This window comes from Kluyvera sp. CHPC 1.2972, from assembly GCF_036759925.1.
Classification (GTDB): Bacteria; Pseudomonadota; Gammaproteobacteria; order Enterobacterales; family Enterobacteriaceae; genus Kluyvera.
In genome coordinates this window covers 1-57,671 of the sequence record NZ_JAPKIB010000011.1, presented here as the reverse complement: position 1 = coordinate 57,671, position 57,671 = coordinate 1, and the positions used below count along the sequence as shown (strand labels likewise).

54 protein-coding genes and 1 tRNA gene (1 of these 55 running past the window's edge) are annotated in these 57,671 nt (G+C 51.7%); 29 read left to right on the top strand and 26 right to left on the bottom strand.

The annotated features are described in order from the left end of the window. The 4 genes from nrdD to treR form a co-directional block, all read right to left on the bottom strand. Window positions 1-1,571 carry the 5' portion of an anaerobic ribonucleoside-triphosphate reductase gene (gene nrdD / locus V6944_RS16520; protein WP_333499727.1) on the bottom strand. The gene continues 568 nt to the left of window position 1, outside the view, so 1,571 of the gene's 2,139 nt are visible here — the first part of the coding sequence; the start codon lies at window positions 1,569-1,571; its stop codon lies off the left edge, out of view. 396 nt (window positions 1,572-1,967) lie between these two features. After that, the gene (treC, locus tag V6944_RS16515; RefSeq protein ID WP_333499726.1) at window positions 1,968-3,611 is read right to left on the bottom strand and encodes an alpha,alpha-phosphotrehalase; all 1,644 of its coding nucleotides are present in this window, start codon (window positions 3,609-3,611) and stop codon (window positions 1,968-1,970) included. A 54-nt stretch (window positions 3,612-3,665) separates the two neighbouring features. Further along, window positions 3,666-5,087 (bottom strand): PTS trehalose transporter subunit IIBC, encoded by a 1,422-nt coding sequence (treB, locus tag V6944_RS16510; RefSeq protein ID WP_185669153.1) that lies wholly within the window; start codon window positions 5,085-5,087, stop codon window positions 3,666-3,668. A 193-nt stretch (window positions 5,088-5,280) separates the two neighbouring features. Then, window positions 5,281-6,228, bottom strand: a complete 948-nt coding sequence (gene treR, locus V6944_RS16505; RefSeq protein ID WP_333499725.1) for a trehalose operon repressor TreR — start codon at window positions 6,226-6,228, stop codon at window positions 5,281-5,283. A gap of 355 nt (window positions 6,229-6,583) precedes the next feature. Here treR and mgtA point away from each other — a divergent pair, with 355 nt between their 5' ends. Beyond that, window positions 6,584-9,292 (top strand): magnesium-translocating P-type ATPase, encoded by a 2,709-nt coding sequence (gene mgtA / locus V6944_RS16500; protein WP_333499724.1) that lies wholly within the window; start codon window positions 6,584-6,586, stop codon window positions 9,290-9,292. Between the two features lie 73 nt (window positions 9,293-9,365). Here the strand turns inward: mgtA and ridA are convergent, their stop codons facing one another. The 4 genes from ridA to V6944_RS16480 form a co-directional block, all read right to left on the bottom strand. Beyond that, entirely contained in the window at window positions 9,366-9,752 is a 387-nt protein-coding gene (gene ridA / locus V6944_RS16495) for a 2-iminobutanoate/2-iminopropanoate deaminase (protein WP_000047541.1), read from the bottom strand. A 73-nt stretch (window positions 9,753-9,825) separates the two neighbouring features. Next, window positions 9,826-10,287, bottom strand: coding sequence for an aspartate carbamoyltransferase regulatory subunit (gene pyrI, locus V6944_RS16490; protein ID WP_123651198.1), 462 nt, complete (start codon window positions 10,285-10,287; stop codon window positions 9,826-9,828). Window positions 10,288-10,300: 13 nt separating this feature from the next. Next, window positions 10,301-11,236 carry an aspartate carbamoyltransferase gene (pyrB, locus tag V6944_RS16485; protein WP_333499723.1) on the bottom strand — a complete coding sequence of 312 codons (936 nt, stop codon included), beginning with the start codon at window positions 11,234-11,236 and terminating at the stop codon, window positions 10,301-10,303. Window positions 11,237-11,272: 36 nt separating this feature from the next. Next, window positions 11,273-11,377, bottom strand: a complete 105-nt coding sequence (locus V6944_RS16480; protein WP_072351778.1) for a pyrBI operon leader peptide — start codon at window positions 11,375-11,377, stop codon at window positions 11,273-11,275. A gap of 263 nt (window positions 11,378-11,640) precedes the next feature. Here V6944_RS16480 and V6944_RS16475 point away from each other — a divergent pair, with 263 nt between their 5' ends. After that, window positions 11,641-12,093: a YhcH/YjgK/YiaL family protein gene (locus V6944_RS16475; RefSeq protein WP_185669164.1), complete on the top strand. Its 453-nt coding sequence runs from the start codon at window positions 11,641-11,643 to the stop codon at window positions 12,091-12,093. 85 nt (window positions 12,094-12,178) lie between these two features. On the opposite strand, the gene argF is transcribed toward V6944_RS16475, so the two are convergent. Continuing rightward, window positions 12,179-13,183 carry an ornithine carbamoyltransferase gene (gene argF, locus V6944_RS16470; RefSeq protein WP_333499722.1) on the bottom strand — a complete coding sequence of 335 codons (1,005 nt, stop codon included), beginning with the start codon at window positions 13,181-13,183 and terminating at the stop codon, window positions 12,179-12,181. A 160-nt stretch (window positions 13,184-13,343) separates the two neighbouring features. On the opposite strand from argF, the gene rraB reads away from it, so the two are divergent. Continuing rightward, window positions 13,344-13,766 (top strand): ribonuclease E inhibitor RraB, encoded by a 423-nt coding sequence (gene rraB / locus V6944_RS16465; protein WP_035892780.1) that lies wholly within the window; start codon window positions 13,344-13,346, stop codon window positions 13,764-13,766. A 52-nt stretch (window positions 13,767-13,818) separates the two neighbouring features. Then, on the top strand, window positions 13,819-14,577 hold the full coding sequence (gene miaE, locus V6944_RS16460) for a tRNA isopentenyl-2-thiomethyl-A-37 hydroxylase MiaE (RefSeq protein WP_333499721.1): 759 nt from the start codon (window positions 13,819-13,821) through the stop codon (window positions 14,575-14,577). Between the two features lie 3 nt (window positions 14,578-14,580). On the opposite strand, the gene V6944_RS16455 is transcribed toward miaE, so the two are convergent. The 5 genes from V6944_RS16455 to pepA all read right to left on the bottom strand — a co-directional run bounded on the left by V6944_RS16455 (window position 14,581) and on the right by pepA (window position 21,588). After that, window positions 14,581-15,744, bottom strand: a complete 1,164-nt coding sequence (locus V6944_RS16455) for a YjgN family protein (protein ID WP_333499720.1) — start codon at window positions 15,742-15,744, stop codon at window positions 14,581-14,583. Between the two features lie 218 nt (window positions 15,745-15,962). Further along, the gene (locus V6944_RS16450; RefSeq protein WP_333499719.1) at window positions 15,963-16,466 is read right to left on the bottom strand and encodes a GNAT family N-acetyltransferase; all 504 of its coding nucleotides are present in this window, start codon (window positions 16,464-16,466) and stop codon (window positions 15,963-15,965) included. Between the two features lie 198 nt (window positions 16,467-16,664). Beyond that, window positions 16,665-19,520: a valine--tRNA ligase gene (locus tag V6944_RS16445; protein ID WP_333499718.1), complete on the bottom strand. Its 2,856-nt coding sequence runs from the start codon at window positions 19,518-19,520 to the stop codon at window positions 16,665-16,667. After that, entirely contained in the window at window positions 19,520-19,963 is a 444-nt protein-coding gene (holC, locus tag V6944_RS16440) for a DNA polymerase III subunit chi (RefSeq protein WP_333499717.1), read from the bottom strand. Before holC ends, V6944_RS16445 begins: the two co-directional genes overlap by 1 nt. A 113-nt stretch (window positions 19,964-20,076) precedes the next feature. After that, window positions 20,077-21,588 carry a leucyl aminopeptidase gene (pepA, locus tag V6944_RS16435; protein ID WP_333499716.1) on the bottom strand — a complete coding sequence of 504 codons (1,512 nt, stop codon included), beginning with the start codon at window positions 21,586-21,588 and terminating at the stop codon, window positions 20,077-20,079. 267 nt (window positions 21,589-21,855) lie between these two features. Between pepA and lptF the strand changes: the two genes are divergently transcribed. Beyond that, entirely contained in the window at window positions 21,856-22,956 is a 1,101-nt protein-coding gene (gene lptF / locus V6944_RS16430) for an LPS export ABC transporter permease LptF (protein ID WP_333499715.1), read from the top strand. Next, window positions 22,956-24,038: an LPS export ABC transporter permease LptG gene (gene lptG / locus V6944_RS16425; protein ID WP_333499714.1), complete on the top strand. Its 1,083-nt coding sequence runs from the start codon at window positions 22,956-22,958 to the stop codon at window positions 24,036-24,038. The genes lptF and lptG overlap by 1 nt, the downstream gene beginning before the upstream one ends. A gap of 178 nt (window positions 24,039-24,216) precedes the next feature. Here the strand turns inward: lptG and V6944_RS16420 are convergent, their stop codons facing one another. Beyond that, the gene (locus V6944_RS16420; RefSeq protein ID WP_333499713.1) at window positions 24,217-25,716 is read right to left on the bottom strand and encodes a helicase HerA-like C-terminal domain-containing protein; all 1,500 of its coding nucleotides are present in this window, start codon (window positions 25,714-25,716) and stop codon (window positions 24,217-24,219) included. A gap of 134 nt (window positions 25,717-25,850) precedes the next feature. On the opposite strand from V6944_RS16420, the gene V6944_RS16415 reads away from it, so the two are divergent. Then, a complete protein-coding gene (locus tag V6944_RS16415) occupies window positions 25,851-27,488 on the top strand; it encodes a dihydroxyacetone kinase subunit DhaK (protein ID WP_333499712.1) in 1,638 nt (545 codons plus the stop codon). Between the two features lie 43 nt (window positions 27,489-27,531). Here V6944_RS16415 and ahr read toward each other — a convergent pair whose 3' ends face one another. The 3 genes from ahr to V6944_RS16400 all read right to left on the bottom strand — a co-directional run bounded on the left by ahr (window position 27,532) and on the right by V6944_RS16400 (window position 30,220). Beyond that, entirely contained in the window at window positions 27,532-28,551 is a 1,020-nt protein-coding gene (gene ahr / locus V6944_RS16410; RefSeq protein ID WP_123651094.1) for an NADPH-dependent aldehyde reductase Ahr, read from the bottom strand. Between the two features lie 74 nt (window positions 28,552-28,625). After that, a complete protein-coding gene (locus tag V6944_RS16405; protein ID WP_333499711.1) occupies window positions 28,626-29,207 on the bottom strand; it encodes a class I SAM-dependent methyltransferase in 582 nt (193 codons plus the stop codon). After that, window positions 29,207-30,220 carry an HNH endonuclease gene (locus V6944_RS16400; RefSeq protein WP_333499710.1) on the bottom strand — a complete coding sequence of 338 codons (1,014 nt, stop codon included), beginning with the start codon at window positions 30,218-30,220 and terminating at the stop codon, window positions 29,207-29,209. The genes V6944_RS16405 and V6944_RS16400 overlap by 1 nt, the downstream gene beginning before the upstream one ends. Window positions 30,221-30,495: 275 nt before the next feature. Here V6944_RS16400 and V6944_RS16395 point away from each other — a divergent pair. Both V6944_RS16395 and V6944_RS16390 read left to right on the top strand, forming a co-directional pair. Continuing rightward, window positions 30,496-30,580, top strand: a tRNA-Leu gene (locus V6944_RS16395). Window positions 30,581-30,766: 186 nt separating this feature from the next. After that, window positions 30,767-32,032, top strand: a complete 1,266-nt coding sequence (locus V6944_RS16390) for a tyrosine-type recombinase/integrase (RefSeq protein ID WP_333499709.1) — start codon at window positions 30,767-30,769, stop codon at window positions 32,030-32,032. Window positions 32,033-32,205: 173 nt separating this feature from the next. Here the strand turns inward: V6944_RS16390 and V6944_RS16385 are convergent, their stop codons facing one another. Further along, a complete protein-coding gene (locus V6944_RS16385) occupies window positions 32,206-32,469 on the bottom strand; it encodes a MazG-like family protein (RefSeq protein WP_048269809.1) in 264 nt (87 codons plus the stop codon). Between the two features lie 466 nt (window positions 32,470-32,935). On the opposite strand from V6944_RS16385, the gene V6944_RS16380 reads away from it, so the two are divergent. Beyond that, the gene (locus tag V6944_RS16380; RefSeq protein WP_032676659.1) at window positions 32,936-34,018 is read left to right on the top strand and encodes an ImmA/IrrE family metallo-endopeptidase; all 1,083 of its coding nucleotides are present in this window, start codon (window positions 32,936-32,938) and stop codon (window positions 34,016-34,018) included. A gap of 2 nt (window positions 34,019-34,020) precedes the next feature. Here V6944_RS16380 and V6944_RS16375 read toward each other — a convergent pair whose 3' ends face one another. The 5 genes from V6944_RS16375 to V6944_RS16355 form a co-directional block, all read right to left on the bottom strand. Continuing rightward, window positions 34,021-34,965: an alpha-glutamyl/putrescinyl thymine pyrophosphorylase clade 3 protein gene (locus tag V6944_RS16375; RefSeq protein ID WP_193136386.1), complete on the bottom strand. Its 945-nt coding sequence runs from the start codon at window positions 34,963-34,965 to the stop codon at window positions 34,021-34,023. Continuing rightward, window positions 34,962-35,942, bottom strand: a complete 981-nt coding sequence (locus tag V6944_RS16370; protein WP_333499708.1) for a thymidylate synthase — start codon at window positions 35,940-35,942, stop codon at window positions 34,962-34,964. The genes V6944_RS16375 and V6944_RS16370 overlap by 4 nt, the downstream gene beginning before the upstream one ends. A gap of 347 nt (window positions 35,943-36,289) precedes the next feature. After that, window positions 36,290-37,483 (bottom strand): restriction endonuclease subunit S, encoded by a 1,194-nt coding sequence (locus tag V6944_RS16365; RefSeq protein WP_333499707.1) that lies wholly within the window; start codon window positions 37,481-37,483, stop codon window positions 36,290-36,292. Continuing rightward, complete coding sequence (locus V6944_RS16360; RefSeq protein WP_333499706.1) at window positions 37,480-39,114, bottom strand: type I restriction-modification system subunit M; 1,635 nt, start codon at window positions 39,112-39,114, stop codon at window positions 37,480-37,482. Before V6944_RS16360 ends, V6944_RS16365 begins: the two co-directional genes overlap by 4 nt. A 63-nt stretch (window positions 39,115-39,177) precedes the next feature. Beyond that, the gene (locus tag V6944_RS16355; RefSeq protein WP_333499705.1) at window positions 39,178-42,591 is read right to left on the bottom strand and encodes a DEAD/DEAH box helicase family protein; all 3,414 of its coding nucleotides are present in this window, start codon (window positions 42,589-42,591) and stop codon (window positions 39,178-39,180) included. A gap of 225 nt (window positions 42,592-42,816) precedes the next feature. On the opposite strand from V6944_RS16355, the gene V6944_RS16350 reads away from it, so the two are divergent. Beyond that, window positions 42,817-43,788: a toll/interleukin-1 receptor domain-containing protein gene (locus V6944_RS16350; protein WP_333499704.1), complete on the top strand. Its 972-nt coding sequence runs from the start codon at window positions 42,817-42,819 to the stop codon at window positions 43,786-43,788. A gap of 187 nt (window positions 43,789-43,975) precedes the next feature. Here V6944_RS16350 and V6944_RS16345 read toward each other — a convergent pair whose 3' ends face one another. Both V6944_RS16345 and V6944_RS16340 read right to left on the bottom strand, forming a co-directional pair. Continuing rightward, window positions 43,976-44,182, bottom strand: coding sequence for a helix-turn-helix transcriptional regulator (locus tag V6944_RS16345; RefSeq protein ID WP_032666227.1), 207 nt, complete (start codon window positions 44,180-44,182; stop codon window positions 43,976-43,978). Window positions 44,183-44,315: 133 nt separating this feature from the next. Continuing rightward, window positions 44,316-44,891, bottom strand: coding sequence for a rolling circle replication-associated protein (locus V6944_RS16340; protein WP_333499703.1), 576 nt, complete (start codon window positions 44,889-44,891; stop codon window positions 44,316-44,318). Between the two features lie 522 nt (window positions 44,892-45,413). Between V6944_RS16340 and V6944_RS16335 the strand changes: the two genes are divergently transcribed. The 18 genes from V6944_RS16335 (at window position 45,414) to V6944_RS16250 (ending at window position 57,447) form a co-directional block, all read left to right on the top strand. Continuing rightward, window positions 45,414-46,448, top strand: coding sequence for a hypothetical protein (locus tag V6944_RS16335; RefSeq protein ID WP_333499702.1), 1,035 nt, complete (start codon window positions 45,414-45,416; stop codon window positions 46,446-46,448). A 98-nt stretch (window positions 46,449-46,546) separates the two neighbouring features. Then, the gene (locus V6944_RS16330; protein ID WP_333499701.1) at window positions 46,547-47,410 is read left to right on the top strand and encodes a GTPase family protein; all 864 of its coding nucleotides are present in this window, start codon (window positions 46,547-46,549) and stop codon (window positions 47,408-47,410) included. A gap of 91 nt (window positions 47,411-47,501) precedes the next feature. Next, complete coding sequence (locus tag V6944_RS16325; protein ID WP_333499700.1) at window positions 47,502-48,323, top strand: DUF932 domain-containing protein; 822 nt, start codon at window positions 47,502-47,504, stop codon at window positions 48,321-48,323. A 216-nt stretch (window positions 48,324-48,539) separates the two neighbouring features. Continuing rightward, the gene (locus V6944_RS16320) at window positions 48,540-49,241 is read left to right on the top strand and encodes a DeoR family transcriptional regulator (protein ID WP_032668681.1); all 702 of its coding nucleotides are present in this window, start codon (window positions 48,540-48,542) and stop codon (window positions 49,239-49,241) included. Window positions 49,242-49,281: 40 nt separating this feature from the next. After that, complete coding sequence (ypjK, locus tag V6944_RS16315; protein ID WP_032181217.1) at window positions 49,282-49,518, top strand: protein YpjK; 237 nt, start codon at window positions 49,282-49,284, stop codon at window positions 49,516-49,518. Continuing rightward, complete coding sequence (locus V6944_RS16310; RefSeq protein ID WP_032666233.1) at window positions 49,518-49,961, top strand: YfjS/YafY family lipoprotein; 444 nt, start codon at window positions 49,518-49,520, stop codon at window positions 49,959-49,961. The genes ypjK and V6944_RS16310 overlap by 1 nt, the downstream gene beginning before the upstream one ends. 23 nt (window positions 49,962-49,984) lie before the next feature. Further along, a complete protein-coding gene (locus V6944_RS16305) occupies window positions 49,985-50,452 on the top strand; it encodes a hypothetical protein (protein ID WP_333499699.1) in 468 nt (155 codons plus the stop codon). A 76-nt stretch (window positions 50,453-50,528) separates the two neighbouring features. Continuing rightward, window positions 50,529-50,768, top strand: coding sequence for a DUF905 domain-containing protein (locus V6944_RS16300; protein WP_333499698.1), 240 nt, complete (start codon window positions 50,529-50,531; stop codon window positions 50,766-50,768). A gap of 102 nt (window positions 50,769-50,870) precedes the next feature. After that, on the top strand, window positions 50,871-51,332 hold the full coding sequence (locus tag V6944_RS16295; protein WP_333499697.1) for an antirestriction protein: 462 nt from the start codon (window positions 50,871-50,873) through the stop codon (window positions 51,330-51,332). Window positions 51,333-51,340: 8 nt separating this feature from the next. Then, entirely contained in the window at window positions 51,341-51,823 is a 483-nt protein-coding gene (locus tag V6944_RS16290) for a JAB domain-containing protein (protein ID WP_126297237.1), read from the top strand. Between the two features lie 8 nt (window positions 51,824-51,831). Further along, on the top strand, window positions 51,832-52,053 hold the full coding sequence (locus tag V6944_RS16285; protein WP_333499696.1) for a DUF987 domain-containing protein: 222 nt from the start codon (window positions 51,832-51,834) through the stop codon (window positions 52,051-52,053). 17 nt (window positions 52,054-52,070) lie between these two features. Then, window positions 52,071-52,388, top strand: a complete 318-nt coding sequence (locus V6944_RS16280; protein ID WP_333499695.1) for a type IV toxin-antitoxin system YeeU family antitoxin — start codon at window positions 52,071-52,073, stop codon at window positions 52,386-52,388. A gap of 20 nt (window positions 52,389-52,408) precedes the next feature. Then, window positions 52,409-52,750 carry a TA system toxin CbtA family protein gene (locus V6944_RS16275; RefSeq protein ID WP_333499694.1) on the top strand — a complete coding sequence of 114 codons (342 nt, stop codon included), beginning with the start codon at window positions 52,409-52,411 and terminating at the stop codon, window positions 52,748-52,750. Between the two features lie 115 nt (window positions 52,751-52,865). Continuing rightward, the gene (locus tag V6944_RS16270; RefSeq protein WP_063842516.1) at window positions 52,866-53,699 is read left to right on the top strand and encodes a DUF4942 domain-containing protein; all 834 of its coding nucleotides are present in this window, start codon (window positions 52,866-52,868) and stop codon (window positions 53,697-53,699) included. A gap of 232 nt (window positions 53,700-53,931) precedes the next feature. Continuing rightward, window positions 53,932-54,729 carry a helix-turn-helix transcriptional regulator gene (locus V6944_RS16265; RefSeq protein WP_333499693.1) on the top strand — a complete coding sequence of 266 codons (798 nt, stop codon included), beginning with the start codon at window positions 53,932-53,934 and terminating at the stop codon, window positions 54,727-54,729. A gap of 694 nt (window positions 54,730-55,423) precedes the next feature. Further along, window positions 55,424-55,984: a hypothetical protein gene (locus V6944_RS16260; RefSeq protein ID WP_126519067.1), complete on the top strand. Its 561-nt coding sequence runs from the start codon at window positions 55,424-55,426 to the stop codon at window positions 55,982-55,984. 23 nt (window positions 55,985-56,007) lie between these two features. Beyond that, window positions 56,008-56,505, top strand: a complete 498-nt coding sequence (locus tag V6944_RS16255) for a hypothetical protein (protein WP_058652370.1) — start codon at window positions 56,008-56,010, stop codon at window positions 56,503-56,505. 255 nt (window positions 56,506-56,760) lie between these two features. Next, window positions 56,761-57,447, top strand: coding sequence for a hypothetical protein (locus V6944_RS16250; RefSeq protein WP_126519069.1), 687 nt, complete (start codon window positions 56,761-56,763; stop codon window positions 57,445-57,447). Window positions 57,448-57,671: the final 224 nt, after the last annotated feature.

Sequence of the window (57,671 nt, the reverse complement as noted above, 5' to 3'; positions counted from 1 at the left end):
AGACGCTGAACAATCGCCACGCCTTTCTCACGCAGCATCTCGCTGTCGTACATATGCTGGTTGCCGAACAGCGCGTTGATGGTCTCGTGGATACCGATGTAGCCCAGAGAAATAGACGCGCGACCGTTTTTGAAGATTTCGGAAACGTCGTCGTCCGCTTTCAGACGCACGCCGCAGGCACCTTCCATATACAGGATTGGCGCCACGCGGGCCTTTACCCCTTCCAGGCGAGCGATACGAGTCATCAGCGCTTTACGCGCCAGCACCAGACGTTCGTCCAGCAGTGACCAGAACGCGGCTTCGTCGCCTTTTGCTTCCAGCGCGATGCGCGGCAGGTTGAGGCTGATTACGCCGAGGTTGTTACGGCCATCGTGAACCTGTTCGCCGTCTTCGTTTTCCCACACGCCGAGGAAGCTGCGGCAGCCCATCGGAGTTTTAAACGAACCGGTGACTTTCACTACCTGATCGTAGTTGAGGATGTCCGGGTACATGCGCTTGCTCGCGCATTCCAGTGCCAGTTGCTTGATGTCGTAGTTGGCATCGCCCGGCTTGTGGTTCAGACCATCGCGAATGGCGAAGACCAGTTTCGGGAACACCGCGGTTTTGCGATTTTTGCCGAGGCCCGCGATACGATTACGCAGAATGGACTGCTGAATCAGGCGGGATTCCCAGCTGGTGCCGAGACCGAAACCAAAGGTCACAAACGGGGTCTGGCCGTTGGCGGTATGCAGCGTGTTCACTTCATACTCCAGCGACTGGAAGGCGTCGTAGCACTCTTTCTCGGTACGAGAACGGGCATACTCTTCCGCGTTCGGGATCTGCCACTCTTCAGCGGTCTGGCGATGCTTGTTGAAGCTGGCAGTGACAAACGGTGCCAGCACTTCATCGATACGGTTGATGGTGGTGCCGCCGTAAATGTGGCTAGCCACCTGTGCGATGATCTGCGCGGTCACCGCAGTCGCGGTAGAGATGGATTTTGGCGGCTCGATCTCCGCGTTGCCCATCTTAAAGCCCTGCGTCAGCATGCCTTTCAGGTCGATCAGCATACAGTTGAACATCGGGAAGAACGGCGAGTAGTCGAGGTCGTGGTAGTGGATAACACCGCGCTCGTGCGCCATCACCACGTCGTGCGGCAGCAGGTGCTGGCGAGCGTAGTGCTTAGCGACGATACCGGCCAGCAGGTCGCGCTGGGTCGGGATCACTTTACTGTCTTTGTTGGCGTTCTCGTTCAGCAGCGCCGAGTTGGTCTGCTCAACCAGGCCGCGAATTTCCTGGTTCAGACGACCGCGTTTTTCGCGCTGGCTGTCGCGGTCGTGGCGATATTCGATATAGGCACGCGCGAGCTGCTTGTACGGCCCGGACATCAGCTGGTTCTCAACGGCGGTCTGAATCACGTTGATATCAACTTGCGCCTGGCCCTGCATTTGTTGGCTAACGATTGCTGCGACGGTGGCGCAATAGTCTGCGTCATCGACTCCCGCTGCTTTAGCTGCACGCAGAATTGCTTCTTTGATGCGCTCTGATTTGAACGGCACTTTACAGCCATCTCGTTTCATCACATGCGGTGTCATGATCACTCCAATTTTATAAGTACGTTATAAGAACAGGTTATCCACAGAGGCGGGAAAACGACGATTGGCGTAATCACTCCATTAACCAATACTTTCCCTCGTGTGCGGCCCAGGTTATCCACATACCGACTATCTTTTTGGTGATTATCATTTGTTACAATGATAGTCGATAAATACCATATGTTGGGCCGGGACGCATTTTAAGTTCTATATGTAGTGATTTGCATCAAAGATGTTTGCGCTTTTATTGATTCAGAACAAAGTAAAAATGCAAGAGTACAGATGGCAAGCGCTGAGGGTAATGTAAATTTTGCTGCTCAATAAACGTCCGGAAAAGGGCCGAAAAACAGCGTGATGCGAAGAAGCCCGGCAGCAGGGTGCTACCGGGCTGGAGGGTTAACGTTGAAGCCACCAGATAGCTTCAAACGGACGCAGCGTCATGCCAGCAGGGGTGTCGTAGTTGCTCATCAACACCTCACCATCGGTGGAGCCCGCCGGTGGTTCCCAGGCCTGCGGCTCACCGCTGAGGTTGGCGGCGACCAGCAGCGTTTGCCCCTGCCACTGACGGCGGTAGCACCACAGCGACGGGTGCTCAGGCAGCAGATCCTGGTAGTCACCCCAGGTCAGCACCGGTTCGGACTTACGCAGCGCAATCAGCTGTTGGTAGGCGTAAAACACCGAATCCGGCTCTGCCAGCGCGCGTTCGGCGTTGATCTCAGCATAGTTGTGGCTGACGCCAATCCACGGTTTGCCTTCGGTAAAACCAGCGTTAGGGCTAGCGTCCCACTGCATCGGCGTGCGGCTGTTGTCGCGGGATTTGCTGGCAAGAATCGCCAGTAGCTCGTCGGCGTCTCGTCCCTGCGCCAGCAGCTCGTTATACATGTTGTGGCTCTCCACGTCGCGGTACTGCTCAATCGTCGTGAAGTGCGGGTTGGTCATGCCAATCTCTTCGCCCTGATAGATGTACGGTGTGCCCTGCATCCCATGCAGCACCATCGCCAGCATTTTCGCTGCGGTGACGCGATGTTCACCTTCGTCGCCAAAGCGCGAAACAATGCGTGGCTGGTCGTGGTTACACCAGAACAGCGCGTTCCAGGCGCGGTTGTGCATCCCCTGCTGCCAGTGATTGAACAGCGACTTCAGCGCCACAAAGTCCGGGCGCGCCAGCGTCCACTTCTCGCCACCAGGGTAGTCCACCTTCAGGTGGTGGAAGTTAAAGGTCATCGACAGCTCTTTGCCGTCGAGAGAGGCGTACTGCTGGCAGTTCTCAAGCGTGGTCGACGACATCTCGCCGACGGTCATCAGGCCACGTGGCGTAAAGACATCGCGGCTGAACTCCTGCAGGAACTCGTGGGCGCGTGGGCCGTCGGTATAGAAACGGCGACCATCGCCCTGATGGTCGTCCGGGAAGCTTTGGTCTTTCGAGATCAGGTTGATAACGTCGAGGCGCAGGCCGTCAACGCCGCGATCGGCCCAGAACTCGCAGACCTTTTTCAGCTCGGCGCGGACCGTTTCATTTTCCCAGTTGAGATCCGCCTGCTCGGTGGCGAACAGGTGTAGATAGTACTGGCCGCTGGCCGCGTCCCACTGCCAGGCATTGCCGCCAAACTTCGATCGCCAGTTATTCGGCGGGGTGTCCGGCGTGCCGTCGCGCCAGATATAGAACTGGCGGTATGGGCTCTCTTTCTTCAGCGACGCTTTAAACCATGCGTGATGGGTGGAAGTGTGGTTGAGTACCATGTCCAGCACGATGCGAATCCCGCGCTGATGCGCCTCGGCAACCAGCTTGTCAAAATCGGCGATCGTGCCGTAAGAGGGGTCGATCTCGGTGTAGTTGGCAATGTCGTAACCGTTATCGACCTGCGGGGAAACGTAGAACGGCGTTATCCAGATGGCATCAACGCCGAGCTTTTGCAGATAGTCGAGACGTGAGGTGACGCCGCGCAGATCTCCCGTTCCGCTGCCGGTCGTGTCCTGGAAGCTTTTCGGGTAGATCTGGTAAATCACGCCGTTTTGCCACCAGTGAGGTAGTGTATTCATTCGGTTGTCCTCTAATAAGAATCAGGGGCGCAAGTGCGCCCCGAAGAAGGTGTGTTACATGACGGGCAGCGTGCCCTGACGCTCTTTGCGTTTGTAGACCATCACCGTCAGAAGAATCGGTACTACGATGGTGATAATCATGGCGATGCTGTAGACGCCCCAGAAGGTTGGCTTAATCGACAGGATGCCCGGCAGGCCGCCGACGCCGATACCGTTCGCCAGCACGCCGTACAGGCCGCACAGCAGGCCCGCGATGCCGGAACCGATCATGGCGCAGAGCATCGGGAAGCGGTACTTCAGGTTGATCCCGTACATGGCTGGTTCGGTTACGCCGAGGTAGGCGGAGATAGCCGCCGGAACGGAGATTTCACGCTCTTTGGCCTTACGGCTGCAAATGATAATGCCGACGACGGCAGAGGCCTGCGCGATGTTTGACAGGGCAATCATCGGCCACACCGGGGTGCCGCCCATGCTCTGAATCATCTGCATATCAATGGCCAGCGTGGTCTGGTGCACACCGGTAATCACCAGCGGCGCATACAGGAAGCCGAACAGTGCGGCGCCAATTGGTGCGAAACTGCCGGTCAGCAGGTGACGTACGGCGAAGGCAACACCGTCGCCAATCAAGCGACCAAATGGCCCGATAATCGCGTGAGCAAGGAATACCGCTAGAATCAGCGAGCATACCGGTACGATGACCAGGTAGAGGTAGTCCGGCACGATGCGCTTAAGGCGCGTCTCAATAAAGCCGAGGGTCAGACCCGCCAGCAGCGCCGGGATAACCTGCGCCTGGTAGCCGACTTTAGCGATGGTAAACAGGCCGAAGTTCCACACTTCTGGAACCTGCTGACCTAACAGGTAGGCGTTCATCAGCTGCGGAGAAACCAGCGTGACGCCGAGCACGATGCCGAGGATCGGCGTGCCGCCCATTTTCTTCACCGCAGACCAGCAGATACCGACCGGCAGATAGAAGAAGATCGCCTCACCAATCAACCACAGGAAGTCATAGATGGTTTGCAGCGACGGGTGCATCTGCGCCAGCGTCTGGCCGTTGCTCATCGGCAGGTCGCCGATCACGTTGCGGAAGCCTAAGATCAAGCCCCCGCTGATAAGCGCTGGCAGCAGCGGGAAGAAGATCTCAGCGAAGTGAGAAATCATCTGCTCGTGCCATTTCATATTCTGGCGAGCCGCCGTTTTGGCCTGCTCTTTGTCCGCACCGGTCTGGCCGGTGGTGGCAAGCAGCGCCTGATAGTAGTCGCCCACTTCCGTGCCGATAACCACCTGGAATTGCCCGGCGTTGGTGAAGCAGCCTTTGACCATCGGCAGCTCTTCGATAGCTTTCGGGGAGGCCTTGGCCGGATCGTTAAGCACAAAGCGCAGGCGCGTGATGCAGTGGCTGACGGTGGCGATGTTCTCGCGCCCGCCAACCAGCTCGATAAGTTTATCGATGTTCTTTTGGTCTATTTTTTTGCTCATGATAGGGCCTTAAAACAGAGGTGAGATCTCCCCGATACCGCCACTTCAGATGCACTTGTTAGCGAGACATCTGACGGACTCAGGATCGAACCGTTATTAATACGCTGAATATTAGCCTAACGGGTTTGCGGTTTCGGGAAAATGGGAACGTTCCCGAAACGCTGCGGCGATCACATTAAAGCTGATGTTAAGCTTAGGACAGAATGGCGGGGATCACGATCTGATGCGGTTCGCTCTTACCGCTGATCTGGGCGATCAGCTGCTCTGCGGCGCGGTGTCCGGCCTCGGCGTAGCCGGGATCGACGGTGATAATTTCCGGGTGCAGGAATTTGGTCAGCGGCGTGTTACCGACGCTCGCTAACTGGACGTTGTCGATGCGCTGCTCCTGAAGGTACTTACTCACGCCGAGAGCGAGGGTGTCCGTCGCGCAGATAAGCGCGGTGGTCTCTGGGGTGATAACCTGGCTTGCGAAGTCGTAGCCCTGCTTCATCGCCAGGCCCGGCAGTGCGGCGACCGGCGTCAGCTTGTGGCGTTTGCAGAACGCCTGATAGGCATCGTGACGCCGCTGCCCGGTGGTGACGTCGGCAGGAGGAACGCCGAGGAAACTAATATGGCGATGGCCCACTTCGAACAGGCGCTGCATCAGTTGCGTAATCGCCCCGGTGTCGTCATAACAGACGGAGGCAAAACCGTTGGCATCACGGGCCATCAGCACCAGCGTCGAGTGCCAGTCGCCCAGAATCTCCTCGGTCACGCCGGTAAAGCCAAACAGGATCACGCCGTCGATATTGCGGCGTTTCAGCATCGCCAGATGCTCGGTCACTTTCTCCGGCGAGAACTGGCTTTCCATCATGATAGGGTCGTAGCCCTGCTCGTAGAAGGCCGGCAGCATGGTCTGTACCGCCAGGTTTTCCGACAGCGAATCCAGACGGGTGACGATAATCGCCACCACCTTATCGCTTTGCCCGCGCATGGCGCGCGCGGAGCGTGAAGGGGAGAAGCCGTGCTGCACCATGACGGCTTCGACGCGTTCACGGGTGCGATCGCTCACGCCGCTTTCATTATTCAGCACGCGGGAGACGGTTGATTTCCCGACACCGCTCAGGCGAGCGATATCTTTAATAGTCAGCCGATTTTCCATAATAGTTGCCCCGCGTGAATATTTTATGCCGTCTACCTGATGGTTGACGTACCGTTGAATTGCCTGACGTTATTATATCGCTCTAATAGTCACAAACCTTATGAATTTCTGCGTATAATCCGCGGCGTTTTCTATTATCAATCTTACCGGAGGCTGTATGGATCCCGATCCCACCCGTCTCTCCATCTGGAGAGTAACTTTCCGGTAAGCCAGCTTTTCGCTGCCTTGCCGATGATGTGAGGCAGTGACACGTCTTAATGTCCCTGCAATAAAAATGAAGTGCCTTTACGGTACAGATTCACTGTGCCCGTAGGCCTGTCTGCGGTTGCCTCCGGCGACTGCGGAGGACTTTTGTATGCTGAAAAATTTAACCCGGCAGCTGTTCGCGCAGCTTGGCCGCCATTTGCCGCGCCGTCTGGTACAGCGCGATCCTATGCCTTCTCAGCAGAGCGTTGCTCACACACCTATTCCGCCATCGCTCAGCGAACAGTGCCTGAAAATGGCGCACCTCAGCGAACAGGCGTTGTGGGAAACCTTTAACACCCATCCGGAAGGGCTGAACGCCGCGGAAGTCGAACAGGCGCGCGTGGCGCATGGTGAAAACAAGCTGCCCGCGCAGCAGCCGCAGCCGTGGTGGGTGCATCTGTGGCTCTGCTACCGTAACCCGTTCAACATCCTGCTGACCGTGCTGGCCGCCGTCTCTTACGCGACGGAAGATCTGTTCGCGGCGGTGGTCATCGTGCTGATGGTGGGCATTTCCACGCTGCTGAATTTTGTCCAGGAAGCTCGTTCGACCAAAGCGGCAGACACCCTGAAAGCGATGGTGAGCAACACCGCGACGGTGCTGCGCGTCATCAATGATAAGGGCGAGAGCAGCTGGGTGGAACTGCCTATCGACCAACTGGTGCCGGGCGACATTATCAAACTGGCGGCGGGGGACATGATCCCGGCCGACCTGCGCGTGATTCAGGCGCGCGATCTGTTCGTGGCGCAGGCCTCGCTGACCGGCGAATCCTTGCCGGTTGAGAAAGTGGCGCATACCCGCGAGCCGGATCAAACCAACCCGCTCGAGTGCGACACCCTGTGCTTTATGGGCACTAACGTGGTGAGCGGCACCGCGCAGGCGATGGTGATTGCCACCGGGGCCAACACCTGGTTTGGGCAACTGGCTGGTCGCGTAAGCGAGCAGGAAAGCGAGCCGAATGCGTTCCAGAAAGGCATCAGCCGCGTCAGCATGCTGCTGATCCGCTTTATGCTGGTGATGGCGCCTATCGTGTTGGTAATCAACGGTTATACCAAAGGCGACTGGTGGGAAGCGGCGCTGTTTGCCCTCTCCGTGGCGGTGGGCCTGACCCCAGAAATGCTGCCGATGATTGTCACCTCAACGCTGGCGCGCGGGGCGGTGAAGCTGTCAAAACAGAAGGTTATCGTTAAACACCTCGACGCGATTCAGAACTTTGGCGCGATGGACATCCTCTGCACCGACAAAACCGGGACGCTGACCCAGGATAAAATCGTGCTGGAGAACCACACCGATATCTCCGGCAAGGTGAGCGAGCGTGTGCTGCAAACCGCATGGCTCAACAGTCACTACCAGACCGGGCTGAAAAATCTGCTGGATACCGCAGTGCTGGAAGGGGTGGATGAAGTGGCGGCCCGTGAGCTGTCGACCGCCTGGCAGAAAGTGGATGAGATCCCGTTTGATTTCGAACGTCGCCGCATGTCGGTGGTGGTCAGTGAAAAAACGGATGTACACAAGCTGATTTGCAAAGGGGCGCTGCAGGAGATCCTCAACGTCTGTACGCAGGTCTACCATAACGGTGAAATCGTGCCACTGGACGAGACCATGCTGCGCCGCATCAAACGCGTGACCGATACCCTGAATCGTCAGGGGCTGCGCGTGGTGGCGGTGGCGAGCAAGTTCCTGCCAGCGCGTGAAGGCGACTATCAGCGCATTGATGAGTCCGATCTGATCCTCGAAGGCTATATCGCCTTCCTCGATCCACCGAAAGAGACCACCGCACCGGCACTGAAAGCGCTGAAAGCGAGCGGCATCACCGTGAAAATTCTCACCGGCGACAGTGAGCTGGTGGCGGCGAAAGTGTGCCATGAAGTGGGGCTGGATGCGGGCGATGTGATTGTTGGCAGCGAGATTGAGCACCTGAGCGATGACGAGCTGGCGAAGCTTGCCCAGCGCACCACGCTGTTTGCTCGCCTGACGCCGATGCATAAAGAGCGCATCGTGACGCTGCTGAAACGCGAAGGGCACGTGGTGGGCTTTATGGGCGACGGCATCAACGATGCACCGGCGCTGCGTGCGGCGGATATCGGTATTTCCGTGGACGGTGCGGTAGATATCGCCCGTGAAGCGGCGGATATTATCCTGCTGGAAAAGAGCCTGATGGTGCTGGAAGAGGGGGTGATCGAAGGGCGTCGTACCTTCTCGAACATGCTGAAGTACATCAAGATGACCGCCAGTTCCAACTTCGGTAACGTCTTCAGCGTGCTGGTGGCCAGCGCCTTCCTGCCGTTCCTGCCAATGTTGCCGTTACACTTGCTGATTCAGAACCTGCTGTACGATGTATCCCAGGTGGCGCTGCCGTTCGATAACGTCGATGACGAACAGATTCGTAAACCGCAGCGCTGGAACCCGGCCGATCTGGGGCGCTTTATGGTGTTCTTCGGGCCAATCAGCTCCATCTTCGATATTCTGACTTTCTGCCTGATGTGGTGGGTGTTTAAAGCTAATACGCCAGAAATGCAGACCTTGTTCCAGTCCGGCTGGTTTATTGAAGGGCTGCTGTCGCAGACGCTGATTGTGCATATGATTCGTACCCGCCGCATTCCGTTTGTGCAGAGCCGCGCCGCGTGGCCGCTGTTTGCCATGACGCTGCTGGTGATGGCGATTGGTATCGCGCTGCCGTTCTCGCCGCTGGCAAGCTATCTGCAATTAGAAGCGCTGCCGCTGAGCTACTTCCCATGGCTGGTGGCGATTCTGGTGGGGTATATGACCTTCACGCAGATGGTGAAAGGGTTCTTCACCCGCCGTTATGGCTGGCAGTAATTGGTGATGGAAACCCACAGCACTAAAACAAAAAAGGCAGCCATTGGCTGCCTTTTCTTCATACTGCGTGCAATCAGCGACGCACGGCAATCGCTTCGATTTCAATCTTCACGTCTTTCGGCAGACGGGCCACTTCTACGCAAGAACGCGCTGGGAAGGTGGCATTGTGCTCGGTGAAGAAGGCTTCGTAAGTAGCGTTAACGGTCGCGAAATCGTTGAGATCTTTAACGAATACGGTGGTTTTCACGATATCGCCCACTTTCAGGCCAGCGGCCTCAACGATAGCTTTCACGTTTTCCAGCGACTGACGCGCCTGAGCAGATACGTCTTCCGGCACGCTGCCGGTTTTCGGGTCTACCGGGATCTGACCGGAAGTGATGATCATGCTGCCCAGGTCAACGCCCTGAACGTATGGGCCGATAGCTGCTGGTGCATTTTCCGTCGCAATAGTTTTGCTCATGATATCTCCAGATGAACTGCAGTATTAAGGTGTTAGCCATTATAGAGAGGCCACATTTCAATACCAACCGCAATTAGTTGGCCAGCACCACATAATGAGAAAACTCTTTTTCACAGTATTTGCATTTGAGCGCAACGTCATCGGCACGTTTTTTCACTGCAAAGCTAGAGGAAACCGGTTCGGCATGGCTGATACAGTTGCTGTTCGGGCATACCAGCACGCTCTCGATGCGTTCCGGCAGGCTCGGGCGCGACTTGCCCACCACTTCGTAGTTATCGATGCGGTTCACGGTCGCTTCTGGCGCGTACAGCGACAGTTGGTTGACCTGCTCATCGGTCAGGAAGGTGTTTTCGATTTTAATCAGGTCTTTACGACCCATCTCGCCGGACGGCAGGTTCAGGCCGATGGTGATGCGCTGGTCGGTTTCGGTCAGCTTAAACAAGGTCAGCAGCTTAAAGCCAACCTGGGCCGGGATATGGTCAATTACGGTGCCGCGTTTGATGGCTTCTACTTGTAATTTGTTATCGTGTGTCATCGTCATTTCCCCCTTACAGAGCCAGTTCGCTATTCAGTACCAGTGCCAGTAACGCCTGACGGGCGAAGATGCCGTTACCAGCCTGCTGGAAGTACCAGGCGTGCGGCGTCTTATCGACATCGGTGGTGATCTCATCAATGCGCGGCAGCGGGTGCAGCACCTTCATGTTATCGCGTGCGCCAACCAGATCCGCCGCGCGCAGGATGAACTGCGCTTTGACGTTGGCATATTCGGACGGGTCGAGGCGCTCTTTCTGTACGCGGGTCATGTAGAGAATATCGACCTCTGCCATCACCTCGTCGATGGCGCTATGCAGGCTCCAGGCAATGCCTTTCTCATCGAGCATATCGAGGATGTACTGCGGCATCGCCAGCGCGTCCGGGGCGATAAAGTAGAAGCGGTTACCGTTAAACTTCGCCAGCGCCTGGGTCAGCGAGTGGACGGTGCGGCCGTACTTCAGGTCGCCGACCATCGCGATGTTCAGATTCTCCAGACGGCCCTGGGTCTCCTGAATGGTGAACAGATCCAGCAGCGTCTGGGTCGGGTGCTGGTTCGCGCCGTCGCCAGCGTTCAGTACCGGAATGTTGCCGGAGAACTCGGTGGCCAGACGCGCTGCGCCTTCCTGCGGGTGACGCATCACGATGGCGTCGACGTAGGTGCTGATGACCGAGATGGTGTCGGCCAGGGTTTCGCCTTTTTTACCGAGCGAGGTGTTGGCGCTGTCGGAGAAGCCGACCACGCTGGCCCCCAGACGGTGCATGGACGTTTCAAAAGAGAGACGGGTGCGCGTCGAGGCCTCGAAGAAACAGCTGGCGATAACTTTGTGCTTCAGCAGCTCCGGCTGTGGGTTCGCTTTCAGGCTGGCGGCGGTCGCCAAAACCAGTTCAAGGTCTTCGCGGCTGAGATCGTTTATGGAAATGATGTGTTTTTGATACAGCGGATTAGCCATGTTTATCTCCTGACGACGGCGCAAAAAAAAAGCCCCTTAAATAAGGGGCTTTACGAATACGGATGCTACGGAAAGGAAAAACGGCAGGCCAGCGTCTGTTTTCAGACGCGGTAAGACGCGATGTCGTACACACTGAACCATAATTCCTCCCGGCAAAACGGGTGGCATTATACGCAGCTTTATCTGGCAATCAAGCGTCTAATTCACATTTTAATCAACGAAAACGATTCTCATGGAATGAGTATTCGATTTTTATGCGTATAAATTCACTTTTCATGCGGGGTGGCGAAAGTGTGCGCTAAATCAGCAGGGCGGCAGAATCATGATAAAAAGTACTGGTATGGTATCGCGAATTTACGTATAACAACTGAAAATTGAAACATTGTTTTATTCGTGGAGTCATCATGATTATTGGCAACATCCATCACCTTCAGTCCTGGCTGCCGGAAGAGCTGCGTCAGGCTATTATCCACCTTATGGCGAACGTTACCGATGCTACCCCGGAAGGGAAATATGACATCGACGGCAACCGCCTGTTCTATATGATCTCTGAGAACATGACCGAACCGTTTGCCGATCGTCGTGCGGAGTATCATGCACGTTATCTGGATATCCAGGTAGTGCTGAAAGGGCAGGAAGGGATGGCGTTCAGCACCCAACCTGCGGGCGAACCGGACACCGACTGGCTGGCGGATAAAGACATCGCGTTTCTGCCGGAAGGCGTGCAGGAAAAGATGGTGGTGATGAGCGAAGGTGACTTCGTGGTCTTCTATCCGGGTGAAGTCCACAAGCCGCTGTGCGCGGTGGGGCAGCCTGCGAAAGTGCGTAAAGCGGTTGTGAAACTTCTGGTCGAATGATGAACGGTAGCCCGGACGAGGTGCGATAGCGCCGACTCCGGGGTTTTCCCGGCGTCGCTGCGCTCGGCCGGGCTACATTGTGAGTTTATTTGCTTAGCGTTGCGACCATCACCGCTTTGATGGTGTGCATCCGGTTTTCTGCCTGATCGAACACAATGCTGGCCGGAGATTCAAAGACCTCATCGGTCACTTCCATTCCGCCGTGCATGCCGTACTCAGCGGCCATTTTCTTACCTACGGTCGTCTGGTCATCATGGAACGCAGGCAGGCAGTGCAGGAATTTTACCTGCGGGTTGCCGGTCAGCTTCATCATGGTGCTATTCACCTGATAGCCGCGCAGCAGCGCAATACGCTCCGCCCACTTCTCTTTGGCTTCGCCCATCGATACCCACACGTCGGTGTAGATAAAGTCCGCATCCTTCACGCCTGCAGCAATATCTTCCGTCAGGGTAACGTTGCCGCCGTTTTTCTGCGCCAGCGCTTTGCACTCTGCGACCAGGCTCGCTTCAGGCCAGCATTCCTGTGGTGCCATCAGACGCAGATCGAGACCGGTTAACGCTGCGGCTTCCAGCATCGAGTTGCCCATGTTGTTACGCGCATCGCCGGCATAAACCAGCGTCATTTCGTTGAACGCTTTGCCCGGCAGGTGTTCCTGCATGGTCAGCAGATCGGCCAACAGCTGGGTTGGGTGGAACTCATCGGTCAGGCCGTTCCACACCGGCACGCCGGAGTACTCGGCCAGCGTTTCCACCACTTCCTGACCGTAGCCACGGTACTGGATGCCGTCGTACATACGGCCCAGCACGCGAGCGGTGTCTTTAATCGATTCTTTGTGGCCAATCTGGCTGCCGCTGGATCCAAGATAAGTGACGCGAGCGCCCTGATCGTATGCGGCAACTTCGAAAGAGCATCGTGTGCGGGTTGAGTCTTTTTCGAAGATGAGCGCGATGTTTTTACCGGTCAGGTTCGGCGACTCCGTGCCGCTTTTTTTATCCGCTTTTAGCTTTGCTGCGAGCTGCAGCAGGGTGGTGATTTCTGCAGGGGTAAAATCGAGTAATTTTAAGAAGTTCTTTTTATACAGAGTAGACATAATTCCCTCACCTGGCTCAAGCCACTTATTGAATTAAAATTCACTTTATATGGATGAATATTCATTTGCAACCCCAATAACAAATCTTTATCGGAAAGGTGGAGGCAATGGCAACGGTATGTGACAATAAGAGTATCAGCCACATTATGAGGAACGAGCCATGGCAAACCCTGAACATCTGGAAGAACAGCGCGAAGAGACCCGTCTGATCATTGAAGAACTGCTGGAAGACGGCAGCGATCCTGATGCGCTGTACACCATCGAACATCACCTCTCCGCGGACGATTTCGAAAGTCTGGAGAAAGCGGCGGTAGAAGCGTTCAAGCTGGGCTACGAAGTGACGGAACCGGAAGAGCTGGAAGTGGAAGAAGGCGACACCGTGATCTGCTGCGATATCCTGAGCGAAAGTGCGCTGAACGCAGAGCTTATCGACGCGCAGGTTGAACAGCTGATGAACCTGGCTGAGAAGTTCGAAGTGGAATACGACGGTTGGGGAACTTACTACGAAGACCCGAACGGCGAAGAGGGTGATGACGACGACGAAGATTTTGTCGACGAAGAAGACGACGGCGTACGTCACTAAGTCATCACATTACCTACGGCAGCACCCGCTGCCGTAGGGCAAGGATTTCGGTATGGATTACCCGCAAATACTCTCCCCGGTTCTCAACTTCCTGCATTGCAAAACGCCTCAGGCATGGCTCGATAAAGCCCGCGATCCGGCCAATCTCCCTTTGCTGCTGACCGATCATTTAGTGTGCGAGCTAAAGGCGGCGCAAACCGCGATGCTGCTGGTGCGTAAATATGTGGCGGATAAAGAGGGGGCGCAGGCGCTGCTCGAATGGCTGAAACCCTATGAAGCTTTTACCTTTCGCGAGGGCGTTGAGCCAGATTTTACCGCGCTGCATAAGCAGATGGGGAAAAGCGCGATGCCGCAGACCGACGACCCGTGGGGACGGCAGCTTATCGATAGCATGGTGCTGCTGATAAAAGAGGAGCTACACCACTTCTCGCAGGTGCGCGAAGCGATGCTAAACCGCAATATCCCGTACGTGAAAATCACCGCCAGCCGCTATGCCAAAGGGATGCTCAAAGCGGTGCGTACTCATGAACCGCTTACCCTGATTGATAAGCTGATTTGTGGGGCGTACATCGAAGCCCGTTCCTGCGAACGCTTTGCTGCGCTGGCGCCGTATCTGGATGACGATCTGCAGGCGTTTTACCTGTCACTGCTACGTTCAGAAGCGCGGCACTATCAAGACTACCTGACGCTGGCGCAGCAAATCGCCGATGGCGATATCAGCGAACGGGTGCGTTTCTTCGGTGAAGTGGAAGCGTCGCTCATCACCTCGCCGGACGACGAGTTCCGCTTCCACAGCGGTGTGCCAGTGTAATGGTTAGAAGAACGGAAGCGTAGGGGCTGCTCCACGGGAGATCCGGGCGAAGATCCCGGTGTCCAGAGGACGTTCATCGTTGGTTAAGTCCAGTGCATTGAGCGAACCTGACACGCTGGTATGGTTTGCCTGGTAGCGTATAAGGCGTATTTTCAGCCAAGGATAGGCCAGCCCCAGCGTTATCAGGGAACCAAACGTCAAAAGCAGTAAATTGGTCGCGATGCCGAAAAAGGTGAGCGATGAGTGAAAACGGATGTCGTCGCCGAGGATGAGGTTATTGAACGCATAGTTGCGTAATGCAGAGAAAACATAGGCGGATGCAAGTAATATCCCTACGATATAGAGTAGGTAGACTAATGTGAACATGCCCATATAACCGTCCAGCGAGCCTGATAATAGACGGTGGAACGATGTGATAATTATTCTGCTAATGACTAATATGAATGGGATAAGAATAACCATTGAAATAATGGAAATGATAACGCATTTTGATGTTTTGATATTCAAATTAAATTTGTTAATCCCAAATGATGCATTCTTAGCAAATAGCTCTATCCAGTAGCGATACACAATTCCGTTCACGACGGCGATGACAATTAAGCCTAAAACAACGCAGCAGACAATCAGCGTTATAACGGCATCGATGCTTGATGGTGGCCCTATCAGGCGAACATAGCCGTTAAATAGGCCCAAGAGTAATAAAATGGTGACAATGGGGATGCCCATCATAACCCACCACACCCGTAACATTGAGCATTGGAACCCAAAACGGACGTTGTTCAGCGTGGTCATTGCCGCATGGTAGCTCAGACTCTTCACCATCATAAAAGGATAGAACAGCATGCACACCCAAGGGGCGAACACCACCTCTGCTGAATGGGTAATGGCTAATTCTATAAAACAGAGTGCCGCGATAATAATAGAAATAACGAGCCAACTGATGAAAATAGATCCGCCGCTGGCGTGATAGTTAAATCTGGCACCGTTGAGCTCCATGTTTTCGTAGAGATAACGACGGCTGCGGACAAATGCCCAGGGTAGAAAAATACCGCAGGTTATCATTGATAAAATAACATTAACCAAACAAATGATAAAAAATGAAGAGCCTTTTCCATAAAAAGTAAAGGCGTGAGTTTCTCTATTCTCTTTAGCGAAAGAGGGCGACATAAAACATCCTTGTTATTACGGTGGGGATAAAATAGAAAGTTCTTTATACAGGAAATGGTAAGAAATAAGAACTCAATGACTTATTTTCAGAATGATGCCCGATGGCACATATTCTATGGGAAAAAATGGTGAATCAGGCCAGCGGCGCGTGCCGCCGGCCTGATTCACCTGATGCTTTTCAGTCGGGATGCCGTAGGACAGAAACGCCCCTGTACAAGTCAGAGGGATTTTAACATCCGCACTTCACAGTCGACGTGCCCGGTGCAGCCCAGCGGCTCGGCGATGTGCTCGAACCCCAGGTGTTCATAAAGGCGGATGGCCTCGGTCAGAAACGCCGTGGTCTCGAGATAGCACTGTTTAAAGCCCTGCTCGCGGGCGTGCTCAAGCGCCATCAGCGCCAGCTTTTTCGCCAGCCCCTGACCGCGTACGCTCGGCAGGAAATACATCTTTTGCAGCTCGCAAATTTCCGGCTCGCTACAGCCTAACGGCGCCACGCCGCCGCCGCCCACTACCTGACCATTCTGCTCAACCACCCAGTAGGCCGCGCCCGGCTGGCTGTATACCTGAAACAGCTCGTCCAGATTGGGGTCGGCCACCGTGTAGCCTTTATCGGCGGTCAGGCCGTGCTCAGCGGAGACCTGGCGGATAACGTGGGCGATAGCGGCGTTGTCGCTGGCCGTAAGGCGACGCAGCGTTGCAGAGACAGGGGTAATGACACTCATAGCGAACTCATGACGTAAACGTGGAACATATGCAGTTAATAACACTGCGGGGAGGGGGAGTGCAAGCGAGGATAATTCAGGAGGGTGGAACCGTACTGTCGATAACCCGGAGTCGGCGCTGACGCGCCTCATCCGGGCTACTCGAAACCGTAGGCCGGATAAGCGTAGCGCCATCCGGCAAACGTACAGGCACGATTTTTACAGCGCGGCGATGACCGCCTGCTGCTCAATCAGCTTCGCTTTCGCTTCTGCGTAACCGTCCAGCTTCTCACGCTCTTTAGCAATCACCGCTTCTGGTGCACGCGCAACGAAACCTTCGTTGGAGAGCTTGCCTTCGATACGGGCAATCTCGCCTTCGATTTTCGCCACTTCTTTTGCCAGACGCGCCAGCTCATCTTCTTTGTTGATGAGGCCAGCCATCGGGATCAGCAGCTCGGCGCCGTCGATGATTTTGGTCACGGAGACCGGACCTTTGTCATCGGCTGGCAGCACGGTGATGCTTTCCAGACGGGCCAGGTTCAGCAGGAAGCTACGGTTGTCGTTCACACGACGCATCGCGTCAGCGCTGCAACCACGCAGCAGCAGCTCCAGCGGTTTACCCGGGGCGATGTTCATTTCCGCACGGATGTTACGTACAGCAACGATCGCCTGCTTCAGCCACTCGGTATCGGCCAGCGCGGCTTCATCAACCTGCGCGGCGTTATATTCCGGGAACGGCTGCAGCATGATGGTGTCTGCGGTGTTGCCACAAATCACTTTCACGCGCTGCCAGATGGTTTCGGTGATGAATGGAATGATCGGGTGCGCCAGGCGCAGCAGACCTTCCAGCACGGTGACCAGCGTATTGCGGGTGCCGCGCAGTTCAGACTCGGAACCACCGGTCATTACCGGCTTAGTCAGCTCCAGATACCAGTCACAGAACTGGTTCCAGGTGAACTCGTACAGGATGCCTGCAGCGATGTCGAAGCGGAAGTTATCCAGCGCTTCGCGGTACGCTTTAACGGTCTGGTTGAATTCAGCCAGGATCCAGCGGTCTGCCAGAGACAGGGTCATTTCGCCGCCGTTGAAGCCGCAATCCTGATCTTCGGTGTTCATCAGCACGAAGCGGCTGGCGTTCCACAGCTTGTTACAGAAGTTACGGTAACCTTCCAGACGTTTCATATCCCAGTTGATGTCGCGGCCGGTAGAGGCCAGCGCTGCCAGGGTGAAACGCAGGGCGTCGGTGCCGTGTGGCTCAATGCCGTCCGGGAACTGTTTTTCGGTACGTTTGGCAATTTTCTCAGCCAGCTGTGGCTGCATCATGTTGCCGGTGCGTTTCTCCAGCAGGTCAGCCAGGGAGATACCGTCGACCATATCCAGCGGGTCGATAACGTTACCTTTGGACTTGGACATCTTCTGGCCTTCGTCGTCACGAATCAGACCGGTCATGTAGACGGTCTTGAACGGAACCTGCGGCTTGCCGTTTTCATCTTTGATGAAATGCATGGTCATCATGATCATGCGGGCAATCCAGAAGAAGATGATGTCGAAGCCGGAAACCATCACGCTGGTTGGGTGGAACTGACGCAGCGCGTCGGTGTTTTCCGGCCAGCCCAGGGTAGAGAAGGTCCACAGTGCGGAGGAGAACCAGGTATCCAGAACGTCTTCGTCCTGACGCAGGGCAACGTCGGCGCCGAGGTTGTTTTCCTGACGCACTTCATCTTCGGTACGGCCAACGTAGACGTTGCCGTCGTTGTCATACCATGCCGGGATACGGTGACCCCACCACAGCTGACGGGAGATACACCAGTCCTGAATATCGCGCATCCAGGAGAAGTACATGTTTTCGTACTGCTTCGGTACGAACTGAATGTCGCCGTTCTCAACCGCTTCAACCGCCGGTTTCGCCAGCACGTCGGCACGGACGTACCACTGGTCGGTCAGCATTGGCTCGATAACCACGCCGCCACGGTCGCCGTAAGGAACGGTCAGATCGTGAGGTTTGATCTCTTCCAGCAGGCCCATCGCATCGATAGCCGCCACGATCGCTTTACGTGCAGCAAAGCGTTCCAGCTTCTGGAATTCAGCCGGGATAGCGTTGGAGTAAACGTCAGACTCTTCGCCTTTGGTGTCGTACACTTCCGCGGTTTCGCGGATGTCGCCATCAAAGGTCAGAATGTTGATCATTGGCAGGGCGTGGCGACGACCGACTTCATAGTCGTTAAAGTCGTGCGCAGGGGTGATCTTCACGCAGCCGGTGCCTTTTTCCATATCGGCGTGTTCGTCGCCCACAATAGGAATACGGCGGTCAACCAGCGGCAGCATGACAAATTTGCCAATCAGATCTTTATAGCGCGGATCTTCCGGGTTCACGGCCACGCCGGTATCGCCCAGAATGGTTTCCGGACGGGTGGTTGCCACGACCAGATAATCTTTACCGTCTGCGGTTTTCGCGCCGTCGGCCAGCGGATAGCGGATGTGCCACATGGAGCCTTTAGACTCACGGTTTTCCACTTCCAGGTCAGAGATGGCGGTGCGCAGTTTCGGGTCCCAGTTTACCAGGCGCTTACCACGGTAAATCAGGTCTTCTTTGTACAGGCGAACAAAGACTTCTTTCACGGCATTGGAAAGGCCTTCGTCCATAGTGAAGCGCTCGCGCTCCCAGTCAACTGAGTTGCCGAGACGGCGCATCTGACGGGTAATGGTACCGCCGGATTCCGCTTTCCACTGCCAGATTTTGTCGATGAACGCATCGCGACCGTAGTCGTGACGGGTTTTACCTTCCTCAGCGGCAATCTTACGCTCAACCACCATCTGGGTAGCGATACCCGCGTGGTCGGTACCGGCCTGCCACAGGGTGTTTTTGCCCTGCATGCGCTGGTAGCGAATCATGGTATCCATGATGGTTTGCTGGAAAGCATGACCCATATGCAAACTGCCGGTGACGTTCGGCGGCGGGATCATGATGCAGAAGGACTCTTTGCTTTCGTCGCCGTTAGGCTTGAAATAGCCCTGCTGTTCCCAGTGCTCGTAAAGCGGCTGTTCGATATCTTGCGGGTTATATGTCTTTTCCATTATTTCCAGGTTGCCGTATTCAGGTTAAAACCAGCCACGCGGTAGGCTTTGTAGCGCTCGCGTGCCAGTTGTTTCAGAGTTTCTTCATAAGGGACGAAGTCTACCACTTCTGTGAAAGCGGTGGCAAAATCTGCAAAATCTACCCGCAGACTGATCAGTATATCCCGTGGGCTGCTGTTGCGCTTGGCAGGCCAGGCGATCTCCACCGGTGCACCGCCTCTTGGGCCTTCGCCCGCCAGATTATGCGGTACAAAACTGTCCGGAGGACGGCTCCACAGGGCTTCATCCAGGCGAATGGCCTGCTGCTCGTCTTCGCAGGCGATCAGCACGCGCTTGCCCGCGCGCCAACGTTCTGCGGCAATTTCACACACCAGCTGTTCGACGGCGCTGAGGTCGTCGACGGTGGTGTCATTGTCCAGAAGATAGAACGTCGCATTCTTCATATATGGGGCTTCTTGTGATGGTTTTAAATCGCCCCCTGACGCCCTTCCCGAACGTGGGGAAGGGCGGTCCCCTCTCCCCAGTGGGGAGAGGGTTAGGGTGAGGGGGTTGTGCCTTACTCTTCGCCGTTAAAACCCGCGCGGTTCAGCAGGAACTGCGACAGCAACGCGACCGGACGACCGGTAGCGCCTTTGGCCTTGCCGGAACGCCATGCGGTGCCGGCGATGTCCAGGTGCGCCCAGTTATACTTACGGGTAAAGCGCGCCAGGAAGCAGCCCGCGGTAATTGCACCACCAGGACGGCCGCCAATGTTCGCCATATCCGCGAAGTTAGACTCCAGCTGCTCCTGATACTCATCGCCCAGCGGCAGACGCCACGCGCGGTCACCCGCCTGTTCGGACGCGCCGATAAGCTCGTGTGCCAGCGGGTTGTGGTTCGACATCAAGCCGGTGATGTGATGGCCGAGGGCAATCACGCAGGCACCGGTCAGGGTCGCCACGTCGATAACGGCTTCTGGCTCGAAGCGCTCAACGTAGGTCAGAACATCGCACAGCACCAGACGGCCTTCGGCGTCGGTGTTCAGCACTTCAACGGTCTGGCCGGACATGGTGGTTAGCACGTCACCCGGGCGGTATGCGCGTCCGCCTGGCATGTTTTCACAGCCAGCCAGCACGCCGATAACGTTAATCGGCAGTTGCAGCTCTGCGACCATCCGCATCACGCCGTACACTGCCGCCGCGCCGCACATGTCGTACTTCATCTCGTCCATGCCTTCGGCAGGCTTGATGGAGATACCGCCGGAGTCGAAGGTCAGGCCTTTACCGACCAGAACGATTGGGCGAGCGTCTTCGGAAGCCACGCCTTTATACTCGATGACCGACATCAGGGATTCGTTCTGCGAACCGTTGCCGACCGCGAGGTAGGAGTGCATGCCCAGCTCTTTCATCTGCTGTTCGCCGATGACGCGGGTAATGACGTTTTTGCTGTAGCTGTCGGCAAGCTGACGCGCCTGAGAAGCGAGGTAGGCCGCGTTACAGATGTTTGGCGGCATGTTGCCGAGGTCTTTCGCCGCTTTGATACCGGCGGCAATGGCCAGACCGTGCTGAATAGCACGTTCGCCGCTGGTCAGTTCACGGCGAGTAGGCACGTTGAAGACCATTTTACGCAGCGGGCGACGCGGCTCGCTTTTGTTGGTTTTCAGCTGGTCGAAGCTGTACAACGTCTCTTTCGCCGTCTCAACTGCCTGACGGACTTTCCAGTAGTTATTGCGGCCTTTGACGTGCAGTTCGGTCAGGAAGCAGACGGCTTCCATTGAACCGGTATCATTCAGGGTGTTAATGGTTTTCTGAATGACCTGCTTGTACTGGCGCTCGTCGAGCTCGCGCTCTTTACCGCAGCCAATCAGCAGAATTCGTTCTGACAGTACGTTTGGTACGTGGTGCAGCAATAAAGTCTGCCCCGGTTTGCCTTCCAGTTCGCCGCGACGCAGCAGCGCACTGATATAGCCGTCGCTGATTTTATCGAGCTGTTCGGCGATGGGAGAAAGCCGACGTGGTTCGAATACACCCACGACGATACAGGCACTCCGCTGTTTCTCCGGGCTACCACTTTTTACACTGAACTCCATGCACTACGCTCCTGAATCTTAAAGACAACGGCGGTGGCTACGGATAGAATTGCAAGCTTACGTAACTCATTTCCGCTGTTGCGGTGACTTCGTGTTAATCTTAACGTTATTACGGTCCTGGCACGTCAGAACAAGTCCTGAAACGTGAAGCCGCTGAGTCATTTAATCTTAGCGATGTTTTCGACGACTCAAGAGAATAAATGACGTTTAAGCCATGAAACAAGCTATTTTCCTGCAATAAGACGGGTTTTTACGGGCGTATTTATAGTGATAATCATACGATATCTGGTGCGGGAGACGCTAAAAAGCCAGCTTGCCATCCTCTTCATCCTGCTTTTGATCTTTTTTTGTCAGAAACTGGTGAGGATCCTCGGCGCGGCGGTCGATGGTGATATCCCGACAAACCTCGTGCTCTCATTGCTCGGGCTCGGTGTGCCTGAAATGGCGCAGCTTATCCTGCCGTTGAGCCTGTTCCTCGGTCTCCTGATGACCCTGGGTAAACTGTATACCGAAAGTGAAATCACGGTGATGCACGCCTGCGGCTTGAGTAAAGCCGTGCTGGTGAAAGCGGCGATGGTCCTCGCGCTGTTTACCGGCATCGTTGCTGCCGTCAACGTGATGTGGGCGGGGCCGTGGTCGTCTCGTCATCAGGACGAAGTGCTCGCCGAAGCTAAAGCCAACCCCGGTATGGCGGCGCTGGCGCAGGGCCAGTTCCAGCAGTCTACCGATGGTAACTCGGTGTTATTTATTGAAGGCGTGAATGGCGCAAGCTTCCATGACGTCTTCCTGGCGCAGCTTCGGCCGAAAGGCACCGCGCGTCCTTCCGTCGTAGTGGCCGACACCGGCCAGCTCTCGCAGCGTAAAGACGGCTCTCAGGTGGTGACCTTAAATCAAGGTACCCGCTTTGAAGGCACCGCGATGCTGCGTGATTTCCGCATTACTGATTTCAAAAACTATCAGGCAATTATTGGTCACCAGGCCGTTGCCGCAGACCCGACCGACACCGAACAGATGAACATGAGCACGCTGTGGAACACGGATAACGACCGGGCCCGCGCGGAGCTGCATTGGCGTATTACGCTGGTGCTGACGGTCTTTATCATGGCGTTGATGGTGGTGCCGCTTAGCGTGGTGAACCCACGCCAGGGGCGCGTACTGTCGATGCTCCCGGCTATGCTGCTGTATCTGGTGTTCTTCCTGCTGCAGACCTCGCTGAAGTCGAACGCTGGCAAAGGCAAAATCGACCCGGCGATATGGATGTGGGCGGTCAACCTGGCGTACCTTGCGCTGGCCGTCATGCTGAACCTGTGGGATACCGTCCCGATGCGCCGTGTCCGTGCCCGTTTTACGCATAAAGGAGCGGTGTAATGCAGCCATTCGGTGTACTTGACCGCTATATCGGTAAAACCATTTTCACCACCATCATGATGACGCTGTTCATGCTGGTGTCGCTGTCCGGCATTATTAAGTTCGTTGACCAGTTGAAGAAAGCCGGGCAGGGGAGCTATGACGCGCTGGGCGCGGGCATTTATACCCTGCTCAGCATACCGAAAGATGTGCAGATCTTCTTCCCGATGGCGGCGCTGCTTGGTGCGTTACTCGGCCTGGGGATGCTGGCTCAGCGTAGTGAACTGGTGGTGATGCAGGCTTCCGGTTTTACCCGCTTCCAGGTGGCGCTCTCCGTGATGAAAACCGCTATCCCGCTGGTGCTGTTGACCATGGCAATGGGCGAGTGGGTTGCTCCGCAGGGCGAGCAGATGGCACGTAACTACCGTGCTCAGCAGATGTACGGCGGCTCTTTACTCTCAACGCAGCAGGGTATGTGGGCGAAAGACGGCCACAACTTTGTCTACATCGAGCGCGTAAAGGGCACCGATGAGCTGGGCGGTGTGAGCATCTACTCTTTCAACAACGAGCGTCGCCTGCAGTCTGTACGCTATGCGGCCAGCGCGAAGTTCGATCAGGATCAGAAGGAGTGGCGCCTGTCGCAGGTAGATGAATCTAACCTGACCAACCCGAAACAGATTACCGGTTCGCAGACCGTGAGCGGTACCTGGAAAACCACGCTGACGCCGGATAAGCTCGGCGTAGTGGCGCTGGACCCGGATGCGCTGTCTATCAGCGGGCTGCACAACTACGTGAAGTATTTGCAGGCCAGTGGCCAGGATCCCGGCCGCTACCAGCTGAATATGTGGAGCAAAATCTTCCAGCCGCTGTCCGTGGCGGTAATGATGCTGATGGCGCTGTCGTTTATCTTTGGCCCGCTGCGTAGCGTGCCGATGGGGGTGCGCGTGGTGACGGGGATTAGCTTCGGCTTTGTGTTCTACGTCCTCGACCAGATCTTCGGCCCGCTGACGCTGGTATACGGTATCCCGCCGATTATCGGGGCGCTGCTGCCAAGCGCCAGCTTCTTCCTCATAAGCCTCTGGCTAATGATGCGAAAAGCCTAACCCCTCCTGTAGCCCGGCCGAGCGAATGCGACGCCGGGTTTTTTATGCCTGCAATTTCTGTATTCCTTTGGAATATCGGCGCTATCCCCGTGGTCGCTGCGCTCGCACGGGCTACTGGGTTGCGTAGGCCGGATAAGGCGTTTACGCCGCCATCCGGCAAACCGACTATGATGATGAACTAACGCTTCCGCCCGCCGAGCAGGCTGCCCAGCATCCCACGCACAATCTGGTTCGTTACCTGACGCACAGCGCTTTTCGCCGCCGTTTGCACCAGGCCATCATGCTTGCCGCCGCGCGGCCCGGTGGTGCCGAAGATAATATCTTTCAGCCCGCCAAGGATGCCGTCATCGTCGCTTTGCTGGCCCTTCGCCGGAGGGGCATCTGCCTGACCGGCGCTGTTCTGCACCCCTTTTTGCAGCATCTCGAACGCCGACTCGCGGTCTATCTCATCTTCGTACTTACCGTACAGCGGTGAGTTATTAATCAAACCATTACGCTCGTCGTCGGTCACCGGCCCCATACGTGAACACGGTGCGATAACCATCGCCCGCTCAACGATGGACGGGCTGCCTTTGGCATCGAGGAACGAAATCAGCGCCTCGCCGGTACCCAGTTCCTGAATCGCCTGTTCGGTATTAAACGCCGGATTAGCGCGCATGGTTTGCGCCGCTGTCTTCACCGCTTTCTGATCCTTCGGCGTAAAGGCGCGGAGCGCGTGCTGCACGCGGTTGCCCAACTGGCCCAGCACCGCATCGGGAATATCCGACGGGTTCTGCGACACAAAGTAGACGCCCACGCCCTTAGAACGAATCAGGCGGATCACCTGCTCGATTTTATCCAGCAGCACCTGCGGGGCATCGCTAAACAGCAGGTGCGCTTCATCGAAGAAGAAGACCAGCTTCGGCTTCTCGAGATCGCCTGCTTCCGGCAACTGCTCGTAAAGCTCGGAGAGCATCCACAGCAGGCTGGCAGCGTAGAGTTTCGGCATCTGGTAGAGCTTCTCTGCGCTGAGGATATTGATAATGCCTTTGCCGTTACTGTCAGTACGCATCCAGTCTTTGATATCGAGCATTGGCTCGCCGAAGAAGTGCTCGGCACCCTGCTGCTCCAGCGTCAGCAGCCCGCGCTGGATGGCGCCGACGGAAGCGGTGCTGATATTGCCGTACTGGTTCTGGAAGGATTTGGCGTTATCGCCAATGTATTGAGTGATGGCCCGCAGGTCTTTGAAATCCAGCAACAGCAGGCCCTGATCGTCGGCGATGCGGAAGATAATATTCAGCACCCCGGACTGCACTTCGTTGAGATTAAGCAGACGGGCCAGCAGCAGCGGGCCAAGGTCTGAGACCGTGGCGCGAACCGGGTGGCCTTTCTCGCCGAAGATATCCCACACCACCACCGGATTAGCGTGCGGTTCCCAGTCGGTGACACCGATATTGTTCAGGCGCGTCATCAGCTTCTCTGAGGCCTGACCTTCCTCTGCCACGCCGGTCAGGTCGCCTTTCACATCCGCCATAAAGACCGGCACGCCAATCTCCGAGAACGACTCGGCCATTTTTTGCAGGGTGACGGTTTTCCCGGTACCGGTGGCGCCGGTAATCAGCCCGTGACGATTGGCCATATTGGGCAGCAGTTCAAGCTGCTTGTCCTGGGTGCGTGCGATAAGCAAAGGTGCGCTCATGGGTAATCCTCCATTTATTCTGCGTCGAGTATAGGCAAAACAACGACATCTCGCGGCAGTAAATTGTCCGTTTTGCGGCGCGTTATCCAGCGCCGACTATGCTTTGCATACGGTTTACTTTTTTTTGGAATGCTATGTCCAGATTCTTCTTTAACGAGCGCAAACACCTTGTTGACGATGCGCTTGAAGGTTTAGTGTTGTCCGCACCTCACGCGAACCTGGTGCGATTGGATATCGACCCGGCGATTCGTATCGTCGCCCGCAGCGACTGGGATAAAAGCCGGGTGGCGATAATCTCCGGCGGCGGCTCCGGCCATGAACCGGCGCACGCGGGTTTTGTCGGCAGAGGCATGCTCACCGCTGCCGTATGCGGCGATCTCTTTGCCTCGCCGAGCGTAGATGCAGTGCTTAACGCCATCGTGGCGGTTACGGGCGATCGCGGCTGTCTGCTGATCGTCAAAAACTACACCGGCGACCGCCTCAACTTTGGCCTCGCCGCCGAAAAGGCCAAGCGCTACGGCCTGAAGGTCGAGATGGTGATTGTCGCCGACGACGTTGCGCTGCCGGATAACAAACAGCCGCGCGGCATTGCGGGCACGGCGTTAGTGCATAAAGTGGCAGGCTACGCGGCGGAGCAGGGGAAATCGCTCAGTGAAGTCCATGAGATAGCCCAGCAGGCGAGCCGCGGCGTGTTCAGCCTGGGGCTGGCGATGGAGACCTGCAATTTACCTGGCGGTGAGACCGAAGACCGCATTAGGCCAGGTCAGGTGGAGCTGGGGCTCGGTATTCACGGTGAGCCCGGCGCTTCGACGGTCAGCAGCCATAACAGCAAACAGCTGATCGGTACGCTGGTTGAGACTCTGAAAGCCTCGGCGGGGGACAACCGCGTAGCGGTGTTAATCAACAACCTGGGCGGCGTGTCGGAGCTTGAGATGGCGCTGCTCGCCAAAGAGCTTGCGCACTCCGCACTGCGTGAGCAGATAGCCTATCTGATTGGCCCGGCGACGCTGGTCAGCTCGCTCGATATGAAGGGCTTCTCGCTTTCGCTGATAATTTTGAATCAGGCCATTGAAGAGGCGCTGCTGGCCGATGTGGAGACCAGCGGTTGGGTGAAAGCCGTGGCCTTTGCGCCGCTGAGAACCCTGGCGCATGCCAAAGTACACGACGCGCTGGAGGTACAACCGTCGGAGAACCCGCAGGTGCATGCGCTGGTGGCACAAGCTACCCAGACACTGTTGGGTCTCGAGAGCCGCCTGAACGCGCTGGATGCTAAAGTGGGCGACGGCGATACCGGCTCGACCTTTGCGCTAGGCGCGCAGGATATCGCCACGCTGCTCAAGCAGAACGTGCTGCCGCTCGATAACCCGGCGCAGCTTCTACAGCTGATTGGCGAACGTCTGGCAACGGTAATGGGCGGCTCCAGCGGTGTGCTGATGTCGCTATTCTTCACCGCTGCCGGGCAGGCGCTGGCGCAGGGCGAACCACTGGCAAATGCGCTACTGGCCGGGTTAAAGCAGATGAAGTTCTACGGCGGTGCCGCGCCCGGTGACCGTACGTTAATCGATGCCCTGCAACCGGCGCTGGAAGCGCTGCGTGATAGAGGGCTGGCAGAAGCCATTGCGGCAGCGCAGCAGGGTGCTGACAGCACGGCGACGATGCAAAAAGCGAAAGCGGGGCGCGCGTCATACGTGAACAGCGATAACCTGAACGGCGTGCCGGACCCAGGTGCCGTTGCCGTAGCGGAAGTCTTCGCGGCCTTCGCAAAAGCTTAACGACGAAGAGAAGAACCGGCGGCAGAACGCCGCCGGATAAACATCAGAAATCAGCCTTCAATACCACGCGGTAACGGGCTTTACCGTCACGCACGTGCTGGATGGCATCGTTGATTTTCGACATCGGGAACAGCTCGGTGATGGGTGCGACTTTGCTGCGACCGGCAAACTTCATCAGCTTACGCAGTTCGAACGGGTTACCCGTCGCTGAACCGGAGACACTACGGTCGCCGCCAATCAGGGTAAACGCCGGTACCGGCAGCGGCGTCAGCACCGCACCCACGGTGTGGAAGTTGCCGCCCGAGGCCAGCGCTTCGAAGTACGGCTGCCAGTTCAGGTCGACGTTGACGGTGTTGATGATCAGGTCAAACTGACCCGCCAGCTCTTTGAGCGCTTCCGGCGAACGGCTGTTAACCACGTGGTCCGCACCCATCGCCCGCACTTCCTGCTCTTTCGACGGATTGGAGCTGAATGCTGTAACTTCAGCGCCCATCGCGCGCAGCAGCTTAATGGCGATATGCCCCAGCCCACCAATCCCAATCACCCCGACGCGGCTGGTGGCGGTGACGTGATGCATCAGCAGCGGTTTAAAGACCGTGATCCCGCCACACAGCATCGGGCCTGCGGTTTCGATATCAATGTTGTCCGGCAGCGGAATAACCCATTGCCAGTCGGCGCGCAGCTTATCGGCAAAGCCGCCGTGGTTGAGGATGGTCGGCACCGAGCCTTCGGTACAGTTAATCTGGTTACCATCGATACAGGCATCGCAGTGGCCGCAGCTTCGCGCCGTCCAGCCAATGCCCACGCGCTGACCAATCTTCAGCCCCTTGCTCTGCGCCGCACTGCCCAGCGCCACCACGTGACCAATCACCTCGTGACCAGCAACCAGCGGATATTGAGAGAACCCCCATTCGTTGTCGATCATCGACAGGTCCGAGTGGCAGATCCCGCAGTAATCAACCTTCACCTCAACGTCTTCCGGCAGCAGTTCTCCGGCATCGTATTCCCAGACTTCCAGTTCTGCCCCGGCATTTTTCGCGGCGTAGCTTTTTATTATGGACATCGTGTATCTCTCAGTGTGGTGTTGAACTGAGAGTGTAGAGCATGTGGGGGCGGGGCGCTTGGCGGAAGGGGGGATTAAGAGCGCTTCTGTAACAGTGCGTTTAACCACGTTTCGCTGCGATCGGGACGCTTGTCTTCCGTTATCCAGTGACCGACAAGCGTGATGCCCGCAAGCCCTGCCAGCAGAGTATTCAGCCCTTGTTCATTGAGGTCGGTAAAGTGACGGCCATCTTTGACCCGCTCGCCGTCGCCATACTTAAAGGAGACATACCAGATACCGCCGGGCTTGAGCGCTCGCGCCAGTTTTGCCATCGCATCCGGCAGCTCGACGGCACTGACGTGCAGCAGCGAGGCGCAGCACCAGATGCCGTCGTAACGGTTAACTGCATCGACGTCGCTAAAGGTCATCTGTTTAACCGACAGCCCAGTATGCTGGCTGGCAAGCTTTGCCATTTCCGCCGTCGCATCAAACGCCTCAACCTGATAGCCCTGTTGTAAAAACGCTTTGCTATCGCGCCCGGAGCCGCATCCGGCATCCAGGAGCAAGCCGCCTTGCGGGATGCGCTCCAGAAAAGGCGTATAAAGCGAACGCATATCGACATTGACCGTTGAGTTAAAAAAATCGTCGGCGTGGTGTTGATAGTATTCAAGCGTCATCAGAAAGTATCCGTTCCCTGTGCGACAGGTTCCCATTGGTGAAAAAGCACTTGTAGCGCATCGTTCCAGCTAGTGGCCAGGAATTTTTCGCGCTGCGCCGTCGCGGTTCCAGTTTGCCGAATCAACGTTTCGCGCAGTGGCAGGTGGCTATTGATAAAGTACTCGTTTCTATCGTGCAGGCGCGAAAGCAGCTTGCGGGACGGCAGGCGCGCGAACTTGCCTTTCTCGCCCCGGTTGCACTCCTTACATGCCAAAACCAGATTCCAGACGCCATTCACGTTGCGCACCTGTTCACGCGCTTTCCATGGGATAAAGTGGTCAACGTCAGCAAACTGTTCATCGCCCGGCTGTAGGCTGATGGGCGCATAGCAGTAAAAGCAGCGCCCCTTCTGGTAGCCGTTGAGGCTATCGCGACAGCTCGAGATGGCCGCGCGGCGATCGCTACTGCGGCTAAACAGCATCTGATCGTTTTCGTCGTACTCCACGTTGATAAGCTGGCTGGCGATATTCATCGCCCACGCCTGCTCGACCAGGCTCCAGCGCGCGTTGGTTTCAAAGCTGAGGTTTTGATACTGCAGGCGTTCACCCAGACGGTAAAAATTCTCCGTCAGGCGTATGCCCTTATGGGTTTTGCGCTCATCGATAAAAAAGCGTTTCTCAATCTCGCCCTGATTCACGTTGTGGAAGGCATCAATCACGTTGTTGAACCCCTGACGCACCGTAATCGCGGTTAATGCATCACGGGTGATTTCCCCCGCATTGAACTGCGAACAGGCGCTAATAAACTGGCTGCTGCGCGAGGTTATCTGCTTCGGCGCATGTTGCAGATGGCGACAGAGATGATCGCTGAACGGCACCGCCAGATCGTCCAGCAAGATCAGATCGCTACCTTCAGGCTTGAGATCGTACAGCGAATGCGCCAGCGCGAACTTATAGGACGCGACGTTTTTGCCAAAGAGAATAATTCCGCGCCAGTAGTTCTCCAGCGTGGGTTCAACCTGATAGAAGCGCATAGCGATGCCCTGAGCACAATGGCTGCTGTTACGAGATTTAGTAACGCGATCTCATATCAAACGAGGGCAAATGTAAACCGACCCGGTCACGTTGCATTTTTTTGCGAGGCGGATTCCAGGAAAAAGCGCTGACTGGGGGCCGAGTTAGCGGTGGCTAAGGGTTTTGTTGGGAAGGCGACGGTTTTTTAGACACTTGGTGGGGGAGTAGGTGACTGATGCTTGCATGGTGGCGCGTGACAGGTATAATCCACAACGTTTTCCGCATACCTTTCCGTGCCGGAGTGGCGAAATCGGTAGACGCAGTTGATTCAAAATCAACCGTAGAAATACGTGCCGGTTCGAGTCCGGCCTTCGGCACCAAAAGCATGTAAATGGACCTCAACTGAGGTCTTTTTTTATGTCTAAAATCCAGTATTTATCTACCTTTCCAGCTATATTAACTCTCTCAAGGTCAACCGACTTCAACGGACATCTACCAACACATGTTGGTACAGATGATGGTATTTCCGGTTCGATAATGCTTGTACCAACAGGGAGGGGATAAGCATGGCGTTAACAGATATCAAGGTCAGAACAGCCAAGCCAACGGATAAGCAATACAAACTGACCGATGGCAGCGGTATGCACCTGCTTGTCCATCCTAATGGTTCTAAGTACTGGCGTTTGCAGTACCGTTATGACGGCAAGCAAAAGATGTTGGCACTTGGGGTTTATCCTGAAATCACACTGGCGGATGCCAGAGCACGTCGTGACGAAGCGCGTAAGCTACTAGCGAATGGCGTCGATCCGGGAGACAAAAAGAAAAATGATAAGGTTGAACAGAGTAAAGTACGAACCTTTAAAGAGGTAGCGATCGAGTGGCATGGCACCAATAAAAAGTGGTCTGAAGATCACGCCCATCGTGTGCTAAAAAGTCTGGAAGATAATCTCTTTGCAGCGCTTGGTGAACGTAATATCACTGAATTAAAAACGCGCGATTTATTAGCCCCCATTAAAGCCGTAGAGATGTCTGGACGTCTTGAGGTTGCTGCCCGTCTTCAACAGCGCACTACGGCCATCATGCGGTATGCGGTGCAAAGTGGGTTAATTGATTATAACCCGGCACAAGAGATGGCTGGGGCGGTTGCTTCCAGTAATCGACAACATCGCCCGGCGCTGGAATTAAAGCGCATACCTGAGTTACTCGAGAAAATAGACGGCTATACCGGCAGGCCGCTAACCCGCTGGGCAACGGAACTCACTCTGCTTATCTTTATTCGATCCAGTGAGCTGCGTTTTGCTCGCTGGTCAGAAATCGATTTTGAAACTTCAATGTGGACCATCCCGCCTGAGCGAGAGCCTATTCCCGGCGTGAAACATTCTCAGCGAGGATCAAAGATGCGTACACCTCATCTGGTGCCGCTTTCAAAGCAGGCGCTGGCGATACTGAAGCAGATAAAACAGTTCTGCGGCGAACATGAACTCATTTTTATTGGCGATCATGATCCGCGTAAACCGATGAGTGAAAACACCGTGAACAGTGCGCTACGGGTGATGGGCTATGACACTAAAGTTGAGGTTTGCGGCCATGGTTTCCGCACAATGGCCTGTAGTTCATTAGTTGAGTCAGGGCTATGGTCGAAGGATGCGGTAGAACGGCAGATGAGCCATATGGAACGCAATTCGGTGAGGGCGGCGTATATCCATAAAGCGGAGCATCTGGATGAGCGCAAGCTGATGCTGCAATGGTGGGCGGATTTTCTGGATGCAAATCGGGAGAGGGGGGTTACGCCGTTTGACTACGCGAAGATCAACCGGGGTAATACCAAGTGAATTGCCTGTTATATCTGTTTAATTAACCCTAATCGGCCAGCCTTACTGGAGAGGCTGGTTGGGGATTTACTGGGAGTATTGCAATTAGATATATTCTACATACTCAAGAAGGTAGATGCACTGCCAGAGCTCATCTTCGCGTGTGAAAGGCTTTGTTGATTAATTCTAATTTATCAATTGCTTACGCGATCATAATATTCGATGATTTGCAGTGCGACGGCAGCAATTTGCACCGCTTCCTCCCTGCTGGTACCAGCTGCTTTACCACCAAAACGATCATGGAGGACGGCTTGATGAAACTCTCCCACCTCTTCCCCGAGAATCGCTCCCCAGATAAAAGGATCTTGATTACGGTCTGCCCCCCATTTGGCATCCTGCCGTTGCATTTCTGCTAGCACGTCAGACAGGGCTTTAGTGTCTTGATGTTTACCTTTCATGTTTCCCTTACGAATCCGCCATTTTAAGTCCATCATTAACATTAAATATGTGCAGAGTCCATTAATTCGATACATCTCATTTTGTGAATGAGCGTTGAGTTTGCTATAAACGTAGCAACCAAGAAAAATAAAAGTGGATAATTTTGTTCATTACCTTTCAAAGCAAGAAGTTAAGGGCTATTTGCGAGAGTATGCACGAGGCAAATGAGATCTTTGGTGACAAACTGGCATCAAGACTACGCTCGCGACTTTCCGATCTTTCCGTGACCGACAACATATTACTGTTGCCAGTAGGTTCGCCGGAGGTACGCTTTGAGGATGGGGAAGAGTGTATTACAATTACTCTTTTCGGTGATGTAAAAATGGGGTTTGTCTGTGGGAATACAATTAAGCCCAAAAATCAAGACAATACAATTAACTGGTCCCGAGTCAGCCGGATACGGTTAGTGTTCATAGGTGACGTGAAATGATGGTTACGCAGGACTTCCAGCCTGACTGGGTATCTCCACCCGGTGATACGATTATAGATCTAATGGATGAACATGGGCTCTCTGGTGAAGAACTGAGTAAGAGGATTGGATTGTCTCTTATCCGGGGTCAGCAACTTCTTGAAGGAAAAATCCGACTTAATGAGTCCCTGGCTTCTAAGCTTGAGGAGCTATTCAGCGTATCGACAGACTTCTGGATCAAGCGCGAAGACGCTTATCGCCAGCAAATTGAATACCTCGAGAAAGTGAACAGTGATTGGCTCGAATCATTGCCTGTACGTGATATGATGGAGTTTGGTTGGATCCCCAAAACTACAACTCGGGAAAGTAAATTCAGGCACTGTCTGTCATTTTTCGGAATAAATTCCGTGAATGATTTTTTTTATAAAATTCAGTCAGATGCTCCTTTGGTCGCTTTTCGTAAATCTCTTAATCTGGCAACCGAACCTGTGGCCGATTTGGTATGGCTGACTAGGGCGGCACAAATTACCTCAAACCAAAACTGTGCAGTATGGGATAAAGAGGTGCTACTAGCATTGTTGCCAGAGCTGCGCAAAGCTACAAATGAACCTGACATGGGGATTTTTATCCCTTACATTCGCGACCTTCTCGCCACTGCTGGAGTTTCTCTCGTTGTGTTGCCAACGCCAAGGGGATGTCGGGCAAGTGGTGCTACCTGCTTTTTTACACCAGATCGCGCTACCCTAGTCATGAGTTTCCGTTATCTGACCGATGACCATTTTTGGTTTACGCTGTTTCATGAGATTGGGCATCTTATCTTGCATGAAGCTGTCCGAGTTCGCGTAGAAGGTAAAGATGGGCTTTCGTCGGAAGAGGAAAAGGAAGCTGATAAATTTGCCGTTGATGTTCTTATCCCAGAAGAATACCGGCAGCAGCTTGGTCGCTATGGTGTCCGGCACTGGAAAGAGATTATCCGATTAGCTAGGAAAATGGGGGTATCCAAAGGGATCGTGCTGGGATATTTGCAGCACGAAGGTAATATACCCTTTTCTCACCTTAATCGGTTTAAAGTGAGATTCCGTAAAGAAGATATCGTCTGATATCAGCCGCCGAAATAGACATAACGGTCAGGTGATTTCTGCCAGTTGCACAACGCATCTTCAATGACCTGCATTCTCAAGTAGGGTGCAGGAATAATTGCCGCAAGGTCAGCCAGTTTTTCATTCAATACGTCTATTGTGTCACCAGCAGTCCGGCTATTGCTGAAAAGTAGCCGGCTTCCTTGAAGGGGACCTGTTGCTCCATTCAGAAAGGCATGACCCGGCTCTGCATCCAGAAGTCCAGTTTTCTTGAGCATAGTTAGGTAATCAAATTTTGCGGTTCGTCCAAATGAGATCACAGCATTTAGCCCTGAATACAATAGTTCGAATAAAGATTCGGGTGAAGATGAAAAGCTCTTGGCCTCTGCAAACCTAGCCTCATGACTGTGTGTGGCGCCAATAAATCCGATATAAGAGCGAAAAACCGCAGGTATTGAACGACGAGAGTGATATTTCTTCGTTTCATATTTCCGGTGATTACCATACTGTCTTAGGCTGCTGTTTGCTGTCAGCTCATCAGAGACGCTGGCGAACCATTGTTCAAAAGCAGCAAAGTCATCAGTTATCGTATCCCATGTCCACGTTTGTGTACCGAGTCCACTGTATATATCTCGACACAAAATCCAGCCGGTTTTGTTACTCTTGCCGAAATGTGTGGCAAGGAAAACCAGCCAGCAGGCTTCGTCGTAATTGTTGTCACGAAGATGAAGGCAGGCAGCGCGGAGAGGATCAAAAACATCAGAATTCGGCTCTTTTCGTAACGGAGTCATATAATTAGTCCGTAATGCAAGAGTTTCCACATAGCGTATACGACGTATACTGTCGATAATCTGACAGGCTAAAACATCAAAGCAGGCGGGAGAACTTAGGCCATTTAGGTTGTGTTCATTGCGACTAAAATTTTGCAAACTAGCAACCAACTGACTGATTTGATTGTGTCTTTTCATTGTAATTTTCCATCAAAAATAAATCGATATTCCTGATTTTTCATTGCTGCCAACTCTTGGAAGGCTAGTTCTTTGTGGATGGATGTACGTGAACGTAACAAAAAGTGGATTTTTAAAATGCGCAGTAAATCCTTCCAGTAGTCATTCAAGGAAGTAGTGTCAATATCAAACTCCTTATTCTCTCGAAGAGCTTTTTCTGCCTCAAGCAGGGGTAATATATCATCTAAGGAATGCATTTCAGGCATCGATCCCATGACTGGTAGCGTGCTCATGAACCCCTCTTTCTGAAGTGCCTCCACTTTTTCTAAATCATTTTTATAGAGATGTAGACTGGATACGAAGTGATGATAGTGGCCCAATTCGCATCCTATCAAGCGGGCGACTAATTCCTGTAGCATCGTGAAAGCAAATACATCATGGGGCAGCCCCATAAAGGCATCATTAGAACGCATACAAACAAATAGATGCAGCTCCTCACGTCTGACAATAAACTGCATAGATATTGTACAAGGAATATCTACGTATTCTTGCTGTTCAGTTTTTGAGGGCACCAAGTCTGAAGCATCGAAAAGCTGTATTACTGCACGTCGGGTAGGTTTTTTCTCCTGCAAAAGGTTGATGACATTTTTCAGCTGATTATATAAACCGCGCATATTAAACAACCGCGGGCCATAACCACCATGTATTTTTCCGTCTGACTCAGCGGATTCAGCGTAACGTGGTATGAAGTGTTTGATAAACTCGAGATCGTTCTGAGCTGAGAGGTACCACAGTAATTCACCTAAGCAACTAATTAGTTTTCCTCGGGATTCTGTTCTACTTATTCTTCGGCGAGGGTCGGTAAGGACAAGATAGGCACCAAGAATCTCTAGAGTTGATCCTTTTGTAGGATCGTTACTGTGTCCATCTGCCAGGATAGCTTGATGAACATCGTTTATCAAATCGTCGACACACTCAGCCGTTACCAAAAGGGTCATTTTCTGCCTTTCCTATATGGTTGTAACAAATCATTACCACCTGTACGGCATATAGTCAATATAGTATCAATATCAACATGGTTAACTGGGTAAGTCAGACTTGGCGTTCTTACATGACAATGTGACATTCAACTATGGCGGGAAAGCATTGGGCTAATCTGATGATGGTTATGGAATTATTTTCACGCTGGTTTCCAGGCTTGATGATGTTGTTTTAGTAGATACGACCCTGACGGGGAAATGCGCTCATGAAAATATAAAGATGAGGCTATAAAGACATCACTGCCAATATAGCCAAGACCAGTATTCGTGGGTCATTTTTTCATCTTTATTAATAATTACTCTGATTAATTGAAGTATTTTTGGCTAATTGAGCCAAACATATCATTTGTTTCAACTATATTAAGTTTTTTCATTAGTTCAGAGTGAAAACTAACGACTTTAGAGAATGTCTGTTGTTTTTCTAAAGGAGGTACAGGTATCCTGAGTGCAGATAAGGTACCCTGGCTAATATTCTGAATATTCGCCCCTTGGCCCCCGCTTAACATTTGCCGTTTCATTGAAGGTGTACGGAAGAGAAAGTTAAGATATTCTGCCGTGATTGCAGACTTTTCTATTCTGTATCGAATGCAAAATCCACTAAATGTGACTTTCTCTTTATTTGGATAAATAGTAAGACATCTTCCGACCAAGGCTTTATTACCATTAGAACGGACAAAGACGATATCACCATCTTTCAAAAGATAATCATCTGAAGGGAGAGTATTTAATTCAATTTCACCGATATTGTCCATGCAGGTAATCGTTGCTAGTGATTTGAAATTGCCAACTCCCAGGCACTTCAGTACAGAGCCTGACTCACCTTTCGTAAAATTCATTCCATTTTTAAATGAACCATATTCTAACAAAGAACCCACATCCCATCTCTTCGGGTTTTCAACAGGATCACCAAACATCGCTAAAAACGTAACACGCAAAAAATCATCAGCCAGTTTGATGGTTTGTTCGCGTTTTTGGCGTATGTTCGCTGCTTTATCAAGAATAGCAACTATACGTCTCTGATCATTTAAGGATGGTAGAGGTATAAACAATTCTTTAAATCTTTCAAGATTTAAGTTTGATATGTTAGTCGTTTTTTGTCCACAATTTCTTATTATTACTTGAGTGTGTTCAAGTGTCAGCCAATAGTATAAATATTTTGGAATGACTTTTTCTTTTTTTGCTCTAATGATTGATATAAAACCACCAGCAGTAGATTTTGCCGGTAATTTATCAATAAAACTAATTTTCCCAACAAGCTCCCAACTATTTGCACTGGAAATAAGCATATCTTCAGAACGTAAATATTGCTCATCCCGCTTGATAAAACTATCGGGAATGGCAATTAAATCCGAAATATCTAACCCACTCCTTTGAACATTTTTTGTTCTCATGACAATTGTTGAACCTTCACTCAATGGCTCAACCTGATCATTTGGCTTAAACGTTACTCCTCGAATGATCGATAAAACATCCCCTAACTTCACCATTGGCCAGCTCACAGCATCCCCTCCAGCTCATCCAAATCCGCCAGAATCTCTTTTTCCAGATCCTTCAACTGCTTCAGTATCACCTTCGGATCTTCATACTCCTCCGTCTGATACACGACTTCTTTATAACGGTTGATGGAGAGATCGTATTTCTGCGCCGCAAGCTCCTCCTTCGGCACCACAAACACCGCCTGCGTGCGATCTTTAAAATCAACGCCAGCATCAATCCCTTCCGGGGACTGTTGTTTCAACAATGAGGCTAATTTCTCACCCATAAAGTTATCAACCGGTAGCCCGCGTAAAGTACGGTAATGCTTCCAGCTTGCCAGCAGATGCGGCAGGTCGTTGTCTTTTATCGGGTTACGCTTGTCATCCAGACTGTAGCCATCATTTTGCAGATCGTAGAACCAGACCTCGTCCGTCTGACCACCTTTGGTAAAGATCAGGATCGCCGTCGCCACACCAGCGTAAGGTTTAAATACGCCGGAAGGCAGGTTGATCACCGCTTCCAGCTGGTTATCTTCTACCAGCGTTTTACGCAGTGATTGGTGCGCCTTACTGGAGCCAAACAACACGCCCTGCGGCACGATAGTGGCACTGCGTCCGCCTACTTTCAGCATTTGCAGAATGCGCGCCAGGAACAGCAGCTCAGTTTTCTTGGTTTTCACCATCGCCGACAGCGTGGCGTCGATATCTTCCTCATCCAGTGAACCGGTAAACGGTGGGTTCGCCAATATCAGGTTGAAAGCATTTTTGCTGGCCTGCGGGAAGTTGGTACTGAAACTCTGGCTCATGGTGTCCTGATAGTGGATATCCGGCTCTTCCACGCCGTGCATAATCAGGTTCATAGCGGCGATACGCAGCATAGTAGTGTCAAAGTCGTAGCCGTGGAACATGTTGTTATCCACATGGTCACGCCACGGCGTCAGCAGATCACCAGTAAAGATTTTTTGCTCTTCCAGCTCACCGCGTTCGTTGCTGCCAATCTCGGTATGGATGGACTCCAGCGAGCTGTATTTTTCCAGCAGGTACTCATAGCTGGTCGCCAGAAAACCACCAGTGCCACAGGCCGGATCACAAATCGTCTCACCACGCGCTGGATTCGGCTCCATCATTTCAACCATCGTGCGGATAATGTGGCGCGGCGTACGGAACTGACCGTTGATTCCGGCGGTGGTCAGCTTGCTTAACAGGTATTCGTAGAGATCGCCTTTGGTGTCGCCACGATCCAGCGGCAGGTTTTTGATCACCTCCACGGCTTTGGTTAACAGCGACGGTTTGACGATCTCCAGACGGGCATCTTTCATAAAGTTGCCCAGCAGTGTCACCTTTGATGCATCAGCCTGGCCGAGCTGTCGGAAATGCTGGAAGACGCCATCACGCACCACGTCCATCATTTCATCCGAGCCAAGGTTGCTGTAATGGCTGAAGCGGAACTCCTGCTGCTCAGGCGCAAAGCGCGGTTTAAAATCAACGCCTGTGATTTGCTTACGCTTCTCGTCCCGTTGTTCCTGGGTATCCAGCATCCTGGAGTACATCAGGTAGGTGATCTGTTCGATAACGGTCAGCGGGTTTGTGATACCACCCACCCAGAAATCTTCCCACAGCCCGTCGATTTTACTTTTTAAGTCACCGGTGATCATTGTTAACGTCTATATCCTGTTATAAATATAAAAGCCCCGCTGCCGGGGCTTGTCATGTGCGTATTATACCGTCGCTGCGTCGGTCACAACACCCAGCTCTTCGACTATCTTTTGCAACCGGACGATCTGCTCTATATCTGGGAACACGCCGGTAACACCTTCGTTGTGGATGTGCGTAAACGGCTGTTCAAAGAGCTGTCGCATTTCAATGGTGCCGTAATCGCGGATGTGGTTTTTCAGCAGTGACAGGAAACGCAGTTGCTGGCTGGTCAGGCTGTTGTCAGCTGCGAACTGTGCAAAACGTACTTCTACCGCGTCGCTGTCCATCCCGATGATTGTACGCAAAAGTTTATCCAGGCTGGCTGTTGCCTGCGGATAGAACTCTTTCAGCGCCCGAATATCAACGTTGGGATTCTGGATCAGCACTAGCTTCGCCAGCTCATCCAGCTCGCTTTGCGTCACCGGCTCGCCGTTGCGGATTTTCTTCAGAACCGGATTTTGCTGGAATAGCGGCTCCAGTGCTCCCTGAACCTGCTGGCGATAGAGTTTGAAATCAATCGAGCGGATGTTAGTTTTGCGGGTTTCCGTCTGGATCAGGTTCGCATCTTCGGTAATATCCACCTGTATCGAACCAAATTTCGGCGTCGCATCTTTCTCCATCAGGTGCATGATGCCGCGCAGGTGAATGCGGATATCTTCCAGTTCTTCTAGACTGGCTTGCTTCCACCAGCCTAAATCACGAAGCTGATTAATTCGCTGCCCCTGCTGTTGCACCTGCGCCAGATGCGGCGGCAGACGTTCCACTTTCTCGACGATGACTGGCCAGAGCACGTCCAACTCTTCCGGGTTGGTATAACGGGCAGTTTGCGCCGCCAGAATATCCATATCAAAGCGCATAGCATCGCTCTGACCGCGCACGTCCAGCCACTGCATCAGAGGGGCTAGGACAGATAGCAGATCCTGCTGTGTTTTCGGGGAAAGTTGGCGCAGCACTTTTTCATCGCTGTACTGCGCTTTTTGCTGCCACTTCTCCTGCACGGCAATCGACTTTTCATCCAACGCGTTGATCTGCTCACGGAGCTGGTGAGCGACTAAATCCACCGCCTGTTTGTCGAACTTACGCTGAGCAGCGGTCCCAAGCGTGATCCATGCCTCGAAGCGTCTTTGCGCCAGTGATTTTGTCGCCGTGACTTCGGCCTCTTCGGTATGCAGCTCGTGATACTCAAAATTGCCCCAGTGATCGAAGATGCGGAATTTCTGTTTATCCAGCTGTTTGCCGTTGTCATCGTAGCCGTACAACCCTGAACAAAGACGCGTACCACGGCCAATCATCTGCCAGAACTTTACTTTCGATTTGACTGGTTTGGCAAAGACCAGATTCACAATTTCCGGGACATCAATGCCGGTATCAAGCATGTCAACGGAGATAGCGATGGTCAGCTCTTTGTTGGTGCTTTCGTCCAGCCCTTTAAAATCATCAATCAGTTGCTCGGCGCGGGGATCGTAGTTGTCGATGACCTGACAGAAGCGTCCGGCAAACTGCGGGTACATGTCGTCGAACAATTCATTCAACAGCAGCGCGTGTTTGTGGTTACGGGCGAAAATGATGGTTTTACCTGGCAGTTGGCCGTCCCGATCTTTCAGGCCATTTTCCATCAGGTTACGTAGTATATAGCGGTTGGTGTCTTTGTTATAGATCGCCTCATCCAGCGCCTTGCCATCAAATTCCAGCGTATTGGGATCGATACCCTGTTCTTCCAGCTCACGGATTTGTGCGTCGCTTAATTTCTCCCGTTTGATGCCTTCGCGCAGGAATTCAGTAGTATGCGTGACAACCTCATAGGGAACCAGATTGTTATCGGCGATGGCATCTTCCAGGCTGTAGTTGGCGGTAGGGATACGCCCTTCACAACCAAACAGGCCGAAAGTGGTTTTGCTCACCATGTCGATCGGCGTGGCCGTCAAGCCAATCTGGAGAGCATCAAAATACTTAAACAGATCGCCGTAGACGTTGTAGATAGAACGATGGGATTCGTCGGCAATGATCAGATCGAAATAACCGACATCAAAATGATCCATAATTTTCATCATGCCGGGATAGGTGGCGATATAGATTCTAGCATTCTGCCTGTCTGCTTTTTTGGATTTACCGACTACATACAACGGCTCATTGGTGAACTGATTAAACGCATTCGCCGCCTGCTTACGTAACTCTTTGCGGTCACAAAGAAACAGGACGCGTTTTACCCAGCGAGCATCAATCATCAGTTTGCTTAGCGCAATCGCTACACGGGTTTTGCCTGTACCTGTAGCCTGAACAATTAACGATTGTCGGTACTTGTTAGTAAACCGTTCGCTGACGCGGGCAATGGTTTCAAGCTGATACAAACGTCCGGCAACAGCTTTACCTTCGTTGTCTTTTACGTGAGACACACTGTTCAGTGGCAGACGGGTTTCACGCTGCTGAATAAGATATTGCAGGCTTTCCTTGCTGTAGAAGCCAAATATCCGACGCGGAGGATAACCATGAGTTTTATGGTCGTCCCACAGCCAGATATCGTAGCCGTTGGTGTAGAAGATGACCGGGCGCTGACCATATTCTTTTTCCAGCCAGTCGGCATACAGTCGGGCCTGAATTCGTCCTTGCTCGGCATTGACGCTGGTTTTTTTTGCTTCCACCACCGCCAGCGGTTTATGCGCCTCATCCCACAAGACATAATCCGCATAACCGTCACCGGTTGCAGTAGGTTGTTCTTTAACGGGGTGTTCCTGCGTAACCTGATCGGTATTATTAAGCTCTTCCCCTACATTCCAGTCTGCGGCAAGCAGGCGAGAATCAATCAGGCGGCGACGGGTTTCCGCTTCATCAATAGAGAGGATATCTGCAACATGCTGGTTGCGAGCTCTGGCTTCGTTCAGGCGTTGAGTAAGGTGTTCGGCCTTTTCCTGCTCTTGCTGTAGTGCGCGTTGTAGCGCCAGTTCGCGCTCACGGCTTTCATCTTGAGCCCTGATTGCATCTTCCAGACGTTTTTCATCTGCACGACCTGAAGATTGTGTTAACGGAGGGAGAGAGAATTTGGGGCAGTCATCAACATTACCGTGGGCATAACGAACATACAGCCAGATCCCTAATAAATACGCTTCCTTAAGCAGCCAGTACGTATCTTTGGCTTTGATACGTCCGCCGTGCGCGGCGCGGTTGCCGTGTATACGTAGCGCATCCATTTTCATGATGATGGCTTCCGGCATCATGCTGGTGAAGACATCGGCATTCATTAAATCATACAGATTTGCTTTGATGCCTTCAGGCAGCCGTTCCTGACGATATAACCAACGCACCATCAATTCGGTGTAGTTGCGCAGCTTAACCAGACTGCTTTCCGGGTCGGTGTGAACGTAACGTTCCGCCATACACGCGAGTTCCGCCAGTTCCGGCCACTGGCTGCGCAACATTTCAAAATTGAGAGACTGCTCCATCAATCATCGCCTTATGTCGTGGATACAACAGGATTTCTGGAAAGAATATCACACTATTTTGGCTGACGAAGTGAGCCGGATGGCATACGGTAGCTATGAATAAGCTGAGGTAACAACGTTAAAGAGATCAAGCATCTATTTATTGCAGTCAATAGCCTGATTTTTTTATACCGTGGGCACAGAATAGCCCTAAATACAGTAACGGTTCAGGAGCATTTCACCCTTATGACTACTCTCGTTTTTTCCTATTCTCATGCGGATGAAGCACAACGCAATGAGCTAGAGAAGCATCTGTCCCCGCTAAAGCTAATGGGGAAAATCACCACATGGCACGATCGCCGAATCGTTCCTGGGCAAGAGTTTGAACATCAGATCGACCACTATTTTTCGCAGGCAGATATTATCCTATTGCTAATTAGCAGTGATTTCATCGCTTCTGACTATTGTTATCAGGTAGAGATGACCAACGCACTGGAGCGGCATAAAAAAGGTGAGGCGGTGGTCATTCCGGTGATTTTAAGAGAGTGTGCCTGGCATCAGTTGCCATTCGGCAGCATCATGGCAGCGACAATCGACGGTAAAGCCATAAGCAGGTTTGCCAGTCACGATGAGGGTTACGTTCAGGTCGCCGATGCTATCTCCCGAGCCATTGCCAATTTGGAAGCGAAAAAGCCGCAGCAGATTGTGCACGCCCCAGCTCCGGCTAATCCGATGCTTCAGGCAATGGATACCGTCTTTACACCGCGTTCGAGCAATCTTTCTCTGCCAAAGAGTTATACTGACCTTGATAAAGATCGTGCCCGTCGTGAGGGTTTTGAGTATGTCGCTCGTTACTTTGCTAACTCGCTGGACGAACTCAAAAAGCGCCATGCAGGGCTAGACGTTGATTTCCACCGACCTGATAACGATTCCTTCACATGTGCCGTATATGTCAACGGTGGCAAGGTTGGTCAGTGCGGAATCTGGAGTGGCAGTCGTAATATGGGATTCGGGGATATCTGCTACAGTCAAAGCGGTATGACTCGCAATAGTTGCAATGAAAGTCTTAGTGTTGCGGATAATGGGCAAACACTTGGATTCCGCACCTTGATGGGATTGGGCTACAGCAACTCAAGGGATTCGTTATTGACTAATGAAGGTATGGCAGAGCATTTATGGGACATGTTCTTTAGCCCGATTCAACAGCGTAATCGATAAATGTAGTCCGTATCACCAAAACTGATACGGACTATGCTGATGATCAGCCAAAGCCCAACTCGGTTAAGGTAATTGCAGAATCCTATATTCTGAATCGGATAGCTACTCGTCGTATTTCTCGGTAATGTTATCTGCATGATATAAAGATTGTTGGTAGTTCTATTGAACATGGAATACTGGTTTTAATTTATGCTCGGGATTCATAAATACGACAATACAACCATTCTTCCAGATCGCTTTTTAACCAACGGGAAGTTCTACCCAGCTTAATCGGCTTCGGGAATAAGCCATCCTGTATTAGTTTGTAAAACCATTTATCGCTCAGACCAGTGAGCTGGGTAATAAATTTCATATCAATGAATTGGTCTTCTAGCAGCGTGGGCTTTGTATACATAGTGATGTGTTCCGATTAAGGATGAATTACCGGAGCTGTTAGTAAATTGATGGTTACTGCCAGCCCCTCCACATCAATGGCTTCTGTTGTAAAAATATGCAGGGGTGATAATCCCCTACAATGAATACTGCATTTACACGTTTCTTGGGCGACCTAATCCACTTGGTGGCGGTACCTCATTACAGGCGTAAATATTCATGCCATTCTTTTGTTCCTGCTTAGCAAGGTAGCTGATGATATATCTCAAGTCATGGATATAATCGGTATCCCGATGGTTAATAGTTTTGTTGATGTCAGCTTTATAACTCTCCTTGTATTCACATCGATGATATTTACCTTCCCCTTGAGTTATTTCCTTCCAAAAAGCACCTATGCGTTCTGCTATCGGAAATGCTTTACGTATTTTTTGCCCATCCAGATACACAACCGAGTGAGAATGAAATCTACTGTCCTCACCATATTCAATCACCCAGAAAAATCCAGCTACACCATGTTCCTGTTCAACTTGCCTAAATAGCTTTCGAAGATCCTCCTGAAGACAACTGTACTCCTTTTTGTAACGTTCTGAGTTCTGGTTGTACGAAAAGTCCAGCCGGATACCGATCACCTTTGAATAACGTTCAATAACACTGTTCAGGTGGTGATTTATCAGACTATGTAAAAACCAGTCCATTTTATATTTGGCAATGTATGGGTAGTTATCGTTCATGTTACTTCCTCTGAGGTTATGGTTCAGAGGAAAGGGATGTGTTGTATTTTTTGTCAGATGGTTTGGTGGTAAGAGGTGGAAGGAATATTAATTAAACTAATTAACCTAAATGATTTTTAGCATGAGATAAAAGAGGCACCATCTTCGTTCTGAGAGTAGCGATAGCTCTTTCGAATACTGTTTCGAAAGGTGGGCGCTGTAGCCTGTGTGATCCTCTCTAAGGGACGGTGTAAGTTTGAATGGTTAGAAGGAGGAAGGCATGGATGGTGTACTTGTTCCTTATACTAATATCCATTGATGTAAAAAAATCACATTCGGCCCCGCTTCTAGAACTTAGTGGATGGGGATCTGTTGCTACATACCAGGTTTTATAGGCTTTGTTGGAAAAAATAACATAATTTTGATTACTAAAATATTACTGATATATTATCGTTTTTTAATTGTTTTTGTTGTGGATTAATTACTATCTAGAGTGTGTTTTTTGTACACTTCGGTGGTGGTTTCAGAGATAGGGGAAAGGGAATGGCATTGATGGATTATGGTCGTTGCAGGATGTACAGACTACAGCTCGAATGGCTTAGAGCGAATCACGGTGTACCAGTGAACTGGGATGCCGTTAACCGATACCATTCGGCATCACAATATACATTTTTAATAAATGAAATTATATCCAATGATATGTTTCTCAATGCTAATCGAAAAAATGTCATCAGAGAAATGAAAGAATACGCTTCCAGTAGAGTTGTTTCTGGGAAGTATTTCAACTGGATGAAGGTCGAAGATAGGGCTGCTTGTTACTCTTTGTTTTGGCTGGTTTGTAATGCGAATCCATTTTTTCTTGGAAGTAATTCCGAACATAAAAATCAAGACGCCCGCAAAGGACACTATTTAGATGATGTTTTTGAAATAGCTAATGGTATTAAATTTCAGTATATCGCTCCATTTGGTGATTCCATCGATAACTATGTTTTTTCAAGTATGGTTTTTGTTGATAATCTGGATGGGAACATAGCAGACAAAATCACGCTAATAGAAAACGCCTATAATGCGTGGTCAAGACATTTTAGTCTTTTCCCCCGTCCATTTAAATGGATTGATTTAAGCGAAGAAGATAATATTTTCTGGTTATGGGATTATATGCGAAAAAACCATATTGGGTGTGATCTGCTTCCGTCATCTTCAAAACAGCAAAAAGATTTTTTGCTGGCAACATTTGACAACTGGGCCGGCTGGACAAATCAACAGTTTAGTAAACAAAAAGAAAATGCCCGTAAGGTGAGGGCTAACCCGGAAGAGCCTTCTTCTTTAAAGAAGCTATTAAACCCCACTACGTCCGATGATTGCAGAAAAGTTTTCCTGGACTATGCACGTAATGCTTGGGTGCAAAGACGACATCGTCAAAAAGTAAAAAAAGATACAACGGGGATAAAGCTTACGGCACAATCCAGAAAGAAACTTCTGGCTATACAGCAGTTATCAGGTGTTGAGCCAAATGCCATACTAAAAAGCCTCATTGATGATGCGTATAAAAGAATAAAGGAAAAGAACAAAGATTAAATAGATCTCCGATATATATTATTTTCATGAGCATACCAGCATAACGGCAGAACCTCACAGTCCTGCCGCTTTTAGTTTTATTTATTGCAGGAGTAATCATGAATAACCCACGAGGTTTACAGTCACTAAACCATACTTTTTCCGGCCTACCGCAATGGGTGTCTGAACGTATATTGCAGCAGATAAATCAGTTAACCCGCTACGAGCCAGTGATCGGCATTATGGGTAAAACCGGGGTGGGGAAGAGTAGTCTGTGCAATGCCCTGTTTGCTGGAGATATATCACCGGTCAGCGATGTGGCTGCCTGCACCCGTGAACCTTTGCGATTTCGCCTGCAGGTTGGCGAGCGCTATATGACCGTCGTGGATTTACCCGGTGTAGGCGAAAGTGGCGTTCGCGATACCGAGTATGCTGCGCTGTACCGAGAACAGCTTTCTCGCCTCGACCTGGTGCTGTGGCTGATTAAGGCCGATGACCGGGCGCTGGCAGTGGATGAACACTTTTATCATCAGGTGATTGGTGAGGTATACCGGCATAAGGTGCTGTTTGTTATCAGCCAGTCGGACAAGGCCGAACCCACCAGCGGTGGGGGATCATTGTCTACGGCGCAGAAGCAGAATATCAGTCGCAAAATCTTTCTGCTGCATGAGCTGTTCCAGCCTGTGCATCCAGTGTGTGCGGTGTCTGTCCGTCTGCAGTGGGGACTGCGGGTGATGGCCGAGCGGATGATTAAGTGTCTGCCACGCGAAGCTACCAGCCCGGTGGTGTCGCAACTACAGTCTTCCTTTCGCACGACGGTAGTCCGGGAGCAGGCTCGTAGCGATTTTGGTGAAACCGTCGGTGCTGTACTCGATAGCATCAGTGCCTTTCCCCTGATACCCGCCCCGGTGCGGGCCGTCATTCAGGCCGTACGCACCACCGTGGTGTCAGTGGCCCGTGCCGTCTGGGATTTCTTCTTCTGAGTATTTAACCCATCCCTGTTATTTCCCTATCCCTGTCGCCGATGCGACGGGTATTTCTTTTATTTGTTTTCCCATTATGAGGAGTCTGCTTATGACCCGTCTGGCTTCGCGCTTTGGCGCTGCAAACATTATCCGTCGTGACCGTCCGTTAACCCGCGAGGAGCTGTTTCGCGTGGTGCCCAGTGTGTTCAGCGAGGACAAACATGAATCCCGTAGTGAACGCTACACCTATATACCCACCATCTCCTTGCTGGACAGCCTGCAGCGAGAAGGCTTCCAGCCATTCTTTGCCTGTCAGACCCGTGTGCGTGATCCGGAGCGTCGCGAACACACCAAGCATATGCTGCGTCTACGGCGTGAGGGACAGATAACCGGTAAGCAGGTGCCGGAAATAATCCTGCTCAACTCTCACGATGGCAGCAGTTCGTACCAGATGCTGCCGGGACTATTTCGTGCGGTTTGTCAGAACGGCCTTGTCTGTGGTGAGTCGTTTGGCGAGGTGCGGGTGCCGCACAAGGGGGACGTGGTGAGTCAGGTGATTGAAGGCGCGTATGAGGTACTGGGGATTTTTGACCGGGTGGAGGAGAAACGGGATGCCATGCAGTCGTTGCTGTTGCCGCCTCCGGTACAGCAGGCACTGGCAAAAGCCGCTCTCACATACCGCTTTGGTGAAGACCACCAGCCGGTGACGGAGTCGCAAATACTCTCCCCACGCCGCTGGCAGGATGAGAGCAATGACCTGTGGACCACGTACCAGCGTATTCAGGAGAACCTGATTAAGGGCGGTCTCAGTGGGCGTAACGCCAAAGGAGGACGGTCGCATACCCGTGCCGTTCGCGGTATTGACGGAGATGTGAAACTTAACCGGGCACTGTGGGTGATGGCGGAAGCGATGCTCACTCAGTTGCAGTAACCGTTTCATGTTGCCACGTTGTTAATATCGGACACCACCTGTCCGCATTGCAACGTGCTGGCGGTCCTCACTCACCGAGGGATGTACTGCAACCCCCGCTACATGTGGCTTTTGCAGAAATGAAAAATAGTTTCTGCTGTGTCCATACCCTGTCCGCCCCTCTATTTAAAATAATCACATCATTTTCAGTCAGTTAAATTCCACGGAGAACGTCTCATGACACAGGCAGAACGCCGCCATGACCGGCTGGCTGTCAGACTGTCACTGATAATCAGCCGTCTGGTGGCGGGGGAAACGCTGAGTGTGCGTAAGCTGGCCGCTGAGTTTGGTGTGTCGGTGCGCACGCTGCGGCGTGATTTTCGTGAGCGGCTGATGTATCTGGACCTAGAGTATCAGTCCGGATATTGCCGCTTACGCACTGCGGGCAGTGAGACGCAGATGGTGCCCGACGTGCTTATCTTTGCCCACCGCAGCGGGATGGCCGGTCTTTTTCCAGGTTTTGACCGTCGTTTGGTGAACGCACTGCTGATGTGCGATGAGTCCCCCTGCGTAATAGCGCCAGCCAGTCCGGTTTCTTCGCCGTCAGGCGCATTGTGTTTCTGGCGACTGATTCAGGCTATTACTGGGCGCAAGCGGGTGACGCTGATTGCCGAGGGGCAGCGCTGTGAGCGGCTGGCTCCCTGCCGGTTACTCATCCACCAGCAGGCCTGGTATCTGGTGGCGGAACACGACGGACATATCGCCGTATTCACCCTAGATGAGATCCATCTGGTTCAGCTCCTGCAGGAGAGTTTCCGGCGTAACGACAGTCTGTGTCGTCTTGTTGAAGACCCGGTCTTTATTCAGACCTTACCCCATTTTCGCTTTATCCAGCAGTCACTGCTTACGTTTGTTCCGGCCGACAGCCCACCAGAATAGCGCAAGCGTTGTTATCAACCCGGCAACAGGGAGGAGCCCTATGCCCGTAATTGCCATTATCGCCATTGTTGTCATCGTCATCATTCTGAACAAAACCGGGGTGTCCGACAGCCTCACGGCCCTGACACTTGCCACCGTTGCTGCACTGTTGACGGGCGGAGGTGCAGCCGGTGCTGCCAGTGTTGCACTGACGCCGTTCGTCGGTGTGCCGGTGGGTATTTTTGTGGGGATTTATGTCTTTGCCAAAGTGGTTCGTCTGATTTCAGGAAAAAAATAATGAAACGTAAAACACTACCTCTGCTGGCACTGGTTGCCACCACTCTGTTTCTGAGCGCCTGCGATGACAGAAGTGATGAACTGAAGGCCATTAGCAAATTCAAGGATCTCACCCCGCCGCGCTTCAGCGATGTGGTCAGTCGTCAGGATGATGTCAGCGAAGAATGGTCACAGGTTGGCTTCTCATCTGGTCTCACCCTGCAGGTCTTACGTACACGTGAGTCGCCCGATGGCTGCGAGGGCGGTAGTTACTACTATCTGGTGGATATGGAGGAGAAAACCGTCCAGCCGCTGATGAATGCGCTTTGTATTGCCGACAATATCAAACTGGAATACCACGAGGTTACGGACCGGTATACGAAGGAAAAATACTTTGAGTACTCCCATGACGGAAAACTGATGGGTCGACTGCTGATACCCTCAAACCCAGAGAACCACGAATAAAAACAACGATAAAGGAGATAGAAATGACAATAGGTTCACTAAGCCGGTTTGTACTGGCATGCTCACTGTTTACCAGTTTTACAGCCTCTGCGGTTCCTGGACTCTGGCAGCAGAGCTATGGCCAGGGCAATACGGAATACAACGTGACGGATGCCAGTGGGAAAATGTTTACCATCAATTGCACGGGAAATCCCGACCAGAACGGTTTCTACCAGCATTCTGTTTTTCTGACCCAGACAGATAACAGGATGGTCAGTTCGCACGATGACGGCACCACGATCACCGTGGTAATGAATCACCAGCAGTACGTTATTCCGTCCAGACTAGGCTGGCGAAACGGGGATAACGCCTGGTATGACTTCATCAGCGATATCCGCAAAGCCCGTCAGTTTGAGGTCTACGTCAATGACCGCAAAGCGGGAACCTTCAGTATTGACCCGACGAATGCAGTGAAGGTCTTGCCCATGCCCGGAGACTGCGGTAACGACTGATAGCCGTTCCGTTTTAATCAAACCACCCCCGATAGCCAGCAGGCTGTCGGGGGGTTCTTTTATAAGGAGCCTGAAAATGTCCCAATCTGTGATACTGCCACCGGGACCGTTCACCCGGCAACAGGCAGAAGCAATTACCTGCCAGTATCACAGCATCACTATTGAAGACGACCAAGGCAGTCACTTCCGCCTGGTGGTTCGCGACCCTGAAGACAGGATGGTCTGTAGGGCATGGAACTTTGAACCGGATGCCGGTGAAGGTCTTAACCGCTATATCCGCAGCTCAGGCATCCGTACTGACACTTTCACCCGCTGACTCCGAATCATTTACCAGCAACATTTTACCTCCCCGTACACTCTTTATTACCCCATACGCCAGCCATCGCCGCTGGCGTTTTTTATTAATGGAGACATACCCATGACAACAGCGACACAAAACAACCTCGTATCTGTTGCTAACGAAGCCGAATTTGAACTGACCGTAACGCAGGTGCCCGACGAACAGCGCATACGCTTCTGGCCGCAGCACTTTGGCACTATCCCACAGTGGATAAACCTGGAGCCGCGTATTTTTGCCTGGATGGACCGCTTCTGTGAGGCCTACAGCGGCGGCATCTGGTCGTTCTACACTCTGAGCAATGGTGGCGCATTTATGGCCCCTGATGCTGACTGTGGTGATAAATGGCACCTGTTCAACAGCATGAACGGCAATGGTGCGGAGATGAGCGCAGAAGCCGCAGGTACCGCTGTCTGTCTGATTGAATACAGCCATCATGCCTGTCGCACCGAATGCGATGCCATGACGGAACACTATTACCGCCTGCGGGATTACGCCCTGCAGCACCCTGAATCCAGCGCCATTCTACGCATTATTGATTAAGGATACTCATGATGGAGCGATCACTTACCCCACTGGCTCCGGTACTCCCACTGAGCGCACAACGCACTGTGCAACATGCTCTGGCCCTGCTTGACCGCCACCTGCGCGAAACTGGCGTGGCGTTCACCTCCACACAGGCCGCCCGCGACTGGCTGCGGTTGAAAATGGCCGGGCTTGAGCGAGAGGAGTTTATGGTGCTTTATCTTAATCAGCAGAATCAGTTAATTGCCCATGAAACCCTGTTTGCCGGTTCTATTAGCAGTACCGAGGTACATCCCCGTGAGGTGGTCAAACGCGCCCTGTACTTCAATGCGGCAGCTGTGATACTGGCGCATAACCATCCCTCCGGTGACATCACACCCAGCCAGGCAGATAAGACCATCACGCAGCGTCTGGTGCAGGCACTTCAGCTCGTTGATATCCGTGTGCCTGACCATCTCATTGTCGGCGGCACGCAAATATTGTCGTTCGCCGAACACGGTTTGCTTTGAGGTATGACATGAAAATTATCAGTAAACGCCGGGCGAGGACAATTTACCGTCAACATCCGGCCTCCCGCATTTTTCGATACTGCACCGGCAGGGACCAGTGGCACGGCAGTGTCTGTCATTACACCGGTAAGGCAGTTCCTGACATTCCCGGCGTGCTGGCGGTATACGTCGAACGCCGCCAGGACCGCAACGGACCTTATACCTGTCTGATGAGTATCACCCTGAACTGACAATAAAGAGGTTATAAATGAGCAACACTACATGGGGCCTGCAGCGGGATATCACGCCGCGCCTGGGAGCACGTCTGGTGCAGGAGGGCAACCGGCTGCACTATCTGGCTGACCGGGCCAGTATCACCGGTAAGTTTAGTGACGACGAGTGTCTTAAGCTGGATGTGGTATTTCCACATTTTATCAGCCAGATAGAGTCGATGCTGACCACTGGTGAACTGAATCCCCGTCATGCCCACTGCGTTACCCTGTACCACAACGGTTTTACCTGCGAAGCCGATACTCTTGGTAGTTCCGGTTACGTATACATCGCTGTTTATCTCACTCATCGCTAACTAATTTCACGAGAGCAAGCATGAAAACTCTACCTGCTACAATTTCGCGGGCGGCGAAGCCCTGTCTGTCGCCCGTTGCAGTCTGGCAAATGTTACTGACACGCCTACTGGAACAGCACTATGGCCTGATGCTAAACGACACGCCGTTCAGTGATGAAACCGTTATTAAGGAACATATTGATGCCGGGATCACTCTGGCCGATGCTGTGAATTTTCTGGTGGAGAAATACGAACTAGTGCGTATCGACAGGAAGGGATTTAACTGGCAGGAACAATCCCCTTATCTTCGGGCTGTAGATATTCTGCGGGCAAGACAGGCAACTGGCCTGTTGCGACAAAGCCGTAACAACGCAGTACGGTAAATATTGCGTACAACCTTCCCGATTTACATTTCTGATCTTCCTCCCTTGTTTACATATTGCATAATGCGCCTGCCATTACCCGGCGGGTGCGTTTGCTTTTTACGGACAAAATGTCATGCAAACTGAAGCTGAAGTATTAACCAATCATAGCGAGCTAATTTGCTCGACCAGTATTGAACGTATTGTTACTGGTCGTGATACCGCGCTTAAGGAAATTGAATCTCTGATTCTTCAACTTGAAGAAATCTCCCGACTGACTTCCATGATTGGTGGCAATACTGCGGATCACTGGGCGATGAGACAGGGTGGCTCCTTTGACTGCTGGTTGATGCAACCAGTGGGCAAAGCGATGCCAGTCATCACCCGGAATATCGACCGTAGCATCTGGCGTGACCTGATGCTGAAATCCGGGATGTTGGCCTTGATGGATGCCGAAGCCCGCAGTCAGTGGGCGAAGAATCTAGAGGAGGGCGATCTCCCGGCTATTAGCGAAGCCAACATCCTGAATACCTTTGAACAACTTCACCACAATAAGCAAGACGTTTTCGAACGTGGGATTATCAATGTATTTAAAGGGTTAAGCTGGGACTACAAAACCAATAATCCCTGTTATTTCGGTAAGAAGATTATCGTCAACAATCTGGTGAAGCATGACAGATGGGGCTATAGCCTGAACTGGGGCTGGCGACGCGACCAGCTTGCCGATCTGGAAAGGATGCTCCGCCTACTGGATGGTCAAACCATTCCAGATAGCCGACATGATGTATCCATCAGGTTTATGGATTTTATCCGCGATAATCCTCGTGCGCAGATATTTGAGGACGACCTCTTCATTATTCGCTATTTCCAGAAAGGGAGTGGGCATATCACGTTTAAGCGTTTGGATCTGATCGAAAAGATGAATGATATCGTGGCAAAGCACTATCCGAAGGCTTTACCAGCAAGATGAAGTGTGATGTTTTTATAAGCAGGGGGGAAGGTCAAAAAATATGATTCAAAGATTACGGGCTCCCTGATAGGGCTGTCTACACCGTACGTCTCCGGCATAAAAAGGGGAATGTTGAGGGAGTACTTTTTACATTAATGAGTGTTGCTTATCACCTTTAAACTCATTTTTGTGTTTTTTACTCAATGTTGTGTTTTAATGGCATTCATCACATTTATGTCGGAGGTATGCCATCTTGCAAAACAAAATCAAAGAACTTCGTACCCAACTGTCAATCACTCAGCGTGAATTGGCCGATATGGTTGGTACCAGCCAGCAACAGATTCAACGTATCGAAACAGGGAAAGTTGCGGCTAAGTTAGGGCTGGCACAAGCAATCAGTGCTGTTTTAAAAAAGCCGTTGAACGCTGTTTTTCCTGATAGTGACAACCTGCTACAGAAATTGCGTAATCAAGGTAGTCGTAGCAGCGACGAACTGAAAGATATTGCCGCAAGCGGAATTGAGATGGATGGCCGCTTTTGGACGGTAAAGCTCTGGTTACGGGGGCAGAAAGATTATTTGCTACTACCCATTTCTCCGGCTGATAAGCGTCGTTTTTACTCATACTTTGAAGAAAGCACTGTCCCAGATCATGAGCGTTTTTTTGTTTTCGATTCAGAGCAGCATCGTTATGCCATAAATGCCCGAGAAGTCATTTTCCACCAATTCTTGTTTGATGGTTTTCCACCTATCCCTGATGACGAGGACAGCGATATTAATGAAGGAAGCTATGGTAATGTCCATATTACAATGGTGAACGGTGGCCCAGTCATTGAGCTATGCTGTGAGTCCGAGGTATCGGAGAACGATGAATTTGACGATATTGGTCAGTTGAACGCATTGTTTGATACTTTGGAGTTAGAGCCTGAATCAACAGAGCGATACCAGATAACCGATGAGGATGGAGAGGATGCTTTCATCCGTATTGGCTCTGTTGCGATGGTCCGAATCTCGCTCGATGTACTGGATTCGGTTGAGGAAGATAATGACTGACAGAGGTCGGCATCTTAACCTTGCATACTTGTTCGGGTTCGATGCCGAAAATCAATGAAATTATGTGTTGGTATCTGTGTTGGTATAGCATTGAATTGTTTTTTATTAATTATTTTAAATCATGAGGTTAAGTTGAATGTGCGAGTCCGGCCTTCGGCACCAATCACTTAAATTTCTTATAAATCAATGATTTAGTGTGAATAACCCATCTCATTTGCATGTAAGAAATGTCAGTTTCTCATCAAGTACAAAAGCCACTGTGAATGTTAATGGCTTTGGTATGTTAGCACGCAGTGGCAAGTAGTTACCAGGCTCAACCTTGTACTGCATACGCCAGTATGCCCCCCTTTGAAGCCGGAAGACGTGCCGCCGTCTCTAAATGCTATACCAAACACTTACAGTGAAGCGCATTTTTGCCGATGCTCCCACATGCCACACGTCGAGATGACGTTGCAGGGAATAAACAGGTTTATGGTGGTGTTCGTACCTGCACACGAAATGCAGGCTCTGCCAGCGGTTCGGCCTCGCTCCTTCGGGTACATGGTCATCCTGATAAGCTTCACTGTCTGACATACCCTGAGGTTGTCGCCTAACGGCTCCGCGCGTTGTCTTACCACCAACGGGCTTATTGGCTGCTATTCCCTTAATTTAAGTATGGTACTATGTAGGGAAAATCTTAAAAGAAGGGTGGTTTATGGGCTGGTCTTCGTTGGTTAGGATAACCATTGGTACATTTCTATTAGCTGGGTTGTCGTTCTCTACATACGCGAAGAACTGCAAGAAAGGTATCCCTTGCGGTAACTCTTGCATTGCGGCATGGAAAACATGCGGTGGTAGTTCGCGCTCATCTTCTACTTATCAACATTACTCTTATCCGTCATCTTCTCTTCATAGCTCAATCCCCAAATCCTCTTTGCATTCCCCATCAGCTAAGGCTGACGGAAAAACTACGGTTTCAACCGCGAAAACTTATCTTTGTCAGTATGCTATTGCAGCAATACAGAATGGAAAAATAGGTTCTTTACGCGTGTTGGGTAGCACCGAGGTAACGTTGTACGTCGATAGCTTCAAAGCCAACCGTTTAAATGGTACATACCTGTTATCGCCAAAGCTGGAAACTAAAGGCAAGTTGATGACGGCAGATGATAAAAGCAAAGTGTATGCCTATGATTCTTGGCTGATGAACTTTGCAATTAGTGACCGCATCGCAAGAAGTACGGAGCAGTGGGATCATTGTAAACTGGTTCACAATTAATAAACTCAATTCGTGGGGAAGGAATGAAAAAATTACTGATAGCTTTCGTGATTCTAACTTTACCTATGCTCTCATTCGCTAAGGGTATTGGTTATGGGAATACTAAGTGGGACATGAATCCGTCAGAAGTTGTTGCGGCTCAGGGCAATGGCGCACATCTGATCTCACCAGAAAAGTATAAGGATAATTTTGGGAAAGTGCGGATTGATAATGTACAGATCGGTAGCGGTCTTTATACTGTCACATTCCTTTTTAATAGCGCTGATCGTCTTGTACAAACGAACGTAGCCAGTAACGAGAAAAAAAATGAAGGTATCGCTGCGAATCAATTTGGCACATTGAGTCAATTGCTAACTCAGAAGTATGGGAAATCTGAGTTTTCAGATTCAGACAAAGCAACATGGAAACTTCCTGACACTACGGTTGAGTTAAGCAAGATGGTCATTTCTGGGATCATGGCCCAAACAGTAGTTCGTTACATTCCAAACAGTAGGGTAGCAAGCGATACTTCTAATCTTTAAGCCATTGCACCAGAAACGCGCATTCAACAGCACAAATCCAAAGGATGCAATACCCCTTTGGATTATGATTTCAATGCTTGTGTGTAATCGAGTAGTGTGTTCAGATGACTTACTTAAATAGCTGGATACTTAGAAAATTTAACCTGCGTCATCTCTCTTACGTTGCATAAATTGGAACGTAATACCATACTTAATGCGATTGTTTTGGATGATTGCTCATAAGATAATGTTTTATTCCGAAAAATGGATGCAGCTATGCTAAAGGTTATTGCTTCAATCTCCGTTTTTATATTTTTTACCGTCATTGGCTCCCTGTTTTCTGGATGTAATGATGGTTGGATGTCTGCATCAATAGGAAGTAGAGGAGCTTGCTCCCATCATGGTGGTGTAAGCGGTATACCCGGATTGTTTATGTTTGTCGGGTTTGTAGTAGGTGTGTTTCTATTCCTTAAATTATCATCAAAAAATAGTATTCATCACGACGATACCAATGCGATTGATACTGGCATTAGAAATGTTGAGAATGTTAATAGTAGAGGGCTAAAAAAAACTACTATAAAAGATGATGAAAAAAAAGAACTTATCGCATCATTTGAAAAGTATTCCGAAAAAAATAAAAATCCTCTATTGAAAGTCTTTGTTTACTCTAACGGTCTATTGCTGTGTGAGTTAATAAATAAAAATAATGGTTATGACTGTTTTACAAGAAAATTAAACATGACAAGAATGAATGATCTTCAAACTGCATTGGAGAATGTTTTTCTGCATGATGGTACTGAATTTATAACGGGCGTAAATCTGCGGTATTTTAAGTTGAGATTTTTCAGTGACAATGCTCGAAGGCACTCTGAAATCGTGGTTGGAAATTTTAATGAGCCAAAACTTCTAAGATTAAAAAACATAATAATTGATGCCTTTCCTGTTGTAGCGAGAAAAATGTAACCTTTATAAAACATTAATCCCAAATGTTTGCAAGGGCAGCGCCCACGCTCTTAACGTCAATCTTCAAATAGTTCATGGTCACTTTAGGATCTGAATGGTTCAGCGCTTTCATTGCTAAAGCCAAATTCCCGTTAGACTTCTCCCACACCTGTGTAGCAGAAAATTTCCTTGAATCGCCACGGATAATCTAGACACTTCCGAGCCGTTGATAATACTGGTTTTCA

Coding starts and splice junctions, on each gene's coding strand:
- treC (WP_333499726.1), bottom strand. CDS start 3,611: ATGAATACACTACCTCACTGGTGGCAAAACGGCGTGATTTACCAGATC.
- treB (WP_185669153.1), bottom strand. CDS start 5,087: ATGAGCAAAAAAATAGACCAAAAGAACATCGATAAACTTATCGAGCTG.
- treR (WP_333499725.1), bottom strand. CDS start 6,228: ATGGAAAATCGGCTGACTATTAAAGATATCGCTCGCCTGAGCGGTGTC.
- mgtA (WP_333499724.1), top strand. CDS start 6,584: ATGCTGAAAAATTTAACCCGGCAGCTGTTCGCGCAGCTTGGCCGCCAT.
- ridA (WP_000047541.1), bottom strand. CDS start 9,752: ATGAGCAAAACTATTGCGACGGAAAATGCACCAGCAGCTATCGGCCCA.
- pyrI (WP_123651198.1), bottom strand. CDS start 10,287: ATGACACACGATAACAAATTACAAGTAGAAGCCATCAAACGCGGCACC.
- pyrB (WP_333499723.1), bottom strand. CDS start 11,236: ATGGCTAATCCGCTGTATCAAAAACACATCATTTCCATAAACGATCTC.
- V6944_RS16480 (WP_072351778.1), bottom strand. CDS start 11,377: ATGGTTCAGTGTGTACGACATCGCGTCTTACCGCGTCTGAAAACAGAC.
- V6944_RS16475 (WP_185669164.1), top strand. CDS start 11,641: ATGATTATTGGCAACATCCATCACCTTCAGTCCTGGCTGCCGGAAGAG.
- argF (WP_333499722.1), bottom strand. CDS start 13,183: ATGTCTACTCTGTATAAAAAGAACTTCTTAAAATTACTCGATTTTACC.
- rraB (WP_035892780.1), top strand. CDS start 13,344: ATGGCAAACCCTGAACATCTGGAAGAACAGCGCGAAGAGACCCGTCTG.
- miaE (WP_333499721.1), top strand. CDS start 13,819: ATGGATTACCCGCAAATACTCTCCCCGGTTCTCAACTTCCTGCATTGC.
- V6944_RS16455 (WP_333499720.1), bottom strand. CDS start 15,744: ATGTCGCCCTCTTTCGCTAAAGAGAATAGAGAAACTCACGCCTTTACT.
- V6944_RS16450 (WP_333499719.1), bottom strand. CDS start 16,466: ATGAGTGTCATTACCCCTGTCTCTGCAACGCTGCGTCGCCTTACGGCC.
- V6944_RS16445 (WP_333499718.1), bottom strand. CDS start 19,520: ATGGAAAAGACATATAACCCGCAAGATATCGAACAGCCGCTTTACGAG.
- holC (WP_333499717.1), bottom strand. CDS start 19,963: ATGAAGAATGCGACGTTCTATCTTCTGGACAATGACACCACCGTCGAC.
- pepA (WP_333499716.1), bottom strand. CDS start 21,588: ATGGAGTTCAGTGTAAAAAGTGGTAGCCCGGAGAAACAGCGGAGTGCC.
- lptG (WP_333499714.1), top strand. CDS start 22,956: ATGCAGCCATTCGGTGTACTTGACCGCTATATCGGTAAAACCATTTTC.
- V6944_RS16420 (WP_333499713.1), bottom strand. CDS start 25,716: ATGAGCGCACCTTTGCTTATCGCACGCACCCAGGACAAGCAGCTTGAA.
- V6944_RS16415 (WP_333499712.1), top strand. CDS start 25,851: ATGTCCAGATTCTTCTTTAACGAGCGCAAACACCTTGTTGACGATGCG.
- ahr (WP_123651094.1), bottom strand. CDS start 28,551: ATGTCCATAATAAAAAGCTACGCCGCGAAAAATGCCGGGGCAGAACTG.
- V6944_RS16405 (WP_333499711.1), bottom strand. CDS start 29,207: ATGACGCTTGAATACTATCAACACCACGCCGACGATTTTTTTAACTCA.
- V6944_RS16400 (WP_333499710.1), bottom strand. CDS start 30,220: ATGCGCTTCTATCAGGTTGAACCCACGCTGGAGAACTACTGGCGCGGA.
- V6944_RS16390 (WP_333499709.1), top strand. CDS start 30,767: ATGGCGTTAACAGATATCAAGGTCAGAACAGCCAAGCCAACGGATAAG.
- V6944_RS16385 (WP_048269809.1), bottom strand. CDS start 32,469: ATGAAAGGTAAACATCAAGACACTAAAGCCCTGTCTGACGTGCTAGCA.
- V6944_RS16380 (WP_032676659.1), top strand. CDS start 32,936: ATGATGGTTACGCAGGACTTCCAGCCTGACTGGGTATCTCCACCCGGT.
- V6944_RS16375 (WP_193136386.1), bottom strand. CDS start 34,965: ATGAAAAGACACAATCAAATCAGTCAGTTGGTTGCTAGTTTGCAAAAT.
- V6944_RS16370 (WP_333499708.1), bottom strand. CDS start 35,942: ATGACCCTTTTGGTAACGGCTGAGTGTGTCGACGATTTGATAAACGAT.
- V6944_RS16360 (WP_333499706.1), bottom strand. CDS start 39,114: ATGATCACCGGTGACTTAAAAAGTAAAATCGACGGGCTGTGGGAAGAT.
- V6944_RS16355 (WP_333499705.1), bottom strand. CDS start 42,591: ATGGAGCAGTCTCTCAATTTTGAAATGTTGCGCAGCCAGTGGCCGGAA.
- V6944_RS16350 (WP_333499704.1), top strand. CDS start 42,817: ATGACTACTCTCGTTTTTTCCTATTCTCATGCGGATGAAGCACAACGC.
- V6944_RS16345 (WP_032666227.1), bottom strand. CDS start 44,182: ATGTATACAAAGCCCACGCTGCTAGAAGACCAATTCATTGATATGAAA.
- V6944_RS16340 (WP_333499703.1), bottom strand. CDS start 44,891: ATGAACGATAACTACCCATACATTGCCAAATATAAAATGGACTGGTTT.
- V6944_RS16335 (WP_333499702.1), top strand. CDS start 45,414: ATGGCATTGATGGATTATGGTCGTTGCAGGATGTACAGACTACAGCTC.
- V6944_RS16330 (WP_333499701.1), top strand. CDS start 46,547: ATGAATAACCCACGAGGTTTACAGTCACTAAACCATACTTTTTCCGGC.
- V6944_RS16325 (WP_333499700.1), top strand. CDS start 47,502: ATGACCCGTCTGGCTTCGCGCTTTGGCGCTGCAAACATTATCCGTCGT.
- V6944_RS16320 (WP_032668681.1), top strand. CDS start 48,540: ATGACACAGGCAGAACGCCGCCATGACCGGCTGGCTGTCAGACTGTCA.
- ypjK (WP_032181217.1), top strand. CDS start 49,282: ATGCCCGTAATTGCCATTATCGCCATTGTTGTCATCGTCATCATTCTG.
- V6944_RS16310 (WP_032666233.1), top strand. CDS start 49,518: ATGAAACGTAAAACACTACCTCTGCTGGCACTGGTTGCCACCACTCTG.
- V6944_RS16305 (WP_333499699.1), top strand. CDS start 49,985: ATGACAATAGGTTCACTAAGCCGGTTTGTACTGGCATGCTCACTGTTT.
- V6944_RS16300 (WP_333499698.1), top strand. CDS start 50,529: ATGTCCCAATCTGTGATACTGCCACCGGGACCGTTCACCCGGCAACAG.
- V6944_RS16295 (WP_333499697.1), top strand. CDS start 50,871: ATGACAACAGCGACACAAAACAACCTCGTATCTGTTGCTAACGAAGCC.
- V6944_RS16290 (WP_126297237.1), top strand. CDS start 51,341: ATGATGGAGCGATCACTTACCCCACTGGCTCCGGTACTCCCACTGAGC.
- V6944_RS16285 (WP_333499696.1), top strand. CDS start 51,832: ATGAAAATTATCAGTAAACGCCGGGCGAGGACAATTTACCGTCAACAT.
- V6944_RS16280 (WP_333499695.1), top strand. CDS start 52,071: ATGAGCAACACTACATGGGGCCTGCAGCGGGATATCACGCCGCGCCTG.
- V6944_RS16275 (WP_333499694.1), top strand. CDS start 52,409: ATGAAAACTCTACCTGCTACAATTTCGCGGGCGGCGAAGCCCTGTCTG.
- V6944_RS16270 (WP_063842516.1), top strand. CDS start 52,866: ATGCAAACTGAAGCTGAAGTATTAACCAATCATAGCGAGCTAATTTGC.
- V6944_RS16260 (WP_126519067.1), top strand. CDS start 55,424: ATGGGCTGGTCTTCGTTGGTTAGGATAACCATTGGTACATTTCTATTA.
- V6944_RS16255 (WP_058652370.1), top strand. CDS start 56,008: ATGAAAAAATTACTGATAGCTTTCGTGATTCTAACTTTACCTATGCTC.
- V6944_RS16250 (WP_126519069.1), top strand. CDS start 56,761: ATGCTAAAGGTTATTGCTTCAATCTCCGTTTTTATATTTTTTACCGTC.